The sequence below is a fragment of the Frigoribacterium sp. CFBP 13707 genome, from assembly GCF_014842245.1.
Lineage (GTDB): Bacteria > Actinomycetota > Actinomycetes > Actinomycetales > Microbacteriaceae > Frigoribacterium > Frigoribacterium endophyticum.
In genome coordinates, this window is the sequence record NZ_JACYVL010000001.1 from 749211 (window position 1) to 804855 (window position 55645).

The 55645-nt window shown below is 70.0% G+C and carries 60 protein-coding genes and 1 pseudogene (2 of these 61 only partly in view); 2 read left to right on the forward strand and 59 right to left on the reverse strand.

The features are described 5' to 3' along the window. From IFT45_RS03340 to infA, 7 genes and pseudogenes are all read right to left on the reverse strand, one after another. On the reverse strand, window positions 1-63 hold the 5' portion of the coding sequence (locus IFT45_RS03340) for an ExeM/NucH family extracellular endonuclease (protein ID WP_197982118.1). The gene continues 2712 nt to the left of window position 1, outside the view; 63 of the gene's 2775 nt are visible here — the first part of the coding sequence; it begins with the start codon at window positions 61-63; the stop codon falls past the left edge of the window. Window positions 64-234: 171 nt separating this feature from the next. Further along, window positions 235-769, reverse strand: a pseudogene (rplQ, locus tag IFT45_RS03345) (50S ribosomal protein L17); the annotation flags it as partial. Between the two features lie 51 nt (window positions 770-820). Next, the gene (locus IFT45_RS03350) at window positions 821-1813 is read right to left on the reverse strand and encodes a DNA-directed RNA polymerase subunit alpha (protein WP_055799947.1); all 993 of its coding nucleotides are present in this window, start codon (window positions 1811-1813) and stop codon (window positions 821-823) included. A gap of 189 nt (window positions 1814-2002) precedes the next feature. Next, window positions 2003-2401, reverse strand: a complete 399-nt coding sequence (gene rpsK, locus IFT45_RS03355; RefSeq protein ID WP_055799944.1) for a 30S ribosomal protein S11 — start codon at window positions 2399-2401, stop codon at window positions 2003-2005. 45 nt (window positions 2402-2446) lie between these two features. Continuing rightward, the gene (rpsM, locus tag IFT45_RS03360; RefSeq protein WP_056057338.1) at window positions 2447-2821 is read right to left on the reverse strand and encodes a 30S ribosomal protein S13; all 375 of its coding nucleotides are present in this window, start codon (window positions 2819-2821) and stop codon (window positions 2447-2449) included. A gap of 193 nt (window positions 2822-3014) precedes the next feature. After that, on the reverse strand, window positions 3015-3131 hold the full coding sequence (gene rpmJ / locus IFT45_RS03365; protein ID WP_043593327.1) for a 50S ribosomal protein L36: 117 nt from the start codon (window positions 3129-3131) through the stop codon (window positions 3015-3017). Between the two features lie 68 nt (window positions 3132-3199). Further along, on the reverse strand, window positions 3200-3421 hold the full coding sequence (infA, locus tag IFT45_RS03370) for a translation initiation factor IF-1 (protein ID WP_055965022.1): 222 nt from the start codon (window positions 3419-3421) through the stop codon (window positions 3200-3202). Window positions 3422-3600: 179 nt separating this feature from the next. On the opposite strand from infA, the gene IFT45_RS03375 reads away from it, so the two are divergent. Beyond that, window positions 3601-4875 carry an LCP family protein gene (locus IFT45_RS03375; RefSeq protein ID WP_192126659.1) on the forward strand — a complete coding sequence of 425 codons (1275 nt, stop codon included), beginning with the start codon at window positions 3601-3603 and terminating at the stop codon, window positions 4873-4875. Window positions 4876-4947: 72 nt separating this feature from the next. On the opposite strand, the gene map is transcribed toward IFT45_RS03375, so the two are convergent. The 46 genes from map to rpoB all read right to left on the reverse strand — a co-directional run bounded on the left by map (window position 4948) and on the right by rpoB (window position 48689). Beyond that, window positions 4948-5781: a type I methionyl aminopeptidase gene (gene map / locus IFT45_RS03380; protein ID WP_192046713.1), complete on the reverse strand. Its 834-nt coding sequence runs from the start codon at window positions 5779-5781 to the stop codon at window positions 4948-4950. Window positions 5782-5785: 4 nt separating this feature from the next. Next, on the reverse strand, window positions 5786-6406 hold the full coding sequence (locus IFT45_RS03385; RefSeq protein WP_192046714.1) for an adenylate kinase: 621 nt from the start codon (window positions 6404-6406) through the stop codon (window positions 5786-5788). Beyond that, window positions 6403-7725 (reverse strand): preprotein translocase subunit SecY, encoded by a 1323-nt coding sequence (secY, locus tag IFT45_RS03390; RefSeq protein WP_056057350.1) that lies wholly within the window; start codon window positions 7723-7725, stop codon window positions 6403-6405. The genes IFT45_RS03385 and secY overlap by 4 nt, the downstream gene beginning before the upstream one ends. 69 nt (window positions 7726-7794) lie before the next feature. After that, entirely contained in the window at window positions 7795-8421 is a 627-nt protein-coding gene (rplO, locus tag IFT45_RS03395; protein ID WP_082514609.1) for a 50S ribosomal protein L15, read from the reverse strand. Continuing rightward, the gene (gene rpmD / locus IFT45_RS03400) at window positions 8421-8603 is read right to left on the reverse strand and encodes a 50S ribosomal protein L30 (RefSeq protein ID WP_082514610.1); all 183 of its coding nucleotides are present in this window, start codon (window positions 8601-8603) and stop codon (window positions 8421-8423) included. Before rpmD ends, rplO begins: the two co-directional genes overlap by 1 nt. Beyond that, a complete protein-coding gene (gene rpsE, locus IFT45_RS03405) occupies window positions 8603-9361 on the reverse strand; it encodes a 30S ribosomal protein S5 (protein ID WP_056057353.1) in 759 nt (252 codons plus the stop codon). Before rpsE ends, rpmD begins: the two co-directional genes overlap by 1 nt. Beyond that, the gene (rplR, locus tag IFT45_RS03410; protein WP_056057355.1) at window positions 9358-9729 is read right to left on the reverse strand and encodes a 50S ribosomal protein L18; all 372 of its coding nucleotides are present in this window, start codon (window positions 9727-9729) and stop codon (window positions 9358-9360) included. The genes rpsE and rplR overlap by 4 nt, the downstream gene beginning before the upstream one ends. Before the next feature lie 2 nt (window positions 9730-9731). Beyond that, window positions 9732-10268 (reverse strand): 50S ribosomal protein L6, encoded by a 537-nt coding sequence (gene rplF / locus IFT45_RS03415; protein ID WP_167260392.1) that lies wholly within the window; start codon window positions 10266-10268, stop codon window positions 9732-9734. Window positions 10269-10274: 6 nt separating this feature from the next. Further along, a complete protein-coding gene (gene rpsH / locus IFT45_RS03420) occupies window positions 10275-10673 on the reverse strand; it encodes a 30S ribosomal protein S8 (protein WP_056057362.1) in 399 nt (132 codons plus the stop codon). A gap of 141 nt (window positions 10674-10814) precedes the next feature. After that, window positions 10815-11402, reverse strand: coding sequence for a 50S ribosomal protein L5 (rplE, locus tag IFT45_RS03425; protein ID WP_056057365.1), 588 nt, complete (start codon window positions 11400-11402; stop codon window positions 10815-10817). Beyond that, a complete protein-coding gene (gene rplX, locus IFT45_RS03430; protein WP_056057368.1) occupies window positions 11402-11761 on the reverse strand; it encodes a 50S ribosomal protein L24 in 360 nt (119 codons plus the stop codon). The genes rplE and rplX overlap by 1 nt, the downstream gene beginning before the upstream one ends. Window positions 11762-11764: 3 nt before the next feature. Then, window positions 11765-12133: a 50S ribosomal protein L14 gene (gene rplN / locus IFT45_RS03435; RefSeq protein ID WP_056057371.1), complete on the reverse strand. Its 369-nt coding sequence runs from the start codon at window positions 12131-12133 to the stop codon at window positions 11765-11767. 34 nt (window positions 12134-12167) lie between these two features. Next, window positions 12168-12464 carry a 30S ribosomal protein S17 gene (gene rpsQ, locus IFT45_RS03440; RefSeq protein ID WP_056057373.1) on the reverse strand — a complete coding sequence of 99 codons (297 nt, stop codon included), beginning with the start codon at window positions 12462-12464 and terminating at the stop codon, window positions 12168-12170. Next, window positions 12464-12787: a 50S ribosomal protein L29 gene (rpmC, locus tag IFT45_RS03445; protein ID WP_056057376.1), complete on the reverse strand. Its 324-nt coding sequence runs from the start codon at window positions 12785-12787 to the stop codon at window positions 12464-12466. The genes rpsQ and rpmC overlap by 1 nt, the downstream gene beginning before the upstream one ends. Continuing rightward, window positions 12787-13206 (reverse strand): 50S ribosomal protein L16, encoded by a 420-nt coding sequence (gene rplP / locus IFT45_RS03450; RefSeq protein ID WP_056057379.1) that lies wholly within the window; start codon window positions 13204-13206, stop codon window positions 12787-12789. Before rplP ends, rpmC begins: the two co-directional genes overlap by 1 nt. 2 nt (window positions 13207-13208) lie before the next feature. Further along, window positions 13209-13988, reverse strand: a complete 780-nt coding sequence (rpsC, locus tag IFT45_RS03455; protein WP_056057382.1) for a 30S ribosomal protein S3 — start codon at window positions 13986-13988, stop codon at window positions 13209-13211. Next, entirely contained in the window at window positions 13988-14380 is a 393-nt protein-coding gene (gene rplV, locus IFT45_RS03460) for a 50S ribosomal protein L22 (RefSeq protein ID WP_055799894.1), read from the reverse strand. Before rplV ends, rpsC begins: the two co-directional genes overlap by 1 nt. Before the next feature lie 24 nt (window positions 14381-14404). Further along, entirely contained in the window at window positions 14405-14686 is a 282-nt protein-coding gene (gene rpsS, locus IFT45_RS03465) for a 30S ribosomal protein S19 (protein ID WP_056057385.1), read from the reverse strand. 12 nt (window positions 14687-14698) lie between these two features. Continuing rightward, window positions 14699-15538, reverse strand: a complete 840-nt coding sequence (gene rplB / locus IFT45_RS03470; protein ID WP_056057388.1) for a 50S ribosomal protein L2 — start codon at window positions 15536-15538, stop codon at window positions 14699-14701. 19 nt (window positions 15539-15557) lie between these two features. Next, window positions 15558-15857: a 50S ribosomal protein L23 gene (rplW, locus tag IFT45_RS03475; protein ID WP_056057391.1), complete on the reverse strand. Its 300-nt coding sequence runs from the start codon at window positions 15855-15857 to the stop codon at window positions 15558-15560. Continuing rightward, window positions 15854-16519 (reverse strand): 50S ribosomal protein L4, encoded by a 666-nt coding sequence (gene rplD / locus IFT45_RS03480; RefSeq protein ID WP_056057395.1) that lies wholly within the window; start codon window positions 16517-16519, stop codon window positions 15854-15856. Before rplD ends, rplW begins: the two co-directional genes overlap by 4 nt. Window positions 16520-16522: 3 nt before the next feature. Further along, a complete protein-coding gene (gene rplC, locus IFT45_RS03485) occupies window positions 16523-17179 on the reverse strand; it encodes a 50S ribosomal protein L3 (protein WP_192126660.1) in 657 nt (218 codons plus the stop codon). 10 nt (window positions 17180-17189) lie between these two features. Continuing rightward, on the reverse strand, window positions 17190-17498 hold the full coding sequence (gene rpsJ, locus IFT45_RS03490; RefSeq protein ID WP_043593369.1) for a 30S ribosomal protein S10: 309 nt from the start codon (window positions 17496-17498) through the stop codon (window positions 17190-17192). 477 nt (window positions 17499-17975) lie between these two features. Next, on the reverse strand, window positions 17976-18812 hold the full coding sequence (locus IFT45_RS03495; protein WP_185233880.1) for a DarT ssDNA thymidine ADP-ribosyltransferase family protein: 837 nt from the start codon (window positions 18810-18812) through the stop codon (window positions 17976-17978). A gap of 78 nt (window positions 18813-18890) precedes the next feature. Continuing rightward, on the reverse strand, window positions 18891-19865 hold the full coding sequence (locus tag IFT45_RS03500) for a DNA topoisomerase IB (RefSeq protein ID WP_192126662.1): 975 nt from the start codon (window positions 19863-19865) through the stop codon (window positions 18891-18893). Window positions 19866-19972: 107 nt separating this feature from the next. Then, on the reverse strand, window positions 19973-20185 hold the full coding sequence (locus IFT45_RS03505) for an Rv0909 family putative TA system antitoxin (protein ID WP_056057403.1): 213 nt from the start codon (window positions 20183-20185) through the stop codon (window positions 19973-19975). A gap of 140 nt (window positions 20186-20325) precedes the next feature. Next, window positions 20326-21519 (reverse strand): elongation factor Tu, encoded by a 1194-nt coding sequence (gene tuf / locus IFT45_RS03510; protein WP_185233884.1) that lies wholly within the window; start codon window positions 21517-21519, stop codon window positions 20326-20328. A 126-nt stretch (window positions 21520-21645) separates the two neighbouring features. Continuing rightward, window positions 21646-23763: an elongation factor G gene (gene fusA / locus IFT45_RS03515; protein ID WP_056057409.1), complete on the reverse strand. Its 2118-nt coding sequence runs from the start codon at window positions 23761-23763 to the stop codon at window positions 21646-21648. A gap of 86 nt (window positions 23764-23849) precedes the next feature. After that, window positions 23850-24320 carry a 30S ribosomal protein S7 gene (gene rpsG, locus IFT45_RS03520; protein ID WP_056057412.1) on the reverse strand — a complete coding sequence of 157 codons (471 nt, stop codon included), beginning with the start codon at window positions 24318-24320 and terminating at the stop codon, window positions 23850-23852. Beyond that, window positions 24320-24694, reverse strand: coding sequence for a 30S ribosomal protein S12 (gene rpsL, locus IFT45_RS03525; protein WP_043593380.1), 375 nt, complete (start codon window positions 24692-24694; stop codon window positions 24320-24322). The genes rpsG and rpsL overlap by 1 nt, the downstream gene beginning before the upstream one ends. Before the next feature lie 291 nt (window positions 24695-24985). Continuing rightward, on the reverse strand, window positions 24986-25561 hold the full coding sequence (locus tag IFT45_RS03530; protein ID WP_192126664.1) for a DUF6121 family protein: 576 nt from the start codon (window positions 25559-25561) through the stop codon (window positions 24986-24988). 113 nt (window positions 25562-25674) lie between these two features. Then, window positions 25675-27042 (reverse strand): NHL repeat-containing protein, encoded by a 1368-nt coding sequence (locus IFT45_RS03535; protein WP_192126666.1) that lies wholly within the window; start codon window positions 27040-27042, stop codon window positions 25675-25677. Between the two features lie 424 nt (window positions 27043-27466). Continuing rightward, window positions 27467-28243 carry a hypothetical protein gene (locus IFT45_RS03540; protein WP_192126668.1) on the reverse strand — a complete coding sequence of 259 codons (777 nt, stop codon included), beginning with the start codon at window positions 28241-28243 and terminating at the stop codon, window positions 27467-27469. 1 nt (window position 28244) lies between these two features. Continuing rightward, window positions 28245-28904, reverse strand: a complete 660-nt coding sequence (locus IFT45_RS03545) for a hypothetical protein (RefSeq protein ID WP_156370125.1) — start codon at window positions 28902-28904, stop codon at window positions 28245-28247. Then, complete coding sequence (gene pilM, locus IFT45_RS03550; RefSeq protein WP_056057433.1) at window positions 28901-29950, reverse strand: type IV pilus assembly protein PilM; 1050 nt, start codon at window positions 29948-29950, stop codon at window positions 28901-28903. Before pilM ends, IFT45_RS03545 begins: the two co-directional genes overlap by 4 nt. A gap of 28 nt (window positions 29951-29978) precedes the next feature. Further along, window positions 29979-30821, reverse strand: coding sequence for a prepilin peptidase (locus IFT45_RS03555; RefSeq protein ID WP_192046718.1), 843 nt, complete (start codon window positions 30819-30821; stop codon window positions 29979-29981). Next, window positions 30818-32626 (reverse strand): hypothetical protein, encoded by a 1809-nt coding sequence (locus tag IFT45_RS16930; protein ID WP_244637593.1) that lies wholly within the window; start codon window positions 32624-32626, stop codon window positions 30818-30820. Before IFT45_RS16930 ends, IFT45_RS03555 begins: the two co-directional genes overlap by 4 nt. Further along, window positions 32623-33309, reverse strand: coding sequence for a prepilin-type N-terminal cleavage/methylation domain-containing protein (locus IFT45_RS03565; protein ID WP_192126670.1), 687 nt, complete (start codon window positions 33307-33309; stop codon window positions 32623-32625). Before IFT45_RS03565 ends, IFT45_RS16930 begins: the two co-directional genes overlap by 4 nt. After that, the gene (locus tag IFT45_RS03570) at window positions 33306-34721 is read right to left on the reverse strand and encodes a carboxypeptidase-like regulatory domain-containing protein (protein WP_192126672.1); all 1416 of its coding nucleotides are present in this window, start codon (window positions 34719-34721) and stop codon (window positions 33306-33308) included. Before IFT45_RS03570 ends, IFT45_RS03565 begins: the two co-directional genes overlap by 4 nt. A 91-nt stretch (window positions 34722-34812) precedes the next feature. Beyond that, complete coding sequence (locus tag IFT45_RS17705; RefSeq protein ID WP_369814276.1) at window positions 34813-35247, reverse strand: type II secretion system protein; 435 nt, start codon at window positions 35245-35247, stop codon at window positions 34813-34815. A 261-nt stretch (window positions 35248-35508) separates the two neighbouring features. Beyond that, window positions 35509-36741 (reverse strand): type II secretion system F family protein, encoded by a 1233-nt coding sequence (locus tag IFT45_RS03580; protein ID WP_056057450.1) that lies wholly within the window; start codon window positions 36739-36741, stop codon window positions 35509-35511. Next, window positions 36741-38600, reverse strand: coding sequence for a type IV pilus twitching motility protein PilT (locus tag IFT45_RS17620; RefSeq protein WP_305798207.1), 1860 nt, complete (start codon window positions 38598-38600; stop codon window positions 36741-36743). The genes IFT45_RS03580 and IFT45_RS17620 overlap by 1 nt, the downstream gene beginning before the upstream one ends. A 121-nt stretch (window positions 38601-38721) precedes the next feature. Continuing rightward, on the reverse strand, window positions 38722-40383 hold the full coding sequence (locus tag IFT45_RS03590; RefSeq protein WP_056057451.1) for a GspE/PulE family protein: 1662 nt from the start codon (window positions 40381-40383) through the stop codon (window positions 38722-38724). Window positions 40384-40579: 196 nt separating this feature from the next. Continuing rightward, window positions 40580-41131: a GNAT family N-acetyltransferase gene (locus tag IFT45_RS03595; protein WP_056057454.1), complete on the reverse strand. Its 552-nt coding sequence runs from the start codon at window positions 41129-41131 to the stop codon at window positions 40580-40582. 135 nt (window positions 41132-41266) lie between these two features. Continuing rightward, on the reverse strand, window positions 41267-45148 hold the full coding sequence (locus IFT45_RS03600; protein WP_056057458.1) for a DNA-directed RNA polymerase subunit beta': 3882 nt from the start codon (window positions 45146-45148) through the stop codon (window positions 41267-41269). A gap of 49 nt (window positions 45149-45197) precedes the next feature. After that, entirely contained in the window at window positions 45198-48689 is a 3492-nt protein-coding gene (rpoB, locus tag IFT45_RS03605) for a DNA-directed RNA polymerase subunit beta (protein WP_056057461.1), read from the reverse strand. A 330-nt stretch (window positions 48690-49019) separates the two neighbouring features. Here rpoB and IFT45_RS03610 point away from each other — a divergent pair, with 330 nt between their 5' ends. Then, complete coding sequence (locus IFT45_RS03610) at window positions 49020-49877, forward strand: spermidine synthase (protein WP_056057464.1); 858 nt, start codon at window positions 49020-49022, stop codon at window positions 49875-49877. A 156-nt stretch (window positions 49878-50033) separates the two neighbouring features. Here IFT45_RS03610 and csrA read toward each other — a convergent pair whose 3' ends face one another. The 6 genes in view from csrA to fliQ are tightly spaced (at most 50 nt apart) and all read right to left on the reverse strand, a layout consistent with a single transcriptional unit that may run on beyond the window. Further along, window positions 50034-50282, reverse strand: a complete 249-nt coding sequence (gene csrA / locus IFT45_RS03615) for a carbon storage regulator CsrA (protein WP_056057467.1) — start codon at window positions 50280-50282, stop codon at window positions 50034-50036. A gap of 31 nt (window positions 50283-50313) precedes the next feature. Continuing rightward, window positions 50314-51438, reverse strand: a complete 1125-nt coding sequence (locus IFT45_RS03620; RefSeq protein WP_192126674.1) for a hypothetical protein — start codon at window positions 51436-51438, stop codon at window positions 50314-50316. Between the two features lie 19 nt (window positions 51439-51457). Next, a complete protein-coding gene (locus IFT45_RS03625) occupies window positions 51458-53509 on the reverse strand; it encodes a flagellar biosynthesis protein FlhA (RefSeq protein WP_185233908.1) in 2052 nt (683 codons plus the stop codon). Continuing rightward, entirely contained in the window at window positions 53509-54705 is a 1197-nt protein-coding gene (locus tag IFT45_RS03630; RefSeq protein WP_167261374.1) for a flagellar biosynthesis protein FlhB, read from the reverse strand. Before IFT45_RS03630 ends, IFT45_RS03625 begins: the two co-directional genes overlap by 1 nt. A 50-nt stretch (window positions 54706-54755) precedes the next feature. Continuing rightward, window positions 54756-55475 (reverse strand): flagellar biosynthetic protein FliR, encoded by a 720-nt coding sequence (locus IFT45_RS03635; RefSeq protein ID WP_056059116.1) that lies wholly within the window; start codon window positions 55473-55475, stop codon window positions 54756-54758. Window positions 55476-55516: 41 nt separating this feature from the next. Continuing rightward, a protein-coding gene (gene fliQ, locus IFT45_RS03640; protein ID WP_056057474.1) for a flagellar biosynthesis protein FliQ crosses the window boundary here: on the reverse strand, window positions 55517-55645 show its end. 147 nt of this gene lie beyond the right edge of the window; the window shows 129 of its 276 coding nt (coding positions 148-276); its start codon lies off the right edge, out of view — the gene reads right to left on this strand; the stop codon is at window positions 55517-55519.

Sequence of the window (55645 nt, forward strand, 5' to 3'; positions counted from 1 at the left end):
GAGGGCGAGGCCGGCCGCGAGGGCGGCGGCCGTGACCGGGGTGTGGCGGGAGCGCGGGGACATGTGTTCCTTCAGCTGGCGGGAGGTGACCCACCGACGCTACGGTCCACAGCCTCCTCAGGGGTTTCTGCCATGTGACGCGTAGGTGAACGACACCTGTTCGGGGGACGCGCGCGTCCGCCGAAGGCCCCACACCCCGCGATCCACGACGAGCGTCGCCCGCGGGCGGACGANCGGCGGCGTCGGCCTCGACCTCGGCGGCGGGGGCCGTCTCGGTCTCGGACTCGACCGGAGCCGACTCCTCGACGGTCTCGGGCTCCTCGACGGGCGCCTCCTCGACGACGGGCTCCTCGACGGGCGCGGCGGCCGCGGCCGTCGAGCTCTTCGACGACTTGACCTTGGGGGTCACGGGCTCGAGGACGAGCTCCATCGACACCATCGACGCGTTGTCGCCCTTGCGGAAGCCGAGCTTCGTGATGCGGGTGTAGCCGCCCTCACGCTGGTCGACCAGGGGAGCGATCTCCGTGAAGAGGATGTGCGCGGCGTCCTTGTTGTTGCGCAGGGTCTGCATGACGCGACGACGCGAGTGCAGGTCGCCGCGCTTGGCGAAGGTCACGAGGCGCTCGGCGACGGGACGGAGGCGCTTGGCCCGCGTCTCGGTCGTCTTGATGCTCTTGTGCTCGAAGAGCGAGGCCGCGAGGTTGGCGAGCATGAGGCGCTCGTGCGCCGGTCCGCCTCCGAGACGGGGACCCTTGGTGGGCTTGGGCATGATTGATGGTTCCTAGCTGTCGAAGATGATCAGGGCGGGGACGGACGAGACCTAGTTGGTCTCTTCCTCGTCGTAGCCGCTGTAGAAGTGGGCTCCGTCGAACCCGGGGACCGTGTCCTTGAGCGAGAGACCGAGCTCCACGAGCTTGTCCTTCACCTCGTCGACCGACTTCTGACCGAAGTTGCGGATGTTCATGAGCTGCGTCTCCGAGAGGGCGACGAGCTCGGACACCGTGTTGATGCCCTCGCGCTTGAGGCAGTTGTAGCTGCGCACGGAGAGGTCGAGGTCCTCGATCGGCGTCTGGAGCTCGCTGGAGAGGACGGCGTCGACCGGCGCGGGGCCGATCTCGATGCCCTCGGCGGCGGTGTTGAGCTCACGGGCCAGGCCGAACAGCTCGGTCAGCGTGCGACCGGCCGACGCGATGGCGTCGCGGGGCGAGATCGCGGGCTTCGTCTCGACGTCGACCACGAGGCGGTCGAAGTCGGTGCGCTCACCGGCACGGGTGGCCTCGACGCGGTACGTCACCTTGAGGACGGGCGAGTAGATCGAGTCGATCGGGATCTGACCGGCCTCGCTGAACTCCGAGCGGTTCTGCACGGCCGACACGTAGCCGCGGCCACGCTCGATCGTGAGCTCGAGCTCGAACTTCGCCTTGTCGTTGAGCGTCGCGATCACGAGCTCGGGGTTGTGGATCTCCACGCCGGCGGGGGCCGAGATGTCGGCCGCCGTGACCTGACCGGCACCCTGCTTGCGCAGGTACGCCGTGATGGGCTCGTCGTGCTCGCTCGAGACGACGAGCTGCTTGATGTTCAGGATGACCTCGGTGACGTCTTCCTTGACACCGGGGACCGTCGTGAACTCGTGCAGCACACCGTCGATGCGGATGCTGGTGACAGCGGCTCCGGGGATCGACGAGAGCAGGGTGCGACGCAGCGAGTTGCCGAGGGTGTAGCCGAAGCCGGGCTCGAGGGGCTCGATGACGAACCGCGAGCGGAACTCCGAGATGTTCTCCTCGGTGAGGGTGGGGCGCTGTGCAATGAGCACTGGTGGATTCCTTTCGGCGAAGAGTCCGCTATATGACTCTTGGCGGTACGACAGGTGGCTGGCCCGTCGGGTCTGTTGAGTTGTGGGGGCTCCCGGCGAGGGAGCCGGAGGCGCGGTGAACGCGGGTGAGCCCGTCGCGCCTCCGGGCCCTGCGGACAGGGCGGGGAGGCGCGACGGGCATCGACTCAGTTAGACGCGACGACGCTTCGGCGGGCGGCAGCCGTTGTGCGCCTGAGGGGTGACGTCGTTGATCGACCCGACCTCCAGGCCAGCGGCCTGGAGCGAGCGGATCGCCGTCTCGCGGCCGGAACCCGGCCCCTTGACGAAGACGTCGACCTTCTTGACGCCGTGCTCCTGCGCCTGGCGGGCGGCCGACTCGGCGGCCAGCTGCGCGGCGAAGGGCGTCGACTTGCGCGAGCCCTTGAAGCCGACGGCTCCCGAGGAGGCCCAGCTCAGCACGGCACCCGAGGGGTCCGTGATCGACACGATCGTGTTGTTGAACGTGCTCTTGATGTGGGCCTGGCCCACGGCGACGTTCTTCTTCTCTTTGCGGCGGGGCTTACGCGCGGCCGACTTCGGTGCTGCCAATTTTTTCTCCTACAACCTAGAGGCGAGTACGGCGGGAGCCGGGGCCTAGCGAGCCTTCTTCTTGCCGGCGACGGTGCGCTTCGGGCCCTTGCGGGTACGAGCGTTCGTCTTGGTGCGCTGGCCGCGCACAGGCAGGCCGCGGCGGTGGCGGATGCCCTCGTAGCTGCCGATCTCGACCTTGCGGCGGATGTCGGCGGCGACCTCGCGACGGAGGTCGCCCTCTACCTTGAAGTTGCCCTCGATGTGGTCGCGGAGAAGGACGAGCTGGTCGTCCGTGAGGTCCTTGACGCGGATGTTGCCGTCGATCTCGGTCTCGGCGAGAGTCTTGAGCGCGCGGGTGCGGCCGACTCCGTAGATGTAGGTCAGTGCGACTTCCACGCGCTTGTCGCGCGGGATGTCAACGCCTGCTAGACGTGCCATGGTGGCTTCTCCTCAGAGAGTGGTGGAGGTCTGTCACAGCGCCGGTGCCCGGGCCTCCGCCCCGGGGTGTCCCCCGCGCCTCCTGCCTGGCTGCTGCCGGCGGTGCGGGTTCTGGTGCTGCTCTGTCTTGTGGTGCTGTGGAGCCCTCGAGGGGCTCCGGCCTCTGTCCGACCGCGGGAGGCGGCCGGTCAGATCAACCCTGGCGCTGCTTGTGGCGCGGGTTGCTCTTGCAGATGACCATGACGTTGCCCTTGCGGCGGATCACCTTGCAGTGCTCGCAGATGGGCTTGACGCTGGGGTTGACCTTCATCGTTGTTTCCTTGATCTCGCTGGCTTCGTGCCCCACGGGTGCGTGGGGCCGTTCCTTTCCAGCACGCCCTACTTGTAGCGGTAGACGATCCGGCCGCGGGTCAGGTCGTAGGGGCTGAGTTCGACGATCACCCGGTCTTCGGGGAGGATGCGGATGTAGTGCTGACGCATCTTGCCGGAGATGTGGGCGAGAACTTTGTGCCCGTTGCTGAGCTCAACGCGGAACATCGCGTTGGGCAGAGCTTCGACCACTGCGCCTTCGATTTCGATGACACCGTCTTTTTTGGCCATAGCCTCACTGTCGCTAAGAATTGGGAGTGTTGGTCGTGCGGGGATGCGGTGCCGCAGGCACAGAAGTGACCTGGGAACACCAAAGATCGATCCTAGGTCCTCCCGCTACACTTCAGCAACCCGCCCGTCGACCCGACACGCCGAGTCGAGGGTGATGACGCCGACCCGTGGAGCCCACGATGCCCTCTCCCCGCCGCTCGCCCCGCACCCGGGGCGTCGCCCGTCACGGGCGCCTCCGACGACGTCGCCCCGTCGGTTCCCTCCTGACCGGCCTCGCGGCGGCGCTGGCCGTCCTGCTCGTCAGCGGCGCCTCCCTGTCGGCCATCGCCGCCCGGCAGCTGACGTCGTCGGTGACCTCGGTGGCCCTCGGCAACGAGACCTCGGTGCCGGAGGAGGGCATCGGCGCGATGCCCGGGGGCGCGAACGTGCTGCTCATCGGCAGCGACCAGCGCGACCCGGGCAGCGCCGTGGACGCCGGCGTCGTCGACGGGGTCAGGAACGACGTCAACATCCTCGTCCACCTGTCCGAGGACCACAGCCAGCTCACCGCCGTCAGCTTCCCCCGCGACCTCATGATCGACCGGCCGGCCTGCACGGGCGACGACGGCACCGCCCACCCCGCCGCGGCGTACCAGCAGTTCAACTCGCTGTACGAGCTGGGCGGGGTCAGCTGCACCGTCGCCGCCGTGGAGGGCCTGACCGGCCTCAGCGTCTACTACGCCGGCATGATCACCTTCGACGGCGTCATCGAGATGTCGAACGCCCTCGGCGGCGTCGACGTCTGCGTGACGCAGCGCATCCGCGACACCGACACGGGGCTCGACCTGTCGGCCGGCACCCACTCCCTCCAGGGCAAGGACGCCCTGGAGTTCCTGCGCACCCGGCACGGCGTGGGCGACGGCAGCGACCTGGCCCGCATCAGCTCGCAGCAGGTCTTCCTCTCGTCGATGATGCGCAAGATCATCTCCGGGGGCACCCTCGGCAGCCCGACGACGCTCTACAAGCTCGCCTCGGCCGCCCTCGGCAACATGACCCTCTCGACCTCGCTCAGCAGCCCGGACACCCTCGTCTCGCTGGCGTTGGCGCTGAAGGACCTCACGCCGGCCGACATCGTCTTCGTCCAGTACCCCGTCGTCGACGACCCCGACCAGGCAGGGCGGGTCGTCCCCTCCGAGGCGGACGCGGCGACGCTGGAGGCCGCACTCCAGGCCGATCAGTCGTTCACCCTCGGCGACGACGCGGCCGGGCGCGGGTCCACCGTCGACGAGTCCGTGCCCGCACCGGAGGCCGCGGCTCCCCCGGCGGAGACGTCCGCCCCCGAGGCCGGGGCGACCGCCCCCGCCACTAAGGGCGCACCGACCGCGACGACACCGGCCACCACGACGCTCCCGTCCACCATCACGGGCCAGACGGCCGCCGAGTCGACCTGCTCGGTCGGGTCGTCGCGAGGCTGACGCCGACACGGCGACGCCCCCTCGAGCCGAGGCTCGTGGGGGCGTCGCAGGCCGGTGCCGAGGAGGCGCGGGTCAGGCGATCGGGACGGGCACGACCCCGAGGGGCGCCAGCTGAGCTGCTCCCCCGTCGTGTGCGGTGAGCACCCAGATCCCGCCCTCGTGCACGGCGACCGAGTGCTCCCAGTGCGCCGCGGAGCTGCCGTCCACGGTGGTGACGGTCCAGTCGTCGTCCTCGGTGACGGTGTCGATGCCGCCGAGGGTGATCATGGGCTCGATGGCCACGACCAGACCCGGCTTGACCGCCGGGCCGCGCCCCTTGACGCGGTAGTTGAAGACCGGCGGGTCCTCGTGCATGGAGCGCCCGATGCCGTGGCCGACGTAGTCCTCGATGATCCCGAAGCTGCCGCGCGACTCCACGTACTCCTCGACGGCGTCGCCGACCTCGTTGAGGTGACGAGCCGACGCCAGGGCAGCGATGCCGTGCCAGAGGGCGTGCTCGGTGACGTCGGACAGCAGCCGTCGCTCGGCGACGAGCTCGGGGCGGCTCGGGTCGTCGAGCACGAAGGAGCGTGCGCTGTCGCCGTTCCAGCCGTCGACCTCCGCCCCGCTGTCGACGGAGACCAGGTCGCCGGGCTCGAGGGCGCGGTTGCCGGGGATGCCGTGCACGACCTCGGCGTTCACCGAGGTGCACACCGTGTTGCGGTAGCCCGGCACGAGCATGAAGTTCGGCACGCCGCCGCCGTCACGGATGGTGCGCTCGGCGATCGCGTCGAGCTCGCCGGTGGTGATGCCGGGTCGCAGCGCGGCAGCGACCGCGTCGAGCGATCGCGCCGTCAGCACGCCGGGCGCCGCCATGGCGCGCAGTTCGTCCCGGGTCTTGTAGATGCCCGGCTTGCGGAAGGCCACCCGGCTAGGAGGCGGCGGCCGTCGAGCGGAAGCCGCGCTCGCCCAGGGCGGCGTCGATGCGCTCCGCGACCTGCTCGATGGTGCCGAGGCCGTCGACCTCGACGACCAGGCCCCGCGACCGGTAGCTCTCCAGCAGAGGAGCGGTCTCGCGCAGGTAGACGTCCTGGCGGTGCCGGATGGCGTCCTCCGTGTCGTCCGAACGCCCCTGGTCGAGGGCCCGCTTGCGCAGCCGCTCGACGATCTCGTCGCGGTCGGCCACCAGCAGGATCACGGCCTCGAGCGCCTGCCCCTTGGCGGACAGGTAGTCGTCGAGGAACCCGACCTGCTGCAGCGTGCGGGGGTAGCCGTCGAGCAGGAAGCCCTGCGCCGCGTCGCTCTGGTCGAGCCGGTCGGAGACGAGCTCGTTCGTGAGGCTGTCGGGCACGTAGTCGCCGGCGTCCATGATCGTCTTGACCTTGACGCCCAGCTCGGTCTCGTCACGCACGTTGGCACGGAAGATGTCGCCGGTCGAGATCGCCGGCACCCCGAGGGTCTCCGCGATCTGCGTCGCCTGCGTGCCCTTGCCGGCGCCGGGAGGGCCGACGATCAGGAGGCGCGGGCTGGGCCCGGTCTCGCCCCCCGTCACTTGAGGAGCCCCTCGTAGTGACGCTGCTGCAGCTGCGAGTCGATCTGCTTGACCGTCTCGAGACCGACGCCGACGATGATCAGGATGCTCGCGCCTCCGAACGGGAAGTTCTGGTTGGCGCCGACCGTGGCCAGGGCGATCAGCGGGATGAGCGCGATGATGCCGAGGTAGAGCGAGCCCGGCAGGGTCACGCGCGTCAGGACGTAGTCGAGGTACTCGGCGGTGGGGCGCCCGGCCCGGATGCCGGGGATGAACCCGCCGTACTTCTTCATGTTGTCGGCGACCTCTTCGGGGTTGAAGGTGATCGCGACGTAGAAGTACGTGAAGCCGACGATGAGGGCGAAGTACAGCGCCATGTAGAGCGGGTTGTCGCCGGAGGTGAGGTTCGCCTGGACCCACGCCACCCACGCCGGGGGCGCGGTGCCGTCGGAGGGCTGGTTGAACTGGGCGACGAGCGCGGGCAGGTACAGCAGCGACGAGGCGAAGATGACGGGCACGACGCCGGCCATGTTGACCTTGATCGGGATGTACGTGTTGTTGCCGCCGTACGTGCGCCGCCCGACCATGCGCTTGGCGTACTGCACGGGGATCCGCCGCTGGGACTGCTCGACGAACACGACCGCGGCCATGATCACGAGCCCGACGGCGATCACCATGAGGAAGATCTCGAAGCTGCGCGCCTGCGCGATGCTCCAGAGGGCGGTGGGGAAGCGGGCCGCGATCGAGGTGAAGATCAGGAGCGACATGCCGTTGCCGATGCCGCGCTCGGTGATGAGCTCGCCCATCCACATGATGAGGCCGGTGCCGGCGGTCATGGTGATGACCATGAGCATGACGGCGTACCAGGCGTCGTTGGTGATGAGCTGCTGGCACTCGGCCGCGCCGGAGCCGGCGAACAGCGCACCGGAGCGGGCCACGGTGATCAGGGTCGTCGACTGGAGGATGCCCAGCGCGATCGTCAGGTACCGGGTGTACTGCGTCAGCTTCGCCTGGCCCGACTGGCCCTCCTTGTAGAGGGTGTCGAAGTGGGGGATGACGACGCGGAGCAGCTGCACGATGATCGACGACGTGATGTAGGGCATGATGCCCAGCGCGAAGACCGAGAGCTGCAGCAGGGCGCCGCCGCTGAAGAGGTTGACGAGCTCGTAGAGGCCCGAGGTGCCCTGGTTGCCGGCGAGGCACAGCTGCACGTTCTGGTAGTCGACGAACGGCGAGGGGATGAACGACCCCAGCCGGAAGAGCGCGATGATGCCGAGAGTGAACCCGATCTTTCGGCGAAGGTCGGGCGTGCGCATGATGCGCGCGACAGCTCTGAACATGTGGGGCCTCCCGGCATGAAGGATAGACGACTGAAAGGGGTGGCCCTGTCGGACCACCCCCTCAGGTGATTACTTGGAGACGGTCCCGCCGGCGGCGACGATCTTCTCTTCGGCAGAGCCGGAGACCTTGTCGACCGCCACGGTGAGAGCGACGCTCAGGTCGCCCTGTCCGAGGACCTTGACCTTCTCGTTCTTGCGGACGGCACCCTTGGCGACCAGGTCGCCGACGGTGACCTCACCGCCCTGCGGGTACAGCTCGCCGAGCTTCTCGAGGTTGACCACCTGGTACTCGACGCGGAACGGGTTCTTGAACCCGCGCAGCTTCGGAGTGCGCATGTGGAGCGGCATCTGACCGCCCTCGAAGCCGACCTTGACCTGGTACCGGGCCTTCTGGCCCTTGGTGCCACGTCCGGCCGTCTTGCCCTTCGAGCCCTCACCGCGACCCACGCGGGTCTTGGCCGTCTTGGCACCGGGAGCCGGACGGAGGTGGTGGACCTTGAGGACCTGCGGGCGGGCGACGTCCGCCGACTGACCGGCCGAGGCCGACTTCGTCGAGGTCGTCGTCGAGGCGGCGGCCGAGGAGGCCGTCGACTTCTTGGTCGTCGCCTTGGGGGCGGCGGCCTTGGTGGTGGTCGCCTTGGCGGCGGCCTTCTTCGGAGCGGCCTTCTCGGCGGCGCCGTTCTTCTCGTCAGCCATTAGTCAATCTCCTCGACCTTCACGAGGTGGGCGACCGTGTTGACGTAGCCGCGGTTCTGCTTGGTGTCCTCGCGCACGACCGACTGGCCGATGCGCTTGAGGCCCAGGCTCCGCAGCGTGTCACGCTGGTTCTGCTTCTCGCTGATTACGGACTTGATCTGGGTCACCTTGAGCTGGGCCATCAGGCACCTGCCTTCTCGGTCGCAGCGGCCTTGGCCGCCTGCTCGGCGCGGGCCATGAAGGCCGGCATCACGGCGTCGATGTCGAGGCCGCGGCGAGCGGCGACGGCACGGGGCTCCTCGAGCTGCTTGAGGGCCTCGACGGTCGCGTGGACGATGTTGATGGTGTTCGACGAGCCGAGCGACTTGCTCAGGACGTCGTGGACACCGGCGCACTCGAGCACGGCGCGGACGGGACCACCGGCGATGACTCCGGTACCGGCCGAGGCCGGACGCAGCATGACGACGCCGGCAGCGGCCTCACCCTGGACGGGGTGCGGGATCGTGTTGCCGATGCGGGGGACGCGGAAGAAGTTCTTCTTCGCCTCCTCGACGCCCTTGCTGATGGCCGTGGGGACCTCGCGGGCCTTGCCGTAGCCGACGCCGACGAGTCCGTTGCCGTCACCGACCACGACGAGCGCGGTGAAGCTGAAGCGACGACCGCCCTTGACGACCTTCGACACGCGGTTGATCGTGACGACGCGCTCCAGGAACTGGCTCTTGTCGTCACGGTCGCCACGGCCACGGCCGCCGGCGTTGCGGTCTCCGCGACCCTGGCCGCCACGACGGTCGGTGCGACCGCCCTCTCGGTTGTTGGACTCCGAGCCGGCAGCCGTCTCGACGGGGCGCTCGACGACGGCCTCGGCCGGAGCCTTGACCGTCTCGGTCGCCGCGACCGCGTCGGTCTCTGCGGGGGGAGTGGTGTTCGTAGCGTCGCTCACAGGTTCAAACCAGCCTCTCGGGCGCCTTCGGCGATGGCCGCGACGCGTCCGGCGTACTTGTTGCCGCCGCGATCGAACACGACGGCCTCGATGCCCGCGGCCTTGGCGCGCTCGGCGACGAGCTCGCCGACCTTGCGGGACTTCGCGGTCTTGTCACCGTCGAAGGTGCGCATGTCGGCCTCGAGGGTCGATGCGCTGGCGACGGTGAAGCCCTTGCTGTCGTCGACGACCTGCACGAACACGTGCCGGGCCGAACGGGTGACGACGAGACGGGGGCGCTCTTCGGTGCCCACGACCTTCTTGCGCAGGCGGGTGTGACGGCGCTTGGTGGCGGCCGACTTGCTCTTTCCTCGTGTACCGAGACCCATGATTACTTACCTGACTTTCCGGCCTTGCGGCGGACGACCTCGCCGGCGTAGCGAACGCCCTTGCCCTTGTAGGGCTCGGGCTTGCGCAGCTTGCGGATGTTGGCAGCGACTTCGCCGACTGCCTGCTTGTCGATGCCGACGACGGTGAGCTTGTTGTTGCCCTCGACCGTGAAGCTGATGCCCGCGGGCGGCTCGACGGTGATCGGGTGCGAGTAGCCGAGAGCGAACTCGACGTTGGAGCCCTTGGCCTGCACGCGGTAACCGGTGCCGACGACCTCGAGGCCCTTGGTGTAGCCCTGGGTCACGCCGATGATCTGGTTGGCGATGAGGGTACGGGTCAGGCCGTGGAGCGACCGCGACTCACGCTCGTCGTCGGGACGCGTCACGACGACGGTGCCCTCCTCGAGCGCAGCTTCGATGGGGCTCTTGACGACGAGCGACAGCTCGCCCTTGGGGCCCTTGACGGTGACGGCCTGGCCGTCGATCTTCACGTCGACCCCGGCAGGGATCGAGATGGGGAGTCTTCCGATTCGAGACATGACGAATTACCACACGTAGGCGATGACTTCTCCGCCCACGCCCTTCTTCTCGGCCTCACGGTCGGTCAGCAGACCGGAGGAAGTCGACAGGATCGCGACGCCGAGGCCGCCGAAGACCTGCGGGATCTCGGTGGACTTCGCGTAGACGCGGAGGCCCGGCTTCGAGACGCGCTTGATGCCCTTGATCGAGCGCTGGCGCTCGGGGCCGTACTTGAGGTCGATCGTGAGGGTCTGGCCGACGCGAGCGTCTTCGACCTTCCACGAGTCGATGAAGCCCTCACGCTGGAGGATCTCCGCGATGTGGGACTTGAGCTTGCTGCTGGGGAGCGACACGGTCTCGTGGAACGCCGAGTTCGCGTTGCGCAGTCTGGTCAGCAGGTCTGCGACCGGATCTGTCATCGTCATGCGGTGTACTTCTTCCTCATCGGGTTTCGCCATCCGGTACACCGGGTGTCGACCTTGATGATCGGGTGGTCGTGGAGCGGTTCTCCACGACCTCAGGGGAACGGTCGGCAACTCCGGTGAGGAGTTGCCGACCGAACGATCTTAGTTGGCCTGGTCGGCCGTGCGGAACGGGAAGCCGAGAGCCTTGAGCAGAGCCCGGCCCTCGTCGTCGTTCTTCGCGGTGGTGACGACGGTGATGTCGAAGCCGCGGACACGGTCGATGCGGTCCTGGTCGATCTCGTGGAACATGCTCTGCTCGTTGAGACCGAACGTGTAGTTGCCGTTGCCGTCGAACTGACGGTCGCTCAGACCGCGGAAGTCGCGGATGCGGGGCAGCGCGAGCGACAGCAGGCGGTCCAGGAACTCCCAGGCACGGTCGCCGCGCAGCGTGACGTGCGCGCCGATCGGCTGGCCCTCGCGCAGCTTGAACTGCGCGATGGACTTGCGGGCCTTGGTGACCTGGGGCTTCTGGCCGGTGATCGCCGTGAGGTCCTTGATGGCCCCGTCGATGATCTTGCTGTCGCGGGCGGCCTCGCCGACACCGGTGTTCACGACGATCTTGACCAGGCCGGGGACCTGGTGGACGTTCGTGAAGCCGAAGTCGCTCTTCAGCTGCGGCAGGATCTCCGCGCGGTACTTCGCCTTGAGGCGCGGCAGCGCCGCAGGCGTGGTGGTGGTGGTGTCAGTCATCAGAGGTTCTCTCCCGACGCCTTGGCGTAACGGACGCGGACGGTCTTGGTGACGCCGCCCTTGGTGACCGTCTCTTCACGGAAGCCCACGCGGGTCGGCTTCTTGGTCTTGGGGTCGACGAGCGCGACGTTCGACACGTGGATCGGGGCCTCGAAGGTCTCGATGCCGCCGGTCTTGGTGCCGCGCTGCGTCTGGCCGACGCGGACGTGCTTCGTGACGAAGTTCACGCCCTCGACGACGACGCGGTTGCGCTCCACGAGCACCTCGAGGACCTTGCCCTGCTTGCCGCGGTCTCCGCCGCGGGCCTGCGAGGCTCCGCTGATGACCTGCACGAGGTCACCCTTCTTGATGTTTGCCATGACTTAGATAACCTCCGGCGCCAGCGAGATGATCTTCATGAACTTCTTGTCGCGAAGCTCGCGACCGACCGGCCCGAAGATGCGGGTACCACGGGGGTCCCCGTCGGCCTTCAGGATCACTGCGGCGTTCTCGTCGAACTTGATGTAGGAGCCGTCCGGACGACGGACCTCCTTCTTGGTGCGGACGATGACCGCCTTGACGACGTCGCCCTTCTTCACGTTGCCACCGGGGATGGCGTCCTTCACCGTGGCGACGATGACGTCGCCGAGGCCGGCGTAGCGACGGCCGGAGCCACCGAGCACGCGGATGGTGAGGATCTCCTTGGCACCGGTGTTGTCGGCGACCTTGAGGCGGGATTCCTGCTGGATCACTTCTGTCTCCTTCTGCTCAAGCAGGCCGCGAGGCCTACTTGGCCCTCTCGAGGATCTCGACCAGGCGCCAGCGCTTGGAGGCGCTGAGCGGACGGGTCTCGTTGATCACGACGAGGTCGCCGACGCCGGCCGCGTTGGCCTCGTCGTGGACCTTGACCTTGGAGGTGCGGCGGATGACCTTGCCGTACAGGGGGTGCTTCACGCGGTCCTCGACCTCGACGACGATGGTCTTGTCCATCTTGTCGCTGGTCACGTAGCCACGACGGGTCTTGCGGTAACCGCGGACCTCGACAGCTGCCGAGTCGACCTCGGTCTTGTTCTCGGTAGCCATTACTTCTCCTCGGCGGTCTCGGCGACGGGCGCCTCGTCGGCGGCGGCAGCCTTCTTGGTCGACTTCTTGGTCGCCTTGGGGGCGGCCTCGACCGGGGCGGGGGTGGCACGGATGCCGAGCTCGCGCTCACGCAGGACCGTGTAGATGCGAGCGATGTCGCGCTTCACGGCACGCAGGCGGCCGTGGCTCTCGAGCTGACCGGTGGCCGACTGGAAGCGCAGGTTGAACAGCTCTTCCTTGGCCTTCTTCAGCTCATCGACGAGACGCTCGTCTTCGAAAGTGTCGAGCTCGACAGGACGGAGCTCCTTGGAACCGATCGCCATTATGCGTCGCCCTCCTCGCGCTTGATGATGCGTGCCTTGAGGGGCAGCTTGTGGATTGCACGAGTGAGCGCCTCCTTGGCGACCTCCTCGCTGACGCCGCTGAGCTCGAAGAGCACGCGACCCGGCTTGACGTTCGCGACCCACCACTCGGGCGAGCCCTTGCCGGAACCCATGCGGGTCTCGGCGGGCTTCTTCGTGAGCGGACGGTCGGGGTAGATGTTGATCCACACCTTGCCGCCACGCTTGATGTGACGCGTCATGGCGATACGAGCGGACTCGATCTGACGGTTGGTCACGTAAGCGGGCGTGAGGGCCTGGATGCCGTACTCACCGAAGCTGACCTTGGTGCCACCAGTGGCCTGGCCGCTACGGCCGGGGTGGTGCTGCTTGCGGTGCTTGACACGACGGGGGATAAGCATGGTTACGCCTCAGCTCCTGTGGTGGCGGGTGCCTTCTGCTCGCGGGGAGCGCGGTCGCCCCCGCCGCGGCGGGCGCCGTCACGGTCGTTGCGGCGCTCGGGGCGAGACGACTTCTGGTTCGCCTGCTCGCGCGCGAGCTCCTTGTTGGTGATGTCGCCCTTGTAGATCCAGACCTTCACACCGATGCGACCGAAGGTCGTCTTGGCCTCGTAGAAGCCGTAGTCGATGTTGGCGCGGAGCGTGTGCAGGGGCACGCGGCCCTCGCGGTAGAACTCCGAGCGGCTCATCTCGGCGCCGCCGAGGCGACCCGAGACCTGGATCCGGACGCCCTTGGCGCCGGCGCGCTGGGCGCCCTGGAGGCCCTTGCGCATGGCACGACGGAACGCCACGCGAGCAGCGAGCTGCTCGGCGATGCCCTGGGCCACGAGCTGAGCCTCGGCCTCGGGGTTCTTGACCTCGAGGATGTTCAGCTGGATCTGCTTGCCGGTGAGCTTCTCGAGGTCGCCGCGGATGCGCTCGGCCTCGGCGCCACGACGACCGATCACGATGCCCGGACGGGCGGTGTGGATGTCGACGCGGACGCGGTCACGGGTGCGCTCGATCTCGATCTTGGCCACGCCGGCGCGGTCGAGCGAGGTCTTGAGCAGGGTGCGGATCTTGATGTCCTCCGCGACGTAGTCGCTGTAACGCTGACCCGCCTTGGTGCTGTCGGTGAACCACCGCGACACGTGGTCGGTGGTGATGCCCAGACGGAAGCCGTACGGGTTGACCTTCTGGCCCATTACTTGCTCGCCTTCTTCGTAGCGTCTGCTGCCTCGACCTCATCCGGCGTCGCGAGGACGATCGTGATGTGGCTCGTGCGCTTCAGGATCTGGAAGGCACGACCCTGGGCACGCGGCTGGAACCGCTTGAGGGTTGCGCCCTGGTCGACGAATGCACGGCTCACGTAGAGGTCCTGCTCGTCGAGGTAGCTGTTGTCCTTGTCCGCCTTCACACGGGCGTTGGCCATGGCCGACGCGACGAGCTTGTAGACGGGCTCGCTCGCGCCCTGCGGCGCGAACTTCAGGATGGCCAGGGCCTCGAGGGCCTGCTTGCCGCGGATCAGGTTGACGACGCGACGGGCCTTCATGGGGGTGACGCGGATGTGACGCACGCGTGCGATCGACTCCACCATTTCTCTCCTCCTTACGTCGCCGCGTTAGCGGCGACGACCCTTCTTGTCGTCCTTCACGTGACCGCGGAAGGTACGGGTGGGCGCGAACTCGCCGAGCTTGTGGCCGATCATGCTCTCGGTCACGAACACGGGGATGTGCTTGCGACCGTCGTGCACCGCGATGGTGTGGCCGAGCATGTTCGGGACGATCATCGACCGGCGGGACCAGGTCTTGATGACGTTCTTGGTGCTGGCCTCGTTCTGCGTGACGACCTTGCGAAGCAGGTGGTCATCGACGAAGGGGCCCTTCTTAAGACTGCGTGGCATCTTCTACAACTCCTACTTACGCTTCTTGCCAGCGTTACGACGGCGGACGATGAGCTTGTCGCTCTCCTTGTTGATGTGGCGGGTGCGGCCCTCTTTCTGGCCCCACGGGCTGACCGGGTGGCGACCACCCGAGGTCTTGCCCTCACCACCACCGTGCGGGTGGTCGACCGGGTTCATGGCGACACCACGGACGGTCGGGCGGACGCCCTTCCAGCGCATGCGGCCGGCCTTGCCCCAGTTGATGTTCGACTGCTCGGCGTTGCCGACCTCGCCGATGGTGGCGCGGCAGCGGGCGTCGACGTTGCGGACCTCGCCCGACGGCAGGCGGAGCTGCGCGTAGGGGCCGTCCTTGGCGACGAGACGCACCGAGGCGCCGGCCGAGCGGGCCATCTTCGCGCCGCCGCCGGGCTTGAGCTCGATGGCGTGGATGACGGTACCGACCGGGATGTTCTTGAGCGGCAGGTTGTTGCCGGGCTTGATGTCGGCGCCGGGGCCCGACTCGACGATGTCGCCCTGCGACAGCTTGTTCGGAGCGATGATGTACCGCTTCGTGCCGTCGACGAAGTGCAGGAGCGCGATGCGCGCCGTGCGGTTGGGGTCGTACTCGATGTGAGCGACCTTGGCGTTGATGCCGTCCTTGTCGTTACGACGGAAGTCGATCACGCGGTACTGGCGCTTGTGGCCACCACCGATGTGACGCGTCGTGATGCGGCCGGCGTTGTTGCGGCCACCGCTCTTGGACAGGGGACGCAGCAGCGACTTCTCGGGCGTGGAACGCGTGATCTCCGCGAAGTCGGAGACCGACGAACCGCGACGACCAGGAGTCGTGGGCTTGTAGTTACGAATAGCCATTTTGTCTTCCCTCCGGGCCCTAGCCGACAGCCGTGAAGATGTCGATGGTGCCCGACTTGAGCGTCACGATGGCGCGCTTGGTGTCCTTGCGCTTGCCGGTGCCGAAGCGCGTGCGGCGGGTCTTGCCGACACGGTTCAGCGTGTTGATGCTGTCGACCTTGACGTTGAAGATCTTCTCGATGGCGAGCTTGATCTCGGTCTTGTTCGATCGCGGGTCCACCGTGAAGGTGTACTTGCCCTGGTCGATCAGGGAGTAGCTCTTCTCGGAGACGACGGGCGCGATGATGACGTCGCGAGGGTCCTTGCCGTAGCCGCTCATGCGGTGGCCTCCTTCTGGCGCTTCGAGGCGACGAAGCCGTCGAAGGCGCTCTTCGTGAAGACGATGTCGTCGCTGACGAGCACGTCGTAGGCGTTGAGCTGGTCGTACGTGATCACGTGGACCGTGGGCACGTTGCGGACGCTCTTGCGGGTCAGCAGGTCGTCGCGGTCGATGACGACCAGGACGTGCTTGCTCGACGCGATGGTCGAGAGCAGGTCGAGGGCGACCTTGGTGGAGATCGTGTCGGCGACGAAGCTCTCGACGACGTGCACGCGGGCGCCGCGGGCACGGTCGGACAGAGCACCGAGGAGGGCCGCGGCGATCATCTTCTTGGGGGTGCGCTGCGCGTAGTCGCGCGGCTGCGGACCGTGGACGACGCCACCGCCGGTCATCTGGGGAGCGCGGATCGAGCCCTGACGAGCGCGACCGGTCCCCTTCTGCTTGAACGGCTTGCGGCCGGCGCCGGAGACCTCGCCGCGACGCTTGGTCTTGTGCGTGCCCTGACGAGCGGCGGCCTGCTGGGCGACGACGACCTGGTGGATGAGCGGGACGTTGGTGACGACGTCGAACAGCTCGGCGGGGAGCTCGACCGTGGTGCCGGTCGAGGCGCCCTTGGCGTCGATGACGTCGACCGTGGTGGCCGATGCGGTAGTGGTGGCCATGAGCTACTTCCCCTTCACGGCGGTGCGGACGAAGACGATGCGGCCACGAGCACCGGGGACGGCGCCCTTGACGAGCAGCAGACCCTTCTCGGCGTCGACGGCGTGCACCGTGAGGTTGAGGATGGTGACGCGCTCTCCACCCATGCGACCGGCCATGCGCATGCCCTTGAAGACACGGCTGGGGGTCGACGAAGCACCGATCGAACCGGGCTTGCGGTGGTTGCGGTGGGCACCGTGCGAGGCGCTGACGCCCTTGAAGTTGTGACGCTTCATGACACCGGCGAAGCCCTTGCCCTTGGAGGTGCCGACGACGTCGACCTTCTGGCCGGCCTCGAAGGTGTCGACCGTGATCTCCTGGCCGAGCGTGTACTCGGCGGCGTCGGCGGTGCGGACCTCGGTGAGGTGGCGGCGGGGCGTGACGCCCGCGGCGTCGAAGTGGCCCGTGGAGGGCTTGTTCGACTTGCGGGGGTCGATCTGGCCGGCGGCGATCTGGACGGCGCTGTAGCCGTCCTTCTCGAGCGAGCGGATCTGGGTCACGACGTTGGGAGCGATCTCCACGACGGTGACGGGGACGAGCTTGTTGTTCTCGTCCCAGACCTGGGTCATGCCGAGCTTCTTGCCGAGCAGGCCCTTGACGTTCTTGGTGGCGCTGACAGTCATGGTCGCCCCCCTACAGCTTGATCTCGATGTTGACGTCGGCCGGGAGGTCGAGGCGCATGAGCGAGTCGACGGCCTTGGGGGTCGGGTCGACGATGTCGATCAGACGCTTGTGGGTGCGCTTCTCGAAGTGCTCGCGCGAGTCCTTGTACTTGTGGGGCGAACGGATCACGACGACCACGTTCTTCTCCGTCGGCAGCGGCACGGGGCCGACCACGGTGGCGCCCGCGCGGGTGACCGTGTCGACGATCTTGCGCGCGGAGGTGTCGATGACCTCGTGGTCGTACGACTTGAGTCGGATGCGGATCTTCTGTCCCGCCATGTGTGGCTCTCTCTCGTTCGGACGTCGCGCACCTCGGGGGCCGCCTGACGCTGTTTGCTGGGCAAACATCTGGCACGACGTGTCTCTCGCGTACCGCTGTTCTCGTGTGAAGCCATCTCGGACACCAGCGAGCCGTGGCTCGAGCGTGTCGGTGGCACGAGGGTGGCCCGGGGAGGGCAATCTTCGCTGTCACCGCCGCGCAGAGCTGTACCCGAGGGCCAGCGCGCTGGAGATTCCGTTGTGAGATGTGTCCTGCTACCCGCGGCCCAGGCGACGAACGCCTGTGCACTGCCTGGCAGTGATCCGGGGCTCGGCGCTCGGCCGACCCGGAATGTTGAACTAGACGATTTTGCCACACGCGTGCATTTGCTGCAACCCGGGCGTGTCGCGGATCCGGGCGACCCCGGCGAGGGGGCCGTGACGCACGGGAGGCGCGGTGCGAGTGGTCTCGCACCGCGCCTCCTCGAGGGCCGGTCGTCAGGCCGTCGCGACCTCCGCCGGGCGGAACCACGGCGGGTACACGGCCACGCGCGGTGCGTGGTCGGACGAGTCGGCGAAGAGCTGCTTGACGCGGTCGCGCATCTTGTCGTTCGGGACGCCGACGAGCGTCACGGCCTCGAGCTGCACTCCCCCGGGCACCAGCACCTCGGGCTCGAGCAGGTCGGGGTCGGCGAGCGAGAAGCGGCGGACCATCGAGGCCGCGTCGTCGAGGCCCACGGCCTGACGGACGCCCTGGACGGCGGCGTCGCCCTCCGTGACCACGAACCCGTCGTCGAGCGACGAGACCGGCACGACCAGCATGACGAAGTCGGTGGCCTTGGCGGCGCGTGCGGCGTCCGACCACTCGTAGCCGTCGGCGCCCGAGCGCAGGACGTCCCACGCGGAGGCGTGGGGCGACAGCGAGAACGGGACGTGCTCGGCGAGGACGGCACCGGAGGCGCTGGTCACCGAGGCGCGGAGCGCGCGGGTCGCCTCCGAGCTCACGTCGAGCTCGGGCTCCGCCGCGGCGCCGGGGCGGAGGGCACCGGCCGCGATGATGCCGGGCAGGTTGCTCACGTGGGTCCAGTGGTAGACGCGCTGCTGCGCGAAGACCGGGACGGGGGCCGCGGCCGACTGCGCGGCGACGGCGACGGCCGCGGAGTCCCGGGCCAGCGCCGGCGTGCTGCGCAGCGACTCGGGCTTGCGCGACGCGGCGCGGCGCTTGGTGGTGAGGGTCCGGACCTCACCGTCGGCATCGAGCAGGGGCTCGCGCTTGCGGGGGGCGCAGATGTCGCAGAGCTCCCTCTCGAACCCGTGGATGCACTCGTCAGTCACTGCAGTAGTTCCTCTCGGGCGTCCGACTCGATCGGACGCAACCCTCTACGGTACGTCATGAGCCTGCGTGGCCGCGACTCAGCGATAGAGCAACGAGCGCACCTCGGACTCCGCCGAGCCCAGGCGGCCCGGGTCGATCGTCTCGCCGTGCTCGTACGCGTCGACGAGACGCGGGTCGACGTACGACTTCCGCGCGATGCTCGGGGTGTTCCCCAGGACGTCCGACGCGTCGCGCATCGCCTGTGCGAGCGCCCGGCGGCGCCGACCGACCGTGGGCTGCGGTCCGCTCCGGGCGAGGCTCACGGCGGCCGCGACCGTGCCGTGCAGGGTGCGGAAGTCCTTGGCGGTGAAGTCGTCGCCGGCCCGCAGCTTCACGTACTCGTTGATCTCCGACGCGTGCAGGGGCCGCCAGGGGCTCCCGGCCTCCGGTCGCCAGGCCAGGAGGCGTGAGCGGCCACCCCGGGTCTTGAGGCTGCGCACGACCGCAGCGAGGTCGGGGTCACGGATCTCGCTGTCCCACTCCTGGCCGCTCTTGCCGGGGAAGGAGAGCGCGACCACGTCGCCCGACACCTTCGCGTGCGAGCAGAGCAGGGTCGAGAGCCCGTGGCTGCCGTGCTCCTCCGCGTAGCGCTCCGAGCCGACCCGCAGCGAGCCGGTGTCGAGCATGCGGAACGCCGCCCCGAGGGCGCGGTCGAGGACGGGCTGGTCGAGGCGCAGGTCCATCGTGACGAACCTACGGGCGGTGGGCAGCGACTCCGCGAGGGAGAGGGCGCGGTCGAACTTGATCCGGTCCTTCTGCTCACGCCAGGTCGGGTGGTAGATGTACTGGCGCCGGCCGGCGGCGTCCTTGCCCGTGGCCTGCACGTGCCCGTTGGGGTACGGCGCGATCCAGACCTCCGTCCACGCGGGCGGGATCCCGAGGTGGTCGAGCCGCTCCCGCACGACCGGGTCGGTGATGGTCGACCCGTCGGCGTCGCGGTAGCTGAAGCCCGTGCCCGAGCGGTGACGCGAGATGCCGGGATGGGCCTGATCGGTGCGTCGGAGGCGCGGCATCGGTCGAGTGAACACTGTCCGGTCGAACGGTGGCCGGGTCGCCGGGGTACAACGACGGCCCCCGTGCCCCTCGAGGGCTCCGGGGGCCGGCGACGGGGCCGTGGGCCCTACTCGTTGCCGATCTTCTTGTCGGCGGCGCTCTTGGCCTGCTGGATCTTGTCGGAGTGCTTGCCCCCGGTGGCCTTGTCGGCAGCGCCGGCGACGGCGTCGAGGATGCGGTCGCTGACGCCCTCCGCCTTCTCGCTCTTCAGGGCGTCCTGCACCTTGCCGTCGTTGAGGAACGACTGTGCCTTGCGGGTGATGTCGTCGAAACCGGCCATGACGTCTCTCCTGTCTGCGCCGGCGCGTCCGGCGGCACCCCATGGTGACACGCCGGACCCTGGTGACACGAGAGAGGGGGCCGGGCCCTCTCGGGCCCGACCCCCTCTCAGGAGATCAGCAGTGCTGGAGTGACCAGTACTTACTTGGCGATCTTGGTGACGGTGCCGGCACCGACCGTGCGGCCACCCTCGCGGATGGCGAAGCGCAGGCCCTCTTCCATGGCGATGGGCTGGATCAGCTGGACGGTGATCTCAGTCGTGTCGCCGGGCATGACCATCTCGGTGCCCTCGGGCAGCGTGATGACACCCGTGACGTCGGTGGTGCGGAAGTAGAACTGCGGGCGGTAGTTCGCGTAGAACGGGTTGTGACGCCCACCCTCGTCCTTGGAGAGGATGTAGACGTTCGCCTCGAACTCGGTGTGGGGCGTGATCGAGCCGGGCTTGACCACGACCTGGCCGCGCTCGACGTCCTCGCGCTTGGTGCCGCGGAGGAGCAGGCCGACGTTCTCACCGGCGCGCGCGTCGTCGAGGGTCTTGCGGAACATCTCGATGGCGGTGACGGTCGTCTTCGACGACTTCTCCTTGATGCCGACGATCTCGACCTCGTCGTTCGGCTTCAGGATGCCGCGCTCGACACGACCGGTGATGACGGTTCCACGACCGGTGATCGTGAAGACGTCCTCGACGGGCATGAGGAAGGGCTGGTCGGTCGCGCGGACCGGCTCGGGCACGTTCTCGTCGACCTGGTCCATCAGGTCGGCGACCGTGGCGGCCCACTTCTCGTCGCCCTCGAGGGCCTTGAGAGCGGAGACCTGGACGACGGGGGCGTTGTCGCCGTCGAAGTCCTGGCTCGAGAGGAGCTCGCGCACCTCGATCTCGACGAGCTCGAGGATCTCCTCGTCGTCGACCATGTCGGACTTGTTCAGCGCCACGACGATGTAGGGAACGCCGACCTGGCGGGCGAGCAGGACGTGCTCACGCGTCTGGGGCATCGGGCCGTCGGTGGCGGCGACCACGAGGATCGCGCCGTCCATCTGAGCCGCACCGGTGATCATGTTCTTGATGTAGTCGGCGTGGCCGGGAGCGTCGACGTGAGCGTAGTGACGCTTCTCCGTCTGGTACTCGACGTGCGAGATGTTGATCGTGATGCCGCGCTGCTTCTCTTCGGGCGCGTTGTCGATCTGGTCGAAGGCCGACGCCTCGTTGAGGGTCGGGTACTTGTCGTGCAGGACCTTGGTGATCGCCGCGGTGAGCGTGGTCTTGCCGTGGTCGACGTGACCGATGGTTCCGATGTTGACGTGCGGCTTGGTCCGCTCGAACTTGGCCTTAGCCACTGTGGGTCCTCCTCAGGACTCGGTTGCAGTGGGGCCGGGGGCCGGGTCGATGACCCGGCCTACCGGACACTGCGGATTGGTGTGTGTACATGTTACGCGGTCGAGGAACGGCCGCGAGATTCGGGACTATTCGCCCTTGTTCTTCTGGATGATCTCCTCGGCCACGGCCGAGGGGACTTCCTGGTACGACTCGAACGTCATCGAGTAGACGGCACGGCCCGAGGTCTTCGACCGCAGGTCTCCGACGTAGCCGAACATCTCCGACAGCGGCACGCTGGCCCGAACGACCTTCACACCACTGGCGTCTTCCATCGACGAGATCTGCCCGCGACGCGAGCTGAGGTCGCCGATGACGTCGCCCATGTACTCCTCGGGCGTACGCACCTCGACCGCCATGAGCGGCTCGAGGAGAACGGGCTGGGCCTTGCGAGCCGCCTCTTTGTAGGCGATCGACCCAGCGATCTTGAAGGCCATCTCGGACGAGTCGACGTCGTGCGCCGCACCGTCGAGGAGCAGGGCCCGGACGCCCACGGTCGGGTAGCCCGCGAGGACTCCGACCTGCATGGCGTCCTGGATGCCCGCGTCGACCGACGGGATGTACTCGCGCGGCACGCGGCCACCGGTGACCTTGTTGACGAACTCGTAGGTCGACTCGGCCGTGACCTCGAAGGGCTCCAGCGCGATCTGGACCTTGGCGAACTGGCCCGAGCCACCCGTCTGCTTCTTGTGGGTGTAGTCGTAGCGCTCGATGCCCTTCTTGAGGGTCTCGCGGTACGCGACCTGGGGCTTGCCGACGTTGGCCTCGACGTTGAACTCGCGCTTCATGCGGTCGACGAGGATGTCGAGGTGGAGCTCGCCCATGCCCTTGATGACCGTCTGGCCGGTCTCGGCGTTGAGCTCGACGCGGAACGTCGGGTCTTCTTCGGCGAGCTTCTGGATGGCCAGCGAGAGCTTCTCCTGGTCGGCCTTCGTCTTCGGCTCGATGGCGACCTCGATGACGGGCTCGGGGAAGGTCATCGACTCGAGGACGACCTGGTCCTGCGGGTCGCACAGGGTGTCGCCGGTGGTCGTGAACTTGAGGCCGATGACCGCGTAGATGTGGCCGGCGGTCACGCTGTCGACCGGGTTCTCCTTGTTGGAGTGCATCTGGAAGATCTTGCCGATGCGCTCCTTCTTGTCCTTCGTGGAGTTGACGACCTGGGCGCCCGACTCGATGGAGCCCGAGTAGACGCGGACGTAGGTGAGGCGACCGAAGAAGGGGTGCACCGCGACCTTGAAGGCGAGGGCCGAGAAGGGCTCCGTCGACTCGGGCTTGCGGATGATGACCTTCTCGGCGTCACGCACGTCGTGGCCCTCCATGGGGGGCACGTCGAGGGGCGAGGGGAGGTAGTCGATGACCGCGTCGAGCATCGGCTGCACGCCGCGGTTCTTGAAGGCCGAGCCACAGAAGATCGGGTAGACCTCGCTGTTGACCGTCAGCTTGCGGACGGCGGCCTTGATCTCGGCGACGGTGAAGTCGGTGTCGCCCTCGAGGTAGCGCTCCATGAGAGCGTCCTCCGCCTCGGCCACGCGCTCGATGAGCTTCTCGCGGTACTCGGCGGCGCGGTCGGCCAGGTCGGCCGGGATCTCCTCGATGTCGTACTTCGCACCGAGCTCGACGTCGCCCTTGGCGTCGCCGCGCCACGTGAGCGCACGCATCTCGACGAGGTCGATGACGCCCTCGAACGAGCTCTCGGCACCGATCGGCAGCTGCATCACCAGGGGCTCCGCGCCGAGGCGGTTGACGATGGTGTCGACGGTGAAGTAGAAGTCGGCGCCGAGCTTGTCCATCTTGTTGACGAAGCAGATGCGGGGCACGTCGTACTTGTCGGCCTGACGCCAGACGGTCTCGGACTGGGGCTCGACGCCCTCCTTGCCGTCGAACACGGCGACGGCGCCGTCGAGGACGCGGAGCGAGCGCTCCACCTCGACGGTGAAGTCGACGTGGCCGGGGGTGTCGATGATGTTGATCTGGTTCTTGTTCCAGAAGCACGTCGTGGCCGCCGACGTGATGGTGATGCCGCGCTCCTGCTCCTGCGCCATCCAGTCCATCGTGGCCGCACCGTCGTGGACCTCACCGATCTTGTGGGTGATGCCCGTGTAGTACAGGATGCGCTCGGTGGTCGTCGTCTTGCCAGCATCGATGTGAGCCATGATGCCGATGTTGCGGACCTTGTTCAGGTCGGTGAGCACGTCCTGTGCCACGGGTTCCTCCGAAGGGGTAGGTGGGGAGTTGTGGGAGCCGGGGAGGCGCGGTGCGGGGAGTGCCCGCACCGCACCTCATCGACTGGTTACCAGCGGTAGTGCGCGAAGGCCTTGTTCGCCTCGGCCATCTTGTGCGTGTCCTCGCGACGCTTGACAGCGGCGCCGAGGCCGTTGGAGGCGTCGAGGATCTCGTTCATCAGGCGCTCGGTCATGGTCTTCTCACGACGAGCCTTGGCGTACGAGGTCAGCCAGCGGAGCGCCAGGGTGTTGGCGCGGTGCGGCTTGACCTCGACGGGGACCTGATAGGTCGAGCCGCCGACGCGGCGCGAACGCACCTCGAGGGTCGGGCGCACGTTGTCGAGCGCCTTCTTCAGCGTGGCGACGGCGTCCTGGTCGTTCTTCGCGGCGACGCCGGCGAGGGCACCGTAGACGATGCGCTCGGCGAGGCCCTTCTTGCCGTCGAGGAGGATCTTGTTGACGAGCTGGCTGACGATCGGCGCCCCGTAGACGGGATCGGCGACGACAGGGCGCTTGGGCGCGGGTCCTTTACGAGGCATTACTTCTTGTCCTTCTTCGCACCGTAGAGGCTACGAGCCTGCTTGCGGTTCTTCACGGCCTGGGTGTCGAGGGCGCCACGAACGATCTTGTAGCGCACGCCGGGGAGGTCCTTCACGCGACCGCCGCGGACGAGCACCATCGAGTGCTCCTGCAGGTTGTGGCCCTCGCCGGGGATGTAGGCGGTGACCTCGGTGCCGTTGGACAGCTTCACACGGGCGACCTTGCGGAGCGCGGAGTTCGGCTTCTTGGGGGTGGTGGTGTACACGCGGGTGCACACGCCACGCTGCTGGGGGTTGGACCGCAGGGCGGGGGCCTTGGTCTTGACGACCTTCGGCGTACGACCCTTGCGGACCAGCTGCTGGATGGTTGGCACTGGTTCTCCTAGATTGCGCTCTGCTCGTGCAGGGCTCTGCTCTGTCCGACCGGACGGTCGGCATCCTCGTCGTGCCTCACGCCGGCGCCGCACCCGGAGGTGCTCACCAGCGCTGAGCCCGACCGCGGCGCTGCTCGAGAGACGAGGCCGCTGGTCGTCGTGGACGGCCTGGAGGCCACCACGAGAGACGGTGCATCCGACCCCCACGACCGGGCGGACCCCGTCGTGGTGCGGATTTTTCGGGCGCGCCGTTGAGCGCACACCCGATAGAGCATAGCTTCCGGTAGGGGCTTAATCAAATGATCGCGGGCTGCCCCGGGACGGGTCGACGCGCGACGCCGCCCCGACCCCGAGCACCACGAGCCCGGCCCACAGGGCGCTGCCGAGCACGAACGGCGAGAGGACGTACCGGCCCGCGAACAGGACGGCCGCGGCGCCGTCGTCGCGCACCAGCGCGTAGCCGACCGAGCCGACGACGACCATGGCCGCCCAGACGAGGAGGGCGGTGACGAGGGCCGGGGGCAGGAGGCGCGGGGCCGGGGTGCGGGGCGCGCCCGCGCCGGGGCCGTCGGCGGTGCCCGTCGGGGCCGATCGGCCCGGGCCGACGCCGTCGGCGGGCTGAGCCGGGAAGGTGCCCCGCGACTCCGGCGCCCTGCCCTCGGCCCGGTCGGCGACCGCGGCCGAGCGCATCAGCGCCAGGAGGACGACGAGCAGCGCCGCGGCCGCCATGGCGGGGCCGAGCACCGTGCCGGCGTCGGGCTCGCTGATGACGTCGCGGTCGAGGAGCAGGCTCTCGAAGCCGGCCGTCGCGATGAGGAGCGCGGCGAAGAGCACCGTGCCCATGAGTGCGTACACGGCCCTGGTCATCCCGCGAGCGTACGCCGCGCCTCCGACAGGGCCCGGGCGGACGACGGGACCGCCCCGCCGCGCCTCCGGGGAGGGCGGCGGGGCGGTCCCGTCGAGCGGAGCGTCGACCCGCGTCAGGCGCGGCGGCGTGCCCGCCCCGCGCGGCCGGCGGCCACGGCGGTCAGGGCGAGGCCCAGGCCGACCAGCACGGCGGCGATGCCGAGCGGCGTCGTCGTGTCGGAGCCCGTGAAGGCGAGCTCGCCGTCGGCCGGGTCCGCGGCGGCACGGGTGGCCGTCGGGGTGAGGCGCGTCGGAGCCCCGGCGGCCGGCGTGGTCGCCGCGGGGGCGGCCGCGGCGGGCGTCGTCGGGGTGGTCGGCACGGTCGGCGCCACCGCGGCCGGGGTGGTCGGGGTCGTCGGCGTGGTGGGGGTCGTCGGCGTGGTGGGCGTCGTCGGCGTCGTCGGGGTGGTGGGCGTCGTCGGGACGACGGCCGCCGCGGTGATCGCGAGGAACTGCAGGCGGTCGGTGTCGCTGTCGGTCACGACGACGGTGTCGCCGTCGACCGCGACGCCCCACGGGTTCGAGAAGGCGCAGGCGTCGGCCCCGCCGGCCCCCACGGTGGTCCAGGTCTCGCCCTCGCGGACGAGGAGGACGTCGCGGGCCTCGTCGGTGACGTAGATGCGGCCGGCGGCGTCGACGGCGATGCCCGCCGACTCGTCGAGGCGGAAGGGCACGGCGATGGTCGACACCGTGCCGTCGACGGCGACCACGCGCACCTCGTCGGCGGGACGGTCGATGACGTAGACGAGGCCGTCGGCGCCGACGGCGACGCCGATCGTGCCGTCGGTCGTCTGCGGGTCGCTGGCGGGCAGCACGACGGCCCACGCGGTCTCGCCGGGGGCGAGCGCGACGACCTGGTCGGTGTAGCCGGTCGTGGCGTAGACGGTGCCGTCGGCGGCGACCGCGACGCTGGTCACGCGGTCGAAGCCGGCGTAGGCGGGCAGGGCCGTCCAGACCTGGGTGTCGGGCTGGTAGCGCAGCACGCGGTCCGCCTCGGTGTCGGCGACGACGAGGCTGTCGGCACCGGCGGCGCTGCCGTCGAACGCGAGGCCGAAGGCCTGGCCCACGGGGCCCAGGTCGGCGCCGGGCGCGGGGGCGTCGGTGTAGGTGCCGTCTGCCGCGCGCTGGTGCAGCACGCCGGTGGCCGAGTCGAGCACCCAGATGCTGTCGCGGGCCGTGTCGACCGCGACGCCCTTGGGGTAGTCGAGGCCGTCGGCGCGGCCGGGGACGTCCTCGGACGTCGTGCACGACAGCGTGGCCGGCGCGGTGGCGGCGAAGGCGGAGGGCGCGGGGAGGAGGACGACGGAGGCGGCGAGCAGGGCCGGGATCGCGACCGCGGCCAGGCGGGTGCGACCGCTGAGGCCGCGCCTCCCGGCGTCGGTGGGGGCGGAGGAGGGCAGGGCGGGGCGCGCGTCAGGGCGCGCCGACGAGGACATCGACATTCGGGTGTGCGACTTTCGTGCGGAGTGGTTCGCGACCACGGGCGTTCGGGGCGCCCGGGACGACGAACTGGGTGGGCTCGGCGTCGTCGTGGTGGGTGGCCACGAGGGGCAGGTCGCGGGCGCGCCCGGTCGGGATGGTCGGGCGGCTCTCCTGGAGACTACGGGCTCGGGCCCGGGAGGGCGATGTGGACGGCGGGTGGTTCCCCCCGCCCGGGGGGCGTGGTGGCCCTCACCCGGGGTACACGGGGACCGGGCGGTCGGGGCGGTGGCGGGGGACACGGGGTCGCGGTCGTCGTCGCCGACGGGGCCGATCGGCCCCCGGGCACGACGGTCGCCCGGACGACGAACGAGTGGTCACGACGTGCTCCTCCGCCGGGGCGGGGAGGGCACGTCGTGACCACTCGAGGGTCGTGCAGGTGGGGGGCTACTCCCCCGCGGCCGTGCTGTCGTCGGCGTCGCCCTCGGCCTGGGCGGTCGGCGTCGTGGTGGCGCCGGTCGGGGTCGAGGCCGCGTCGAGCAGCACGTAGACGTTGCCCGAGACCGTCCAGCTGTCGGGTGCCGCGCCCTCGCTGCCGGCCTCCTCGCTGCCGGAGCTGCCGAAGGTCTCGAGGGCGAACAGCCGGCTGCCGCCCTGGAGGGCCGCGACGAAGTCGAGGGCGTCTGAGTACGAGCCCTCGACCGTGATCGAGACCGGCACGACGGAGAAGTTCGCCGCGGTGATCGCCGGGTCGCTCACGAGGTCGGGCGCCGTGGGGGCGACGGGCTCGGCGGCCGGAGCGGCCGTGGCGGCGTCGGTCGACTCGGCCGAGGCGTCCGTGGTCGCCGCGGCGTCGGCCGGGGCGGCGGCCGCGACCGGGGCGTACGCCTCGGCCTCGGTCGTCGTGATGTCGACCACGGTCGTGCTGGTCTCGTCGGAGAGCCGGCTGACCTCGCTGATGAAGGTCGAGAGCGACGCCGACGACGGGATCGCCGTCTGCAGCGTGCCGAGCTCGGACCGCAGCGCGGGCAGGGCGTCGTTGTCGGCCTGCAGCTGGGTGATCGCCGCCCGGATCTGCTCGTTCTGCGTCGTCACCGTCGTGATCTGCTCGCGAGACGCGGTGGCCGCCGAGAGCTGCGGCTGGACGCCGAGCAGGAAGCCGAGGGCGAGCACCACGACGGCGGTGCCCATCGCGGCGAACATCATGAGTCGGTTGCGGTCCACGTCAGTCGTCCTTCTCGTCGAACCGGCCCGAGAAGGCGTCGGCGGTGATGTGCATGGTGACGGTCGCCTCGTAGACGCCGTCGGAGAAGGCGACCGACCCGGGGGTCGCGTCGGCGAAGCCGGGCAGGGTCGCGAGGCCGTCGAGCCAGACCGGCACGGCGGGCAGGGTGGGGCTGGTCGCCGTGAAGACCACGGTCGCGACGCGCGAGCCCTCGAGCGGGGAGGTGCCCTGCGCGTACGACTCGAGCGGCGAGGCCTGGTCGAGCGAGACGCTCGTCACGGTGACGCCGACGGGCAGCGTGCCCTGCACCGAGCGCAGGTAGGTCGCCCAGTCGATGTCGGTGGAGCCTCCGACGGCCTGGCCCGACTCGATCAGGTCGACCTGCGACTGCGTGTCGCGCACCTCGGAGAACTTCGCCTGCTGCGCGAGCAGCGTGCTCGTCTCGCTCTGGACCACGGTGAGGTCGTCGGCCGCGGAGAGCGAGCCGAGGGTGGCGGCTCCCGAGGCGACGACGGTGGCGGCCACGAGCACGACGACGCCGAGCCAGGTGCGGCGCGTGGTCGAGGCGGCGCGACGCTCGGCCCGCACCTCCGGGGGCAGCAGGTCGACGCGGGGGGCGCCTCCCACGGTGATGGCGGCGTCTCTCTTGGACGATCTCATGCGGCGCTCCCGAGGGCGAGGCCCAGGGCCACGGTCAGGTCGGAGGGGCGGGCCCGGAGGGCCGCCTCGTCGACGGTCTTGGCGACGGCGACCGTCGCGAGGGGGTCGCCGAGGGCGACGGGGAGGCGCGTGACCTCCGACAGGGCGTCGGAGAAGCCCGGCATGGCGGAGCCTCCCCCGGCGAGCAGGATGCCCGCGACGGGGTTGGCGGGCCGCGTGTTGACGAAGTACTGGACGGTGTTGCGCAGGCTGCCGAGCAGGTCGTTGGTCGACTCGAAGATGGCCGACGACGCCGCCTGCTCCTGCGGGGTGGTGACGACGGTCGAGAGGCCCCGGGCGTGCTTGAGCTGCTCGGCCGCGGCCGGGCCGGTCTCGAGCGCGGCGGCCACGGCCTGCGTGATGTCGTCGCCGCCCGAGGGGATGATGCGGACGAACTGCGGCACCCCGTCGGTCACCATGACGACCGAGGTCGTGTTGTGCCCGATCTCGACGACGGCCACCGTGCCGACGACCCGGGGGCGGTTCACGAGGAGGCGCACCGTCGCGAACGGGATGAGGTCGACGCCCAGCGTGGTCAGGCCCGCGAGCTTGCTGGCACGGACGTTGCCGAGCACGGCGTCCTTGACGGCGGCGATCAGCAGCCCGTTGACGACCGGGCCGTTGTCGCCCACTCCCTCGCTGTACGGGTAGAAGTCGAGGAGCGCGTCGGCCACCGGCACCGGCAGCATGTCCTGCACCTGGAAGGGCAGCGCCTCCTTGATCCGCTGCGGCGACATCTTCGCGACGGTGAGGTCGCGGGCCAGCACGCGCTGGTTGCCCATGCCGAGCACGACCCGCTTGCTCTTGAAGCCGCCGGCCGACCAGAGCTGCTTGAGCGACCCGGCGACCGTCTGCGGCTCGAGCACCTCGCCGCGGCTCGCCGCGCCCTCGGGCAGCTCGACCTCGGCGAAGCGGACCACGGTCGGCTTCGCCTTGTCGGCGTCGGCCACCTCGACGGCGCGCACGGTGCGGCTGCCGATGTCGATGCCCACGATGTTCTTGCCCATCAGTGCTGCTCTCTGTCAGGTCGCCTGGTCATGCCAGGCCGAGGAGGGTGAGGTAGCCGGTGGCGACGATGCCGCCGGCGAAGACGCCGACCCAGGCGCCCGCGAGCATCCAGGGTCCGAAGGGGATGCCGCCGCTGCGCTGCACCCGGCGGGTGGCCAGCAGGACGACCGAGAAGAGGCCGCCGAGCAGGAAGGCCGCGAACGACCCGACGGCGAGCTCGGCCCAGCCGAGCCAGCCCAGGTAGAGGCCGAGCACGCCGGCGAGCTTGATGTCGCCGAGGGCCATGCCGCCCTTCCAGCCGAGGCCGAGGGCCAGGTAGAAGAGGAACATCGCGGCGAGGCCGACGCCGGCACGGAGGAGCGCCGCCCAGTCGCCGACCAGCGCGCTCGAGGCGGCGAGGAGGACGCCGCCCACCGCGTAGCTCGGCAGGACGATCGCGTCGGGCAGGCGGTGGTGCTCGACGTCGATCACGGCGAGCGCGACGCTCGCGCCGGCCAGCCAGAGGAAGGCGAGCAGCGCGAGGAGGCGCGACACCAGCGGCAGGACCTCCGTCGGCACGTCGGTGAGCGGCCAGAGCCGCGCCGCGACGACGAGGAAGAAGACGCCCGTGGCGAGCTCGACGATCGGGTAGCGGGCCGAGATCGCGGCCGAGCAGTCGCGGCAGCGCCCGCGGAGGGCGAGCCAGCTGACGACGGGCACGTTGTCACGACGACGGATCGGCGAGCTGCACGACGGGCAGGCGCTGGCCGGGCGTGCGATCGAGACGCCGGCCGGCACGCGGTGCACGACGACGTTGAGGAACGAGCCGATGAGGAGGCCGAGGCCGCCGGCGACGAACACGGCGACGAGCCAGGGGGCGGCGGCGGTCACGAGGCGGCTCCCGTCGAGCGGTAGGCGGGCAGGACCTCGGTCTGCGTGGTGATGCCGTACGAGGTGGTCACCGGGCTGAGGAACTTCGGCGGCGCGAGGTAGCGGAGGCGTGCGTCGTAGCCGTAGGCCTTGATGTAGCCGTTCGAGCCGTTGCGCACGACGCCGCGGAAGGCCTGGGCGATCGAGCCGGTGACCGTGAGCGTGCCCCGGTCGCCGCCGCGCCCGTAGTTCTGCACGAGGAAGGAGTGGTTGACGGAGATGATCGCGGCGTCGATCTCGCGACCGGAGTCGCCGAGCATGGACGCCCCCGAGCTCGCCGAGACGGGGTTCCAGACCCAGGCGATCCCGTCGGAGGCGAGGCCCAGGATGTTGGTGCTCGCGTTCGCCTCGGCGTAGACGACGTCGCCGGTGACGTAGAGGTAGTTCTGGGCGGCCACCGTCAGCTGGCCCTGGAAGGTGCCCTTGACGAAGACGTCGCCGCTGCGGGCGCCGTAGGCGCACGCGCCGGTGCCAGGGCCGCCCGTGGTCGACGAGGTCGGGACGGACTCGCCCGCCCGCGGGTAGCCGACGTGGTTGTTGCCGCACGAGGTCTCGGTGAGGTCGCCGACGGACGCGGCGGCGTTGACGTTCTGCTTCGCGGCGCCGGCGACCGGGACGGGGATGGCCTGCACGTAGACGATGTTGTTGGCGGGCACGGTGATGGTCGCGCCCTTGGCCGAGCCGAGCTGGCCGTCGGCCGTGCCGGGCAGCCCGCAGTCGGCGGTGGCCGTGCCGGCGGTCGCGTCGGCGTTCGAGATGCGGGTCATCTTCGTGTACGGCGACTTCACCGTCATCTTGCCGTCGGCGGTGAAGACGATGTCGGTGGGGCCGGTGTACAGGCAGCCGGGCCGCGGCACGTCGCTGGGGAGGTCGGTGCGCATCTCGCGGATCTTGTCGCCGAGGGTGTCGGGCATGAGGACGCTCGAGACCTGGTCGGGCCCGGCGCCCGCGACGCGCTCCTTGAGGAACTTCTGGCCCGAGCAGGCGTAGCCGTTCGAGTCGACCTTGCTGTAGGAACGACCGTTCGTCGGGTTCGCGGTCGTGACGGTCTGCTCGAAGGTGGCGGAGCAGACGCGCATCGTGTCGTTCGAGTGCGCGGGGCCGGCGATGACGTCGCCGCCGCTGAACGCGATCTCGCCGCAGCCGTCGTCCTGCGTGCGGCCCTCCCACGCGTGCTTCTTGCAGTCGGCGTTCGACTTGCCGGTCAGCGTCGGGTCCTGCGACTCGATGTCGGTGAAGTACAGGTAGTCGATGAAGCCCTTCTGCCGCAGGTCGGCGATGACCGTGCGCGTCGCGCTGCCGACCTTGCCCGTCGAGCGGATGCGGAGGGCGCCGGTCGCGACGAACTTCGAGTTGTCGACCTCGTAGCGGAAGCTGGCCCGGCCGCCGCTCGAGGGCACGGCGGCCCAGGTGCCCGTGGTGCCGGTGCCGAAGGCCGGGTTGACCTGCGAGCCGGTGGGCAGCGACACCGAGCTCGCCGTCGTCTTGCTGAAGGGCGCGGCGGGGTTGCCGAACTGCTGGTAGCTGTTGTCGTTGGCCAGGCGCGCCTGGTACTCCTCGACGCCCGCGTAGGCGGCGGAGAGCGCGGCGTTCCAGTCCTGGTCGGTGTCGGCCTTCTTCAGGCCGCTCGTCGCCACGGTGAGGGCGGTCGCCGCCATGATGATCAGTACCATGCCGAAGATCAGGGTGATGGCCATGGCCATGCCCCGGTCGTCGCGGAGGCGGTCGAGCCGATCGAGGCCGAGCGTGCGGCGGAGTCGGATCACGAGACGGCCCCCCCGAGGAGGTTCGAGAGCGAGACGGTGTTCTGCAGCGTCACGGTCTGGGCGGTGCGGGCGCCCGCGCGGTCGACCGCGAGGCTGATGCGGACGGCCGCGATGGACGACATCTGCGTCGCGGTGAGGGCGCCGGAGGCGTCGGGCACGAGCTGCTTGCCGCTGAAGTCGACGTAGCTGAAGAGGGGCGTGCCCGAGGCGGCCGTGCTGAGCACCGAGCCGCCGATGACGCGCTTCGTCGCGGTCGCGGTGAAGGTCCAGTAGTCGGCGGCGGAGGTGCCGACGACGGTCGTCTCGACCAGGCTGCGGTCGGACTGGACGGTGAACGACACCTTGCGGGGCACGGTCGCGACCGAGTCGGCGGTGTTGACGGCGGTGGTCAGGGTCAGCGCCTCGGTGCTGGCGACGCTGAACGAGGGCGTCTCGGTGCCGCCGGGCACGGGGATGGTGCGCGCGGCGCGGATCGTGCGGGTGAGGTCGGCGAGCCCGGTCGACGCGACGCGGGTGTTGAGGTCGATCGAGCGGGCCTGGCTGGTCGCCTTGGCGAGCGAGACGAAAGTCGTCGACACCACGGTGATGACGATGCCGAAGACCATCATCGCGACGAGCAGCTCGGCGAGGCTCACGCCCGCGTCGTCGCGACGACGGGCGAGCAACGCGCGCAGCGCGGTCACGAGGCGGGCCTCGGGTCGAGGCTCACGACGTTGGTGCCGGCGCCGCCGCCCCCGAAGATCGTGCCGAGGATCGTGCCGATCAGGCCGCTGAGGGTCACGCCGCGGAAGGTCGACGTGGTGCTGTTGCCCGAGGTGATCGCCCAGGTGCCGTAGGGCAGGGCCAGGGTGACCTCGTTGGCCGACGTCTTGCCCTTGACGGTGAACTCGTAGGACTGCGGGACCGCGCAGCCGGGGTCGCCGTTGAGGGCGGCGGTCGAGACGGCACGGACGACCTTGTCGTTGCCGTCGGCGAGCTTGATCGTGGTGACGCCCATGGGCAGCGAGTAGCTCGCCTTCTTGTCGGAGGCCGCCACGAAGGGCTGCACCGGAGCCGTCTTGCCCGCGGCGTTGGCCGGCCAGAGCGAGGGATCGGGCGAGAGGCAGCTGCCGCCGGCGGTGCCGGTCGGGCGGAAGTCGCCGGCCACCATGCGGTAGCCGGTGGCGAGGGGGTAGAGCCAGACGTCGGCGGGGGTGCCCGACGTGGTGGTCGGCGACGGGCCGCCGAGCACGGTGGTCTTGAGGTTGTCCGGCAGCAGCACGGTGCCGCCGGTGTAGTTCGCCGCGTACTTGATCGCGTAGTCGTCGCCGAGCTCGTAGGTGAACGGCACGGGGGCCGAGTCGCCCTTCGCGACGACGACGGTCTTGACCGGAGCGGCGGCCTGCGACGCGTCACGCCACGGGGCCGCGTCGGAGCGCGAGATGGTCACCTTGTACGCGCCGGGCAGGATCTTGATCGCGACGGCGCAGCCGTCAGCGTTCGTGGCGGCGGGCTTCGAGGCGGCGGTGAGGGCCTTGCCGGGCGTCGACGACCCGGTGTCGGGCTCGACGGTGACCACCAGGCCCGGCACGGCCGCGCCCTGGGAGTCCTTGACGCCGATGAGGATCGTGCCCGTGTCCTGGTCGTTGAGGCGGCTGTTCGGGGCGAGGATCGTGTCGCTCGTCACCGGGGAGTCGGGGCTCCGCATGCCGGTCCAGGTCACGGCCACCTGCAGGCGCTTGTAGAACAGCGAGCCGTTGCCGGTCGCGGCGGCCGGGGTGCACGTCGCGTCGACGCCGGTGGTGGTCTGCCAGGCGGCGGTCTGTGCGACCTTGTAGGTGACGCCGCCGACGTCCTTCGTGGTGGTGGCCGAGGTCACCTGGATGACGTCCGCGACGCCGCGGGCGACGTCGACGGCCTCGGAGGCGAGGTTCGTCGCGACCTCGCGGCTGCGGTTGTCGCTGGTGATCGAGAGGGTCAGGCCCACGGCGACGACGGAGCCGACGGTGATGACCGCGAAGACCAGGAGGGCGACGACCACCTCGACGATCGAGAGGCCGGCGTCGCGGTCGGCCGGGTCGGCGGGCCGCAGCCGGTCGCTGAGGAGCTGGAGCATGGTGGGTCACCTCCCGGTCGGGTCAGGGGTGGAGTTGCGGAGGGATGTCTCGGGGGGAGGGTGGGCGCCCTCCCCCCGAGGCGAGGGGTTGCTACTTGCAGGCGCCTTCGACGACTGCTGCAGCGTCGGTGATGCTGAAGGCCTTGCCGGTCTTGCCCGTTCCGTTGATGCAGAAGGTGGTCGTGCCCGCGGTGGGCGCCTTCTGGAAGCCGAGGGTGTTGTCCGCGCTGACGGTGTAGCCGTACTTGGCGAGGCTGGCGTCGAGGGCGGTCGGCAGGTTGCCGGTGTCGGTCTGGAAACCGATGACCGCGGTCTTGGCGTTCGAGAGGTCGCTCTTCACGGAGGCGTCACGGGCGTTGTTCTGCACGCCGAGGTACACCGGGATGGCGATGGCGGCGAGGATGCCGATGATGATCACGACGACGAGGAGCTCGATGAGCGTGAAGCCCTTGTCCTTGTCGGCGGCGAGGTTCTGGCGGCGAGCGTTGAGCTTGCCCATGAGCGCGAAGTACATGAGGGAGTCCATTCCGGGTACGGGGTGCAGGGGGAGTGATCGGCAGCGGTCACTGATCACCGCCGGGAACGATGCTGCCAGCGGGCCGCGGCCCCCGGAATCCCTTGGACGGGGGGTTATGCCCTGCGACACGGCCCCAGTCCGGGGCTCCCCCGAACGGGACAGAACCCCTGGTCACGCCTCGATCACACCCGTACGGGGCACACACGCGGAAGACCCCCTCCGGGCGACAGCTGTCGCCCGGAGGGGGTCCGGGGCAGGGCGGGTCGAGCGCTACTTGATCAGCGAGGTGATCTGGAAGATCGGCAGGTAGAGCGCGACGATCATGCCGCCCACCACGACGCCGAGGAAGGCGATCAGCAGCGGCTCGATCAGCGCGGTGAGCGACTCGGTGGTCGACTTGACCTCCTGGTCGTAGAAGTCCGCGACCTTCTCGAGCATGGTCTGCAGCGAGCCGCTGTCCTCCCCCACCGCGATCATCTGGGTCACCATCGACGGGAAGACGCCGGAGGCGGTGAGCGGGCCGGCGATGGACTCGCCCTGCCGGACCGACTCCGCGACCTCGACCAGCGCCTCCTCGAGCACGTAGTTGCCCGAGACCTCGCCCACGATCCGCAGCGCGGTGAGGATGGGCACGCCGGCGCCGATCATGTTCGAGAAGTTGCGGGCGAAGCGCGCGATCGCGATCTTGCGCAGCAGCACGCCGAAGACCGGCAGCTTGAGCTTCAGCGGGTCGAGGCGCGAGCGCACCTTGACGCTGTTCTTGTTCGTGCGCCACCAGATCGAGAACACGATGCCGAGCACCAGGGCGACGGGCACCACGTACGGCATCGCCTGCGACGCGTAGACGAGCATCATCGTCGGCAGCGGCAGCTTGCCGCCCAGGTTCGTGAACATGTCCTGGAAGATCGGGACGATGAAGAGCAGCATCACGACCACGGCGACGAGCGACATCACGAGCACGACGACCGGGTAGGTCATCGCCGACTTGATCGTGCCGCGGAGGGCGACCTCCTTCTCGAAGTTCTCGGCCGTCGACTCCAGCGCCTTGTCGAGGAACCCGCCGACCTCGCCCGCCTTGATCATGTTGATCATCAGGGGCGGGAAGTCCTTGTCGTGCTTGCCGACCGCGTCGGAGAACGAGACCCCCGTCTCGACGTCGTCACGCACCTCCCCCATGATCTTCGCCAGGCGCTTGCTCTCGACCTGGTCGGCGAGGATGGTCAGGGTGCGCAGCAGCGACAGGCCCGACCCGATCATGGTCGCCATCTGGCGCGACATGACCGCGATGTCCTTCATCTTCACGGCCTTGTCGCCGAGGCCCGGGATCGACACCTCGCGCTGCAGGCCAGTGCCGGCCGCCGCCTCCGAGATCGAGATCGGCTGCACGCCCATCGTGCGCAGGCGCGTGATGACCGCGCCCTCGCTCGAGGCGTCGACCTTGCCCTTGACGACCTTGCCCGCCGTGTCGCGCCCCTTGTAGGCGTAGGCGACCGCGCCGGCCATCAGGCGTCGCCCCGCGAGAAGGCGTCGCCGAAGTCGATGCCGCTGTCGAGGCCCTGCGACTCGCTCTTGTTGATGACGCGCGTGACGAGACGGTCGAAGCCCTCGCGGTCGTGCACCTTCTCCATCGCGGCCTTGTGCGTCACCACGCCCGTGTTGACGAGGTCGGCGAGCTTCTGGTCCATGGTGTGCATGCCGAGGTCACGGCCCGCCTGCATCGACGAGGCGATCTGGTAGGTCTTGCCCTCGCGCACGAGGTTGCCGATGGCCGGCGTCATCATCATGATCTCCGTCGCGACGACCCGGCCGCGGCCGCTCGCCTTGGGCAGCAGGGTCTGGCAGACGACGCCGCGGAGCGTCGAGGCCAGCTGGGTGCGCACCTGGTCCTGCTGGTGCGGCGGGAAGACGTCGATCACGCGGTCGATCGTCTGCGCGGCGCTCTGCGTGTGCAGCGTCGCGAAGACGAGGTGCCCGGTCTCGGCGGCCGTGAGCGCCACCGAGATGGTCTCGAGGTCGCGGAGCTCGCCGATCAGGATCACGTCCGGGTCCTGGCGCAGCACGTGCTTGAGGGCGGCGGCGAAGCTGTGGGTGTCGTGCCCGACCTCGCGCTGGTTCACCAGCGAGCGCTTGTGCTGGTGCATGAACTCGATCGGGTCCTCGACCGTGACGATGTGGTCGGCCCGGGTGCGGTTCACCAGGTCGATCAGCGCGGCGAGGGTGGTCGACTTGCCGGAGCCCGTGGGGCCCGTGACGAGCACGAGGCCGCGGGGCAGCTTCGCGAAGGTCGACACCGACTCGGGCACGCCCAGCTCGTGCAGCGGCTTGATCTCGGTCGGGATGAGGCGGAACGCCGCCCCGAGCGAGCCGCGCTGCTGGTAGAAGTTCACGCGGAAGCGCGACTCGTCGGAGAGCGACCAGGCGAAGTCGAGCTCGAGCTCGTCGTCGAAGCGCTCCTGCTGCTCGGGCGTGAGCAGGCTCGCGAGGGCCGAGGCGACCGTCTCGGCGTCCCACGGCTCGGGCGAGGTGTGCGTCGGCTGCAGGGAGCCGTCCACGCGCAGCGTGGGAGCGGCGTCGACCGTGACGTGGAGGTCGGAGGCTCCGCGCTGCACGACCTCGATCAGGGCGGCGACGAGACCGGGGTGCGCCGTGGTGCGGGCGTGCTCGTGCAGCTCGATGCCGAGGTCGGTCGCGGAGACGAAGGGCAGGGCGGCCGTGACCGGAGTCGCGGGCGAGGCGACGGGGGCGGCGTGCTGCGGCTGGGGCGGCGCCACGGTGGCCGCCGCGGGGAGCACGGGGCGGGCGGCGGGAGGCGTCACGGGCACGGGGGCGGAGGCGGAGGCGGAGGCGTGCATGACGGGCGCCGGGGCCGGAGCAGCGGCCGGAGCGGCAGTCGGCTCCGCGACGGCCACCGGGGCGACGGCCACGGGCGCGACCGACACCGGCGCGACCGCCACGGCCGGCTCGTCGGCCATGTCCGCGATCGCGTCGAAGCGCGGGTCGCTCCAGCTCGGCGTGGCCGGGGCGCGCGTGAGCCCCGCGACGGCCGGCGACGACGGGGCGCGACCGCTGCCGACCTCGGCCGCGGCGGACGCGACCGCCGCGCCGAGGGCCTCGGCGAGGCGCGCGGCCCGCCGGCTCGAGGGCGCGGGCGTCGGGGTCCAGCCCAGCACCGCCTCCTGGTCGCCCTCGAGCGCGTAGACGTGCTTCGTCGGGTCGACGGGGGGCGAGGCGGGCACGAGCGTCACCGGCGCGGGCGGCTCCCACGACGTCGCGGGCGTGTCGGTGCTGACCTCGCGGCCGGGTCGGCCGGGGGCCCACCCGTCGGCGGCGTGGGGCTCGTCGGGGATCTCGTAGACGCTCATGCGGCGGCCTCCGGGGTGGTGGTGGCGGATCGGGTCTCGGGGGCGACGACGCGCGTCGCGGGAGCAGGTGCCGCAGCCCCGGCGGGGGCCGGGGCAGGGGCGGAGGAGGCGCGGGGCCGGGTCACGCGACCACCCGCAGGATCTCCTCGACGCTGGTGAGGCCGAGCTTCGCCTTCTCCCAGCCGTCCTGGCGGAGCGTGAGCATGCCCTGCTCGCGGGCGGTGCGGCCGATCTCGGCGCTCGAGGCGCGGGTCACGGCGAGGCGCTCGATCTCCTCCGAGACGCTCATCACCTCGTGCAGGGCGATGCGCCCGCGGTAGCCCGTGTTGGAGCACTGCTGGCAGCCGACGGGCTGGAAGACCGTCGGGTCCTCGCCGTCGCGCAGCTCGAACTTCAGCGCGGCGAGCTGCCGCGGGGAGTAGTTCGTGGGCTGCTTGCAGCGGTCGCAGAGGCGCCGCGCGAGGCGCTGGGCCACGACGCAGTCGATGGCGCTGCCGACGAGGAAGGGCTCGATGCCCATCTCGGTGAGTCGCGTGATGGCGCTCGGGGCGTCGTTCGTGTGCAGCGTGCTGAGCACGAGGTGGCCGGTCAACGACGCCTCGATGGCGATCTGCGCGGTCTCGTGGTCGCGGATCTCGCCGAGCAGGACGACGTCGGGGTCGGAGCGGAGGATGCTGCGCAGCGCGCTCGCGAACGTGAGGCCGGCCTTCGGGTTGACCTGCACCTGGTTGATGCCGCGCATGCGGTACTCGACCGGGTCCTCGACCGTGATGACGTTGATCTCGGGGCGGGCGACGGCGTTGAGCGTCGTGTAGAGCGTGGTCGACTTGCCCGAGCCGGTGGGGCCCGTGACGAGGATCATGCCGTACGGCTTCGAGTACGACGCCGCGTAGACGTCGAAGTTGCGCTCGAGCAGGTTGAGGTCGCGGAGGCTCATCGACGTGTTCGAGTTGTCGAGGATCCGCATGACGACCTTCTCGCCCCACACCGTGGGCAGCGTCGCGACGCGGAGGTCGATCTGACGGCCGCCGTGGCGGACCGACATGCGGCCGTCCTGCGGCTTGCGGCGCTCGGCGATGTCGATCTCGCTCATGATCTTGAGGCGCGAGATGACGCCGTTCTGGATGGCCTTCGGGGCCGGCTGCATCTCGTGAAGCACGCCGTCGATGCGGTAGCGGATCCGGACGTCGGTCTCGCTCGGCTCGATGTGGATGTCGGAGGCGTGGTCGGTGATCGCCTGGCTCACGAGCAGGTTGACGAAGCGCACGATGGGCACGTCGTCGTCGGGGCCGTCGGTGATGTCGGCCGCCGCCTCCTGCGCTTTCTCCTCCTCGAGCGTGCTCGTGAGGTCGTTGAGCTCGTCGTCGGCGCGGAGGTAGCGGTCGATCGCGGCGAGCAGGTCGCCCTTCTCGGCGACCACGGGGTCGACGCCGATGCGGAGGCCGGCGCGCACGTCGTCGATGGCGAAGACGTCGCCCGGGTCGGCCATCGCGAGCAGCAGGCCGCCGTCGCGCACGCCGATGGGCAGCACGCTGTGGCGGCGACAGACGGCCGCGGGCACCATCGTGACGGCGGCGCGGTCGACGGGGTAGTCGATCAGCTCGACGAAGTCCATGCCGGCGGCCTGCGCACGCGCGCGGGCCACCTGCGAGGTGGTCACGACGCCCTGCGACAGGAGCTCGCGGATGGAGGCCTCCTCGTCGGTGGAGCGACGACCGACGCGGTCGAGGTACTCCATGGGCAGCAGGCCGTGCAGGATCAGGATCTCGGTCATGGAAGCCACGGGACGTACCTCCTCGGTACAGCCGCCGCGGGTGGTCGGGATCGCGTCGGCACGGTCGCCCGGGTCGGGAGTCCGAGCGGTGTCCACGCTAAGGCGAGCGGCCCTCGGGGGCACGTCCCAGAGCGGGTGCCCCCGCAAGGGGGCACAGGGCGTCACCCGTCGCCCGGGCGGGCGGGCCTCGGGAGGCGCGGGCCGGCTACCCGAGGACGCGCTGGTACAGCACGTGGTCCTGCCACCGCCCGGCGATCCGGAGGTAGCTCGGCGCTGTGCCGATCAGCGTGAACCCCGACGCCTCGAGCACGCGCCGGGAGGGCACGTTGTGCGGCAGGGCGCTCGCCTCGAGGCGGTGCAGCCGCAGGCGCGTCGCGGCGAGGTCGGCCACGACCGCCACGGCCGCCCGGGCGAGGCCCCGGCCCGTCCGCTCCCGGTCGACCCAGTAGCCGACCGAGGCGGCCTGGACCGGGCCACGGACGATGTGGTTCAGCGAGATGCCGCCGACGACGCGGTCGCCGTCGGGGCCTCGCTCGACGAGGTGGAGGGGCAGGGCCTCCCCCGAGTCCGCCGCCGCGATCCGTGCCGTCAGCAGGGCGAGCTGGCCGGCCGGCTCGAAGAACGAGGCCGGGCGAGCAGGGTCCCAGGGGGCGAGGTGGTCGCGGTTGCGCGCCTGCGCGGCCGCCAGCGACGCGGCGTCGCCGACCCGCGCCTCCCTCAGGGTGACGTCGTCGGTGAGGGCCTGCTCGAACTGCACCCCACCGAGCGTAGGCGCGGGCACGACGAAGGGCCCCGGCTCTCGCAGGTGCGAGAGCCGGGGCCCTTCGTGGTGCTGGGCCTCCTGGGGAGGCGGGGGTCAGGTCAGACCCTCACCGCGCCTCCCCGGGGGTGCTCAGTTGTAGGTGCCGGGCGTGAAGTCGTCCGACGAGAACGAGTCGAAGTCGACGAAGCTGAGGTCAGCCTCGTTGAACGACGCGTCGTCGGTGAAGACGCGGTTGGGGTACCGCTCGGCCTTCGCCTCCTCCGTCGCCTCGACCGACACGTCGCGGTAGCGCGACAGGCCGGTGCCCGCGGGGATGAGCTTTCCGATGATCACGTTCTCCTTGAGGCCGACCAGCGGGTCGCTCTTGCCCTCCATGGCGGCCTGCGTGAGCACGCGGGTCGTCTCCTGGAAGGACGCGGCGGACAGCCACGACTCGGTCGCGAGGGAGGCCTTGGTGATGCCCATGACCTCCTGGCGAGCCGACGCCGTGCGCTTGCCCTCGGTGAGCGCACCGCGGTTGATCTCGTTGTACTTCGACCGGTCGACCAGCTCGCCGGGGAGCAGGTCGGTGTCGCCGTGGTCGACGACGGTGACCTTGCGGAGCATCTGACGGACGATGACCTCGATGTGCTTGTCGTGGATCGGCACGCCCTGCGAGCGGTAGACGTCCTGGACGCCACCGACGAGGTGCTGCTGCACCGCACGGACGCCCTTGACTCGCAGGACCTCCTTCGGGTCGACCGCACCGGCGATGATCTGGGCACCGAGCTCGACGTGCTGACCGTCCTCCACGAGGAGGGTCGAGCGCTTGAGCACCGGGTAGATCACCGGCTCGTCGCCGTTGTCGAGGTTGAGGATGACACGGCGGGCCTTGTCGGTGTCCTCGATCGTGATGCGACCCGCGCCGTCGGCGATCGGGGACGCGCCCTTGGGGGTGCGCGCCTCGAACAGCTCCGTCACGCGGGGGAGGCCCTGCGTGATGTCGTCGGCCGAGGCCGAACCACCGGTGTGGAAGGTGCGCATCGTCAGCTGCGTGCCGGGCTCACCGATCGACTGGGCCGCGATGATGCCGACGGCCTCGCCGATGTCGACCAGGTTGCCGGTGGCCAGCGAACGGCCGTAGCACTGGGCGCAGACGCCGACGGCGGCCTCACAGGTCAGCACGGAGCGGACCTTGATCGACTCGACGCCCGCGGCGACCAGCTGGTCGATGAGGACGTCGCCGACGTCCGCACCGGCCTCGGCCACGACGGTGCCCTGCGGGTCGACCGCGGCGGCCGCGAGCGACCGGGCGTAGACCGTGTTCTCGACCGTGGCGTCGCGCACCATGACGCCGTCGGCGTCGGGAGCGGCGATCGGCAGCTCGAGACCGCGCGAGGTGCCGCAGTCGTCCTCACGGATGATGACGTCCTGCGACACGTCGACGAGTCGACGGGTCAGGTACCCCGAGTCGGCCGTACGGAGGGCCGTGTCGGCCAGTCCCTTGCGGGCACCGTGCGTCGCGATGAAGTACTCGGCCACCGACAGGCCCTCGCGGTACGACGAGATGATCGGGCGGGGGATGATGTCGCCCTTCGGGTTGTTCACGAGGCCTCGCATGCCGGCGATGTTGCGCACCTGCAGCCAGTTACCACGAGCACCCGAGGTGACCATGCGGTTGATCGTGTTGTCGACCGGGAAGTTCGACCGCATCTCGGCGGCGACCTCGTTCGTGGCCTCCGTCCAGATCTTGATCAGGTCGGCACGACGCTCGGCGTCGGAGATGAGGCCCTTGTCGAACTCGGCCTGCACCGCCGCGGCCTGCTTCTCGTAGCCCGCCACGATCTCCGGCTTGCGCGGAGGCGTGAGGACGTCGGAGAGCGCGACCGTGACACCGGAGCGCGAGGCCCAGTAGAAGCCCGCGTCCTTGATGTTGTCGAGGGCCGCCGCGACGGCGACCTTCGGGTAGCGCTCGGCGAGGTCGTTGACGATCGTCGAGAGCATGCCCTTGTCGGTCACCTGCTGCACGAACGGGTAGTCCGCCGGCAGGTTCTCGTTGAAGAGCGCACGGCCGAGGGTCGTGTCGAGCAGGATGTCCTGGCCGACCTCGTAGCCCTCGGGCCCCTCGCCCTCGGCGAAGTGCACGCCGTTCATGCGGATCTTGACCATCGCGTTGAGGTCGAGCGAGCCCTGGTCCTTGGCGAGGATCGCCTCGGACACCGACGAGAAGGCACGGCCTTCGCCGGTGGCGCCCTCGGTGACCGTCGTCAGGTAGTGCAGGCCGATGATCATGTCCTGGGCGGGCAGGGTCACCGGACGGCCGTCGGACGGCTTCAGGATGTTGTTCGACGCGAGCATCAGGATGCGCGCCTCGGCCTGGGCCTCGACGGACAGCGGCAGGTGCACGGCCATCTGGTCGCCGTCGAAGTCGGCGTTGAACGCCGCGCAGACGAGCGGGTGCAGCTGGATGGCCTTGCCCTCGACCAGCTGGGGCTCGAAGGCCTGGATGCCGAGACGGTGCAGGGTGGGCGCGCGGTTCAGCAGCACGGGGCGCTCGCGGATGATCTCCTCGAGCACGTCCCACACCTGCGGGCGCGAACGCTCGACCATGCGCTTGGCCGACTTGATGTTCTGAGCGTGGCTCAGGTCGATCAGGCGTTTGATGACGAACGGCTTGAACAGCTCGAGCGCCATCTGCTTGGGCAGACCGCACTGGTGCAGCTTCAGCGTCGGGCCGACGATGATGACCGAACGGCCCGAGTAGTCGACGCGCTTGCCGAGCAGGTTCTGGCGGAAGCGACCCTGCTTTCCCTTGAGCATGTCGCTCAGGGACTTCAGGGCGCGGTTGCCGGTGCCGGTGACGGGACGACCGCGACGGCCGTTGTCGAACAGTGCGTCGACGGCCTCCTGCAGCATCCGCTTCTCGTTGTTGACGATGATCTCGGGGGCACCGAGGTCGAGGAGTCGACGGAGGCGGTTGTTGCGGTTGATGACGCGGCGGTACAGGTCGTTCAGGTCGCTGGTCGCGAAGCGGCCACCGTCGAGCTGCACCATCGGGCGCAGCTCCGGCGGGATGACCGGGACGACGTCGAGCACCATCGCGGCCGGCGAGTTGCCGGTGGCGAGGAAGGAGGAGACGACGCGCAGTCGCTTGATCGCGCGGATCTTCTTCTGGCCCTTGCCCTCCGAGATCTGCAGGTGCAGGTTCTCGGCCTCGGTCGCGAGGTCGAAGGCCTCGAGGCGCTTCTTGATGGCCTCGGCGCCCATGTGGGCCTCGAAGTACATGCCGAAGCGGTCCTGGAGCTCGTGGAAGACGGCGTCCTCGGGCTTGAGGTCGCCGACCTTGAGGGTGCGGAAGTCCTCCCACACGCGCTCGAGGCGGTTGATGTCCTCGTCGAAGGCCTTGCGGGTCTGGCCCATCTCCTTCTCGGCGACGTCCTTCGCGCGACGCTTCTGGTCGCTCTTGGCGCCCTCCTCCTCGAGCACCGCGAGGTCGTCCTCGAGCTTCTTGAGGCGGTCGGCGATGCGCGTGTCGCGCTGCGACTCGAGCTGCTTGATCTCGAGGCGGAGCTCGTTCTCGAGGCCGGGCATGTCGGCGTGACGGCCCTCCTCGTCGATCGAGATCACCATGTAGGCCGCGAAGTAGATGACCTTCTCGAGGTCCTTCGGGGCCATGTCGAGCAGGTAGCCGAGGCGCGAGGGCACGCCCTTGAAGTACCAGATGTGCGTGACGGGGGCCGCGAGCTCGATGTGGCCCATGCGCTCACGGCGCACCGACGACTTCGTGACCTCGACGCCGCAGCGCTCACAGACGATGCCCTTGAAGCGGACTCGCTTGTACTTGCCGCAGGCGCACTCCCAGTCACGCGACGGCCCGAAGATCTGCTCTCCGAAGAGGCCGTCCTTCTCGGGCTTCAGCGTGCGGTAGTTGATGGTCTCCGGCTTCTTGACCTCACCGTGCGACCAAGCACGGATGTTGTCGGCCGTCGCGAGGCCGATCCGCAGCTCATCGAAAGTTGTTGCTTCGATCAAAATTCAGTCCCTTGTCAGAAAGATTCGACGTGTCGTTGTGGGAGGGGGCTCAGATTTCGTCGACGTTCGACGACTCGAAGCGCGAGGAGATGTTGATGCCGAGCTCTTCGGCGGCACGGAAGACCTCGTCGTCCGTGTCGCGCAGGCTGACCGTCTGGCCGTCGGCCGAGAGGACCTCGACGTTCAGGCAGAGCGACTGCATCTCCTTGATGAGGACCTTGAAGCTCTCCGGGATGCCGGGCTCCTGGATGTTCTCGCCCTTGACGATCGCCTCGTAGACCTTCACGCGGCCGAGGATGTCGTCGGACTTGATCGTCAGGAGCTCCTGCAGCGCGTACGCGGCGCCGTAGGCCTCGAGGGCCCACACCTCCATCTCTCCGAAGCGCTGTCCGCCGAACTGCGCCTTACCACCCAGCGGCTGCTGCGTGATCATCGAGTAGGGGCCCGTCGACCGAGCGTGGATCTTGTCGTCGACGAGGTGGTGCAGCTTCAGGATGTACATGTACCCGACCGAGATGGGGTTCGGGAACGGCTCACCCGAACGACCGTCGAACAGGCGCGCCTTGCCGGACGAGCCGATCAGGCGGTCGCCGTCACGGGTCGGCAGGGTCGAGTCGAGGAGGCCCTCGATCTCGCGCTCCGCGGCGCCGTCGAACACCGGGGTGGCGACCTTGGTGCCGGGAGCGGCGCTGAGCGCCTCCGGGGGCAGGTTCTTGGCCCACTCCTGGACGCCCTCGACGTTCCAGCCCTGCGCGGCGATCCACCCGAGGTGGATCTCGAGCACCTGGCCGAAGTTCATTCGACCGGGGACGCCGAGCGGGTTGAGGATGATGTCGACCGGCGTGCCGTCCTCGAGGAAGGGCATGTCCTCCACGGGGAGGATCGTCGAGATGACGCCCTTGTTGCCGTGGCGGCCGGCGAGCTTGTCGCCCGCGGTGATCTTGCGCTTCTGGGCGATGAACACGACCACGCGCTGGTTGACGCCCGAGCCGAGCTCGTCGTCGCCGTCCTGCGAGTCGAAGACCTTGACGCCGATGACCGTTCCCTGCTCGCCGTGGGGCACCTTCAGGGACGTGTCGCGGACCTCACGGCTCTTCTCGTTGAAGATCGCGCGCAGCAGGCGCTCCTCGGCGCTGAGCTCGGTCTCGCCCTTCGGCGTGACCTTGCCCACGAGGATGTCGCCGGGGCGGACCTCGGCGCCGATGCGGATGATGCCGCGCTCGTCGAGGTCGGCCAGCAGGTCCGGGCTGACGTTGGGGAGGTCACGGGTGATCTCCTCCTTGCCGAGCTTCGTGTCGCGGGCGTCGACCTCGTACTCCTCGATGTGGATCGAGGAGAGCGTGTCGTCCTTGATGAGGTTCTGCGACAGGATCATCGCGTCCTCGTAGTTGTAGCCCTCCCACGGCATGAACGCGACGAGGAGGTTCTTGCCGAGCGCGAGCTCGCCGTTCTCCGTCGCCGGGCCGTCGGCGATGACCTCGCCGACCTCGATGCGCTGACCGGCGTCGACGATCACGCGGTGGTTGTAGCTGGCGCCCTGGTTCGAGCGGTCGAACTTGCGCAGGTAGTACTCCTGCGTGCCGCCCTCGTCGAGCTGGACCACGACCACGTCGGCCGAGACCTCGGTGACGACGCCCGCGGCGTCGGCGGTGACGACGTCACCGGCGTCGATCGCGGTGTAGCCCTCCATGCCGGTGCCGACCAGGGGGCTCTCGCTGCGGACCAGCGGGACGGCCTGGCGCTGCATGTTGGCGCCCATGAGGGCGCGGTTCGCGTCGTCGTGCTCGAGGAACGGGATGAGCGAGGTCGCGACCGACACCATCTGGCGCGGCGAGACGTCCATGTAGTCGACCTCGTCCTTGGCGACGAGCTCCACCTCGCCGCCCTTCTTGCGGACGAGCACCTTGTCGTCGACGAAGTCGAAGCCGTCGGTGAGGGGGGCGTTCGCCTGGGCGACGACGTAGTCGTCCTCCTCCGACGCGGTGAGGTAGTCGATCGTCGCGGTGACGTGACCGGCCTCGACCCGGCGGTAGGGGGTCTCGATGAAGCCGAACGAGTTGATGCGCGCGAACGAGGCGAGCGAGCCGATCAGGCCGATGTTCGGGCCTTCCGGGGTCTCGATCGGGCACATGCGGCCGTAGTGCGAGGGGTGCACGTCTCGCACCTCGACGCCGGCGCGCTCACGGGAGAGACCGCCCGGCCCGAGGGCCGAGAGGCGACGCTTGTGCGTCAGGCCCGAGAGCGGGTTGTTCTGGTCCATGAACTGCGACAGCTGCGAGGTGCCGAAGAACTCCTTGATCGCGGCGACGACGGGGCGCACGTTGATCAGGGTCTGCGGGGTGATCGCTTCGATGTCTTGAGTGGTCATGCGCTCGCGGACGACGCGCTCCATGCGGGAGAGACCGGTGCGGACCTGGTTCTGGATCAGCTCGCCGACCGCGCGGATGCGACGGTTGCCGAAGTGGTCGATGTCGTCGACGTCGAGGCGGAGCTCGACGGCGTTGCCGTCGCGCGTGCCGTCGATCGTCTTCTCCTCGGCGTGCAGCGAGACGAGGTACTTGATCGTCGCGACGATGTCGTCGACGGTCAGGACCGAGTCGCCGAGGGGCGCGTCGATGCCGAGCTTGCGGTTGATCTTGTAGCGACCCACCTTCGCCAGGTCGTAGCGCTTCGGGTTGAAGTAGAAGTTGTCGAGGAGCGCACGCGCGGCCTCGGCCGCGACCTGCTCGCCGGGACGGAGCTTGCGGTAGATGTCCTTGAGGGCCTCTTCCTTCGTGAGGATGGCGTCCTTCTCGAGGGTGGCCTCGATGGACGCGAAGCCCTTGAACTTCTCCGTGATCTCTTCGCTCGTCAGGCCGAGGGCCTTGAGGAAGACGGTGACGCTCTGCTTGCGCTTGCGGTCGATGCGGACGCCGACCTGGTCGCGCTTGTCGATCTCGAACTCGAGCCAGGCACCGCGGCTCGGGATGACGCGGGCCGAGTAGATGTCCTTGTCGGAGGTCTTGTCGGAGGCGCGCTCGAAGTAGACGCCGGGGCTGCGGACCAGCTGCGACACGACGACGCGCTCGGTGCCGTTGATGATGAACGTGCCGCGCTCGGTCATGAGCGGGAAGTCGCCCATGAACACGGTCTGCGTCTTGATCTCACCCGTGAGGTGGTTCATGAACTCGGCGTTGACGTAGAGGGGGGCGGCGTAGGTCTTGCCGCGCTCCTTGCACTCGTCGATCGAGTACTTGGGGTCTTCGAGCTCGGGCGCGGTGAACGACAGCTGCATCGTCTCGCCGAGGTCCTCGATCGGGGAGATCTCCTCGAAGATCTCCTCCAGGCCGGAGTGGAGGGCGAGGTCGGTGCGACCCTGCTCGGTGGCCTCGGCAAGGCGCTGCTTCCAGATGTCGTTGCCGACGAGCCAGTCGAAGCTCTCGGTCTGGAGCGCCAGGAGGTCGGGGACCGTCAGCGTGTCGGTGATCTTGGCGAACGAGAGGCGCGATGCGCCACGGCCGTTCTTGGGTGAGTTGGTGTTTGCGGTGTTCGCAGCAGCCAAGGAAGTAACCTCCGTGGACCCCGTCGGGTCATCACTGTCGGACAGTATGAGTGAGTGGTTGAACGGCCCTCCCGGAGCCGTCGGGGCGTACAGTCCGAGGACCAGCCCGTTCCGACGACCGGACGCGCCCCCGCCGCGATATTCGGAGGCCGTCTCGAGGTGCGTCGTCGACCGCAATATGACGACGGGACGCACGGGGAGCGCAAAGGTCAATACTATGCAGCCGGGACACGCCTGGCAAGCCCTGTCGTTGACTCTCAGCGGAACCTTCGGTATAACGCGGGAGCGGCCCGTGTGTTCCCGCCCCCGAGGGGTGGGAAGCTGGGCCACATGGCTGCTGCGCACGACGACCCCTCCGGCGAGATCACCATCGGCGCCGGCCTCGCCCGCGTCGACGAGGACCGCCACCGACCCGGCGCGTTCACGCTCGTCGTCGACGGCACCCCGCAGTCGCACGTCGACCTCGACGACCCCACCCACCTCGCCTTCGAGTACGTGCGGCGCATCGGCCACGCCATCGACCTGCTGCCCGAGGGGCCGGTCACGGCGCTGCACCTCGGAGCCGGCGCGCTGACGCTGCCCCGCTACGTGGAGGCCACCCGCCCGGGGTCGCGACAGCAGGTGGTCGAGCTCGAGGCGGACCTCGTGGCGCTGGTGCGCGAGAAGCTGCCGCTGCCGAGGGGCGCCTCCATCAGGGTCCGCTACGGCGACGCCCGCGAGGTGATGCTGAAGCTGCCGGCCGGCCTGCGCGGCACGGTCGACCTGCTCGTCGTCGACGTCTTCGGCGGCTCGCGCATCCCCGCCCACGTGACCTCGCTCGAGTTCTACTCGGCCGCGGCGGAGTTCCTCTCCCCCACCGGCATGCTGATCGTCAACTCCGCCGACGGGGCCGGGCTCGCCTTCGCCCGCGGCCAGGCGTCGACGCTCTCGACCGTCTTCGACCACGTCGCCGCCGTCGCCGACCCGGCGACCCTCAAGGGCCGGCGGTTCGGGAACGTCGTGCTGATCGGCTCGCCGTCGCCGCTGCCGACCGACCGCATGCCGCGGCTCTACTCGTCGGACCCGCTGCCGGCCAAGGTCGTGCACGGCCGCGAGCTGCGCGACTTCGTCGCCGGCGCCCCCGTGGTCACCGACGCGACGGCGGTGCCGTCGCCCGAGCCGTCGCGGAGCGTGTTCGGGGCGCGCTGACCGTCCGTCACGGCGAGGCACCACGTCTTCGCACGGGAACCACGCCGCGGCGGGGTTCCGGTGCGAGAACGTGGTGTCTCGCGGGCCGAGCGGGCGCGGGCGGGGGCAGCGGGCCTACTGGTCGGCGCGGGCGCGGGCGCGCCGAGCGCGCGGCGGCTACTGGTCGGCGCGGGGCGCGGGGGCGCCGAGCGCGGCGCGGAGGCGGGCCTCGGCGTCGTCGGGGGCCGCGGCCGCCGCGACGTTGGCCTCGGAGACCGCCTGGACGACCTCCTCGCGCTGGATCTTCACGCCGCGGGGGGCGTCGATGCCGATGCGCACGCCCTCGCCCCGGGAGTCGAGGACGGTGATGACGATGTCGTCACCGATGAGGATCCGCTCCCCGACCTTGCGCGTCAACACCAGCATCGGGCCAGCTTAGCGACGTGAGGGTCGCTGGCTACTCGCGCCACCCCACCGGCACGCCGAGCAGGTGCACCGTGCCGGGGGTCGCGGTGTCCTGCGCGCCGACGACCGCGACGGCCGCGACGGGCTGCACCGCGCGGACGGCCTCGACCCAGCGCGCCGTGTCGTCGTGCTTGCGGCCCACGTCGACGGCGACCCAGAGCTGGTCGGCGCCGATCGAGCGGAGCGCCTCGGGGGCGTCGTCGTCCCACGCGAGGGCGGTGACGACCGACGAGCCCTCGTGCACCCCGGTGGCCCGGGCGAGGATGGCGCTGCGGCGGTCGGAGACGTCGACCGAGCGCAGCCCGAAGGCCGACGCCATCTGCGCCGCCACCCGGAACGCGTCGCCAGGGCGGCCCACGACGACGACGAGGTCGCCGGCGCCGCGCAGCAGCCCCGGAGCGGCCGGCAGGTCGGCCTGCCCGGCCGCGGCGAGCGCGGGCGACGTGGTGGCGGCGGCCGCGGCGAGGAACTCCGCGGCGGTGGTCAGCGGGCCCGGCCGGGCGTCGTCGGCGGCGGCGGGGGCGACGACGGGGTCGACCGCGATGCCGTTGAAGGTGAAGTCGTCCATGATGTCGGCGAACGCGTCGGTGCGGGTCGAGACGTCGGCCGGCGACGGGACCGGCACCGCGCCTCCGGCGGTCGACGAGGAGGCGGTGGTCGCGCCCGCGGCGGAGGCGGCGGCCGCGGCGGCACGGGCGGCGCGACGGGGGCTGTCGACGGCGCCCGCGCCGGCGGCGCGCGGCAGCACGACGACCTCGGGTGCGGGGCGCCGGCCGGCTCCCCCGCCGGCGAGCACCTCGTCGAAGGGGTCTCGCGCGGGTGAGGGGGCGGCGGCCGCGGGGCCGGGGCGGGCCCCGTCGTCGAAGCCGTCCGCCGCGTCGGCATCGGCGAGGAGCGCCGCGATGCCCGCCCGCGAGGCGGGCTGGGTGATGGTCACCCGGGCGACCGGGCGGTCGGTGGCCGGGTCGGGCACCTCGACGGTCACCTCGTAGTGCTTGCGGGCGAACAGGCCGCCCACTCCCCCGACGGTCACCTTCTGGGCGGCGACGACGCGGGCTCCGGGCCCGTGCACCGCGCGGGCCTCGGCGGCGAGCTGCTCGAGCGACTCCCCGCTCATCTGCACCCTGCGCGCCACGTCAGGCCGCCGTGATCGGGTCGGCCGCGCGGACGACGCCGACGGTCTCGATGGTCGAGCCGGCGGCCGTGGCCTCCTGGTACGACAGCACCGGCAGGCCGTTCTGCTGCGCCGACACGAGCCGGTGGATGGCGGGGCGGAGCGCGGGCGCGCAGACGAGCACCGCGCTGAGGCCCTGGGCCTCGACGCTCGCGACCGAGTCGCGCAGCGAGCCGAGCACCTGCTCGACGCGGTGGCCGTCGAGCAGGATCTGCGTGCCCTGGTCGCTCGGCCGCAGCCCCTCGAGCATCGACTGCTCGAGGCCCGGGTCGATCATGATGACGCGCAGCACGGCCCCGTCGAGGTAGCGCGCGGTGAGCGCGGGACCGAGGGAGGCGCGGGCCGCCTCGATCAGCCCCTCCGGGTCGGTCGACTGCTTGGCGCGGAGCGTCAGCCCCTCGCAGATGCGCGCGAGGTCGTTGATCGGGATGCGCTCGGCGAGCAGCCCCTGCAGCACGCGCTGCAGTTCGGCCAGCGACAGCATGCTCGGCACGAGGTCGTCGACGGCGGCGGCGTTGACCTGCTTGACGCCCTCGGTGAGCACGCGGACGTCCTCGCGACTGAGGAGGCGGGCGGCGTTGTCGCCGATGATCGACGAGAGGTGCGTGACGAGCACCGAGACGCGGTCGATCACGGTCGCGCCGGTCATCTCCGCGCTGTGGCGCATCTCAGCCGGCACCCACTTGCCGGCGAGGCCGAAGACGGGCTCGATCGTGACCGTGCCGGGCAGCGAGTCGAGCTGGTCGCCGAGGGCGAGCACCGAGCGGGCGGGCGCCTGGCCGCGGCCCGCCTCGACGCCGGCGATGCGGATCGAGTAGGTCGACGGCGGCAGGTCGACGCTGTCGCGGGTGCGGACGGGCGGCACGACGATGCCCATGTCGACGGCGATCTTGCGGCGCAGCGCCTTGACGCGGCCGAGCAGGTCGTCGGACGCTCCGCTGACCATGTCGACGAGGTCGGGCGCGAGCAGGATCTCGAGGGCGTGGACGCGCATCTGCTCGAGGAGGTCCTCCGTGGTGTCGGTGGGGGCCGGGGGCGCGACCTCGGCCTCGAGGGCCGCCCGCGCCTCCTCGGCCTTCGCCTTCGTGCTGAGGCGCTGGGCGATGATCAGCAGCGTCGCGCCGATGACGAGGAAGGGGATGATCGGCATGCCGGGGATGAACCCCATGCCGATCGCCGCGACGCCCGCGATGGCGATCGCGATGCGCGACTGCCCGAGCTGCGCCGCCGCCTGCGAGCCCATGTCGCTGTCGGCGCCCGAGCGGGTGACGATCATGCCGGTGCTGACCGCCATCAGCAGCGCGGGGATCTGCGTGACGAGGCCGTCGCCGATGGTGAGCAGGCCGTAGTGGCCGAGGGCGTCGGCGGGCTCCATGCCGTTCTGCAGCACGCCGATGGCGATGCCGCCGATCAGGTTGATGACGATGATCAGGATGCCCGCGATCGCGTCGCCCTTGACGAACTTCGACGCGCCGTCCATCGCGCCGTAGAAGTCGGCCTCGGCGCTGACGTCGGCGCGGCGCTGCTTGGCGACCTCGTCGGTGATCAGGCCCGCGTTGAGGTCGGCGTCGATGGCCATCTGCTTGCCGGGCATCGCGTCGAGGGTGAAGCGCGCGCCGACCTCGGCGACGCGCTCGGCGCCCTTGGTGACGACGACGAACTGGATGATGACCAGGATGCAGAAGATGACGGCGCCGATGATGATCGAGCCGCTCACCGCCACGTGGCCGAACGCCTCGATGACGTGGCCGGCGAAGCCCTCGCCGAGCACGAGGCGCGTCGACGCGACGTTGAGGCCGAGGCGGAACAGCGTCGCGACGAGCAGCAGCGACGGGAAGACCGAGAAGTCGAGCGGCTTCTTCACGAAGAGCGTCGTCAGCAGGATCACCAGCGCGAGCAGGATGTTGCAGATGATCAGCACGTCGAGCATCGGGGCCGGCACGGGCACGACGAGCAGCAGCACGATCGCGACCACGCCGACGGGCACGGCGAGCTTGGGGAGTGTCTTCTTCATCAGGCGGTTCCTCCGGTGACGGACGGACGGGGAGCAGTGGGGGCACCGGCCGGAGGCGCGGTGCGGGAGGCGGCGTCGCGCGCGACCCGCAGGCGGCGGGGCATCGCGTCGGCCTCGAGCGAGCCGGGCGTGAGCACGCCGGCGACCTCGTCGGGGGTGGTGGGGCGGGGGTTGGCGTGGGTGCCGGCGACGGCGGACGCCCCGCGGGCCTGGAGGGCCATCACGAAGGTCAGCACGCGCGCGACCGGCGTGTAGAGGTCGACCGGGATCTCGTCGCCGAGGCCGCAGGACGCGTGCAGGGCACGGGTCAGGGGGACGTCGCGGACGAGCGGCACGCCCGACTCCTCGGCGCGGGCACGGATCGCGGCGGCGACGGCGCCGGCGCCCTTGGCGACGACGCGGGGCGCCGACTTGCCGGGCTCGTAGCGGAGCGCGACGGCGTAGTCGGTCGGGTTGACCATGACGACGTCGGCGTCGACGATCGCGCCCATCATGCGGTTGCGGCTCATGGCGAGCTGACGCGAGCGGCGCTGCGACTTGACCAGGGGGTCGCCGTCGCTGCTCTTGCTCTCGTCGCGCACCTCCTTCTTGGTCATGCGGGTCTTCTTGCGGTTGCGGCGCATGACGACGAAGACGTCGGCGGCGGCGAGCAGCAGCCCGGCCACGATGGCGGCGCGGAGCAGGATGCCCGTGCCGGCCTCGGCCTCGGCGAGCAGCGCGGAGACGCTGAGGCCGCCGCCGCTCATCAGCACGGGCATCAGGCCCTGGATGGCCATCCAGAGCACGACGCCGACGACGGCGGTCTTGATCAGGGCCTTCGCGCCGTTCCAGAGGGCCTGGGTGCCGAAGGTGTTCTTGATGCCGTTGAGGAGGTTGAACTGCTCGTAGTTGCCGGTCATCCGCTTGATGTGGACGCCGCCCTGCACGATCGCGGTGACGAGCACGGCGACGCCGACGACGGCCAGCATGGGCGCGATGGTCGCCGCCATCGACCCCACGCCGTCGCCGAGGAGGGCGACGACGGTCGTGTCGTCGGGGTGGCGGATGATCTCGCCGATCGAGAACAGCTGGTCGGTGCCGGCCTCGGCCCCGCGCTGGATGGTGCTCGGGATCATCACGGCGGCGGCGCCGACGCCGATCCACGCGCTGAGGTCCTGCGAGCGCGACAGCTGGCCCTTGGAGTGCACCTCCTTCATCCGCTTGTCGGTCGCGGCCTCGGTCTTCTCCCCGGAGTCGTCGGCCACGGCTACCCCACCCCCAGGAGCATCTTCGAGGCGTCGCCGGTCAGCGAGCGCACGACGCCGGGCAGGGCGAGGAAGACGCCGCCCGCGAGCATCACGGTCATCAGGATCTTGAGCGGGAAGCCCATCGCGTAGGCGTTGAGCGCGGGGGCGACGCGGCTGAGGAGGCCGAGCCCGACGTCGGCGAGGAAGAGCACGACGGCGAGGGGGCCGGCGATCTGCAGGGTCGCGAGGAACATCTGCGAGACGCCGTGCGCCATCATCTCGACCGGGCGGGAGAGGTCCATGCCGAGCCCGAGCGGGAACGCGTCGAACGAGCGGGTCAGCCCGCCGATCAGCAGCTGGTAGCCGCCGCTCGCGAACATCAGCGCCAGCGCCGTCATCTGGAAGAGGCGCGTGAACTGCGCGCCGTTCACCATCGACTGCGGGTCGAACGCCTGCGCGAGCGTGAACCCGCCGAAGAGGTCGATCAGGCTGCCCGCGGCCTGCACGGCCGAGAACGCGAGGAACACCAGGAAGCCCAGCACGGCGCCGACGACGACCTCGAGCACGAGCGCCACCACGAACTGCCCGGTGGCGAGCGACTCGTACCCGGGCGTCACGCGCGGCGCGACGGCGAGGCCGAGGCCCACGCCGAGCATCGCCTTCACGCGGCCGGGGAAGGCCTTGTAGGAGAACGGCGGCGCGATGACGATGAACGCCGTCATGCGCACGGCGGCCAGCATCGTGGCCTCCAGCCAGCTGAGGTCGAGGGTCACGGTCGGGCCTAGCCGCCGCTGAGGAGCTGCGGGATGCGGTCGAAGACGGCCGTCGTGAACGAGACCATCTCGGAGATCATCCAGTGCCCGCAGACGATGAGGGCGACTCCCACCGCCACGGCCTTCGGCACGAACGA

Excerpts from the sequence above, each read along its gene's own strand:
- IFT45_RS03530 (WP_192126664.1), bottom strand. The coding sequence starts at position 25,561 with ATGACCAGGGCCGTGTACGCACTCATGGGCACGGTGCTCTTCGCCGCG.
- infA (WP_055965022.1), bottom strand. The coding sequence starts at position 3,421 with ATGGCCAAAAAAGACGGTGTCATCGAAATCGAAGGCGCAGTGGTCGAA.
- rplP (WP_056057379.1), bottom strand. The coding sequence starts at position 13,206 with ATGCTTATCCCCCGTCGTGTCAAGCACCGCAAGCAGCACCACCCCGGC.
- rpsS (WP_056057385.1), bottom strand. The coding sequence starts at position 14,686 with ATGCCACGCAGTCTTAAGAAGGGCCCCTTCGTCGATGACCACCTGCTT.
- rplO (WP_082514609.1), bottom strand. The coding sequence starts at position 8,421 with ATGGCTGACGAGAAGAACGGCGCCGCCGAGAAGGCCGCTCCGAAGAAG.
- IFT45_RS03545 (WP_156370125.1), bottom strand. The coding sequence starts at position 28,904 with ATGAGATCGTCCAAGAGAGACGCCGCCATCACCGTGGGAGGCGCCCCC.
- rpsJ (WP_043593369.1), bottom strand. The coding sequence starts at position 17,498 with ATGGCGGGACAGAAGATCCGCATCCGACTCAAGTCGTACGACCACGAG.
- rpsG (WP_056057412.1), bottom strand. The coding sequence starts at position 24,320 with ATGCCTCGTAAAGGACCCGCGCCCAAGCGCCCTGTCGTCGCCGATCCC.
- rpsM (WP_056057338.1), bottom strand. The coding sequence starts at position 2,821 with ATGGCACGTCTAGCAGGCGTTGACATCCCGCGCGACAAGCGCGTGGAA.
- IFT45_RS03375 (WP_192126659.1), top strand. The coding sequence starts at position 3,601 with ATGCCCTCTCCCCGCCGCTCGCCCCGCACCCGGGGCGTCGCCCGTCAC.
- IFT45_RS03630 (WP_167261374.1), bottom strand. The coding sequence starts at position 54,705 with ATGAAGGAGGTGCACTCCAAGGGCCAGCTGTCGCGCTCGCAGGACCTC.
- IFT45_RS03570 (WP_192126672.1), bottom strand. The coding sequence starts at position 34,721 with ATGCTCCAGCTCCTCAGCGACCGGCTGCGGCCCGCCGACCCGGCCGAC.
- rpmC (WP_056057376.1), bottom strand. The coding sequence starts at position 12,787 with ATGGCGATCGGTTCCAAGGAGCTCCGTCCTGTCGAGCTCGACACTTTC.
- rplF (WP_167260392.1), bottom strand. The coding sequence starts at position 10,268 with ATGTCTCGAATCGGAAGACTCCCCATCTCGATCCCTGCCGGGGTCGAC.
- rpsH (WP_056057362.1), bottom strand. The coding sequence starts at position 10,673 with ATGACGATGACAGATCCGGTCGCAGACCTGCTGACCAGACTGCGCAAC.
- IFT45_RS03505 (WP_056057403.1), bottom strand. The coding sequence starts at position 20,185 with ATGGCCGGTTTCGACGACATCACCCGCAAGGCACAGTCGTTCCTCAAC.
- rpsQ (WP_056057373.1), bottom strand. The coding sequence starts at position 12,464 with ATGGCTACCGAGAACAAGACCGAGGTCGACTCGGCAGCTGTCGAGGTC.
- rpmD (WP_082514610.1), bottom strand. The coding sequence starts at position 8,603 with ATGGCCCAGCTCAAGGTGACCCAGATCAAGTCCGTAATCAGCGAGAAG.
- rplR (WP_056057355.1), bottom strand. The coding sequence starts at position 9,729 with ATGGGTCTCGGTACACGAGGAAAGAGCAAGTCGGCCGCCACCAAGCGC.
- pilM (WP_056057433.1), bottom strand. The coding sequence starts at position 29,950 with ATGGGCAAGAACATCGTGGGCATCGACATCGGCAGCCGCACCGTGCGC.
- IFT45_RS03535 (WP_192126666.1), bottom strand. The coding sequence starts at position 27,042 with ATGTCGATGTCCTCGTCGGCGCGCCCTGACGCGCGCCCCGCCCTGCCC.
- csrA (WP_056057467.1), bottom strand. The coding sequence starts at position 50,282 with ATGCTGGTGTTGACGCGCAAGGTCGGGGAGCGGATCCTCATCGGTGAC.
- rplC (WP_192126660.1), bottom strand. The coding sequence starts at position 17,179 with ATGACTGTCAGCGCCACCAAGAACGTCAAGGGCCTGCTCGGCAAGAAG.
- IFT45_RS03625 (WP_185233908.1), bottom strand. The coding sequence starts at position 53,509 with ATGAAGAAGACACTCCCCAAGCTCGCCGTGCCCGTCGGCGTGGTCGCG.
- IFT45_RS17705 (WP_369814276.1), bottom strand. The coding sequence starts at position 35,247 with ATGGACTCCCTCATGTACTTCGCGCTCATGGGCAAGCTCAACGCTCGC.
- rpmJ (WP_043593327.1), bottom strand. The coding sequence starts at position 3,131 with ATGAAGGTCAACCCCAGCGTCAAGCCCATCTGCGAGCACTGCAAGGTG.
- rplX (WP_056057368.1), bottom strand. The coding sequence starts at position 11,761 with ATGGCAAACATCAAGAAGGGTGACCTCGTGCAGGTCATCAGCGGAGCC.
- rplB (WP_056057388.1), bottom strand. The coding sequence starts at position 15,538 with ATGGCTATTCGTAACTACAAGCCCACGACTCCTGGTCGTCGCGGTTCG.
- IFT45_RS03635 (WP_056059116.1), bottom strand. The coding sequence starts at position 55,475 with ATGCTGGCCGCCGTGCGCATGACGGCGTTCATCGTCATCGCGCCGCCG.
- IFT45_RS17620 (WP_305798207.1), bottom strand. The coding sequence starts at position 38,600 with ATGAGCGTCTACGAGATCCCCGACGAGCCCCACGCCGCCGACGGGTGG.
- rplD (WP_056057395.1), bottom strand. The coding sequence starts at position 16,519 with ATGGCCACCACTACCGCATCGGCCACCACGGTCGACGTCATCGACGCC.
- rplE (WP_056057365.1), bottom strand. The coding sequence starts at position 11,402 with ATGACTGACACCACCACCACCACGCCTGCGGCGCTGCCGCGCCTCAAG.
- IFT45_RS03580 (WP_056057450.1), bottom strand. The coding sequence starts at position 36,741 with ATGGCCGGCGCGGTCGCCTACGCCTACAAGGGGCGCGACACGGCGGGC.
- IFT45_RS03620 (WP_192126674.1), bottom strand. The coding sequence starts at position 51,438 with ATGAGCGGGGAGTCGCTCGAGCAGCTCGCCGCCGAGGCCCGCGCGGTG.
- rplW (WP_056057391.1), bottom strand. The coding sequence starts at position 15,857 with ATGAGCGGCTACGGCAAGGACCCTCGCGACGTCATCATCGCGCCCGTC.
- IFT45_RS03500 (WP_192126662.1), bottom strand. The coding sequence starts at position 19,865 with ATGCCGCGCCTCCGACGCACCGATCAGGCCCATCCCGGCATCTCGCGT.
- secY (WP_056057350.1), bottom strand. The coding sequence starts at position 7,725 with ATGTTCAGAGCTGTCGCGCGCATCATGCGCACGCCCGACCTTCGCCGA.
- rplV (WP_055799894.1), bottom strand. The coding sequence starts at position 14,380 with ATGGTGGAGTCGATCGCACGCGTGCGTCACATCCGCGTCACCCCCATG.
- rpsC (WP_056057382.1), bottom strand. The coding sequence starts at position 13,988 with ATGGGCCAGAAGGTCAACCCGTACGGCTTCCGTCTGGGCATCACCACC.
- IFT45_RS03610 (WP_056057464.1), top strand. The coding sequence starts at position 49,020 with ATGGCTGCTGCGCACGACGACCCCTCCGGCGAGATCACCATCGGCGCC.